General features: G+C 59.6%; 36 protein-coding genes (1 of these 36 running past the window's edge). 20 read left to right on the top strand and 16 right to left on the bottom strand.

Features of this window, described 5'->3' with window-relative positions; all coding sequences use genetic code 11:
* The 6 genes from NZK35_RS01755 to mgtE form a co-directional block, all read left to right on the top strand.
* Nucleotides 1-3,146: the 3' portion of a mechanosensitive ion channel domain-containing protein gene (locus NZK35_RS01755; RefSeq protein ID WP_259630878.1), read on the top strand. It extends 373 nt beyond the left edge of the window; only the last 3,146 of its 3,519 coding nucleotides appear in the window; its start codon lies off the left edge, out of view; its stop codon occupies nucleotides 3,144-3,146.
* 370 nt (nucleotides 3,147-3,516) lie between these two features.
* Complete coding sequence (locus tag NZK35_RS01750; RefSeq protein WP_259630877.1) at nucleotides 3,517-4,749, top strand: protein phosphatase 2C domain-containing protein; 1,233 nt, start codon at nucleotides 3,517-3,519, stop codon at nucleotides 4,747-4,749.
* Entirely contained in the window at nucleotides 4,746-5,834 is a 1,089-nt protein-coding gene (locus NZK35_RS01745; RefSeq protein WP_259630876.1) for a transporter substrate-binding domain-containing protein, read from the top strand. The genes NZK35_RS01750 and NZK35_RS01745 overlap by 4 nt, the downstream gene beginning before the upstream one ends.
* Entirely contained in the window at nucleotides 5,831-6,976 is a 1,146-nt protein-coding gene (locus NZK35_RS01740) for a transporter substrate-binding domain-containing protein (RefSeq protein WP_259630875.1), read from the top strand. The genes NZK35_RS01745 and NZK35_RS01740 overlap by 4 nt, the downstream gene beginning before the upstream one ends.
* A 90-nt stretch (nucleotides 6,977-7,066) precedes the next feature.
* A complete protein-coding gene (corA, locus tag NZK35_RS01735) occupies nucleotides 7,067-8,149 on the top strand; it encodes a magnesium/cobalt transporter CorA (RefSeq protein WP_259630874.1) in 1,083 nt (360 codons plus the stop codon).
* A gap of 398 nt (nucleotides 8,150-8,547) precedes the next feature.
* Nucleotides 8,548-9,975, top strand: coding sequence for a magnesium transporter (gene mgtE, locus NZK35_RS01730; protein ID WP_407699756.1), 1,428 nt, complete (start codon nucleotides 8,548-8,550; stop codon nucleotides 9,973-9,975).
* A gap of 124 nt (nucleotides 9,976-10,099) precedes the next feature.
* Here the strand turns inward: mgtE and NZK35_RS01725 are convergent, their stop codons facing one another.
* Together NZK35_RS01725 and NZK35_RS01720 are read right to left on the bottom strand one after the other, a co-directional pair.
* A complete protein-coding gene (locus NZK35_RS01725; RefSeq protein ID WP_259630873.1) occupies nucleotides 10,100-10,852 on the bottom strand; it encodes a PP2C family protein-serine/threonine phosphatase in 753 nt (250 codons plus the stop codon).
* A 99-nt stretch (nucleotides 10,853-10,951) separates the two neighbouring features.
* On the bottom strand, nucleotides 10,952-11,797 hold the full coding sequence (locus NZK35_RS01720; protein WP_259630872.1) for a serine/threonine-protein kinase: 846 nt from the start codon (nucleotides 11,795-11,797) through the stop codon (nucleotides 10,952-10,954).
* A 186-nt stretch (nucleotides 11,798-11,983) separates the two neighbouring features.
* On the opposite strand from NZK35_RS01720, the gene NZK35_RS01715 reads away from it, so the two are divergent.
* The 5 genes from NZK35_RS01715 to NZK35_RS01695 all read left to right on the top strand — a co-directional run bounded on the left by NZK35_RS01715 (nucleotide 11,984) and on the right by NZK35_RS01695 (nucleotide 21,849).
* The gene (locus tag NZK35_RS01715) at nucleotides 11,984-13,054 is read left to right on the top strand and encodes a succinylglutamate desuccinylase/aspartoacylase family protein (protein ID WP_259630871.1); all 1,071 of its coding nucleotides are present in this window, start codon (nucleotides 11,984-11,986) and stop codon (nucleotides 13,052-13,054) included.
* Nucleotides 13,055-13,078: 24 nt separating this feature from the next.
* The gene (locus tag NZK35_RS01710) at nucleotides 13,079-14,308 is read left to right on the top strand and encodes a RimK family alpha-L-glutamate ligase (protein ID WP_259630870.1); all 1,230 of its coding nucleotides are present in this window, start codon (nucleotides 13,079-13,081) and stop codon (nucleotides 14,306-14,308) included.
* A 643-nt stretch (nucleotides 14,309-14,951) separates the two neighbouring features.
* Nucleotides 14,952-19,274, top strand: coding sequence for a PVC-type heme-binding CxxCH protein (locus NZK35_RS01705; RefSeq protein WP_456115269.1), 4,323 nt, complete (start codon nucleotides 14,952-14,954; stop codon nucleotides 19,272-19,274).
* 170 nt (nucleotides 19,275-19,444) lie between these two features.
* Nucleotides 19,445-20,062, top strand: coding sequence for a Uma2 family endonuclease (locus NZK35_RS01700; protein ID WP_259630868.1), 618 nt, complete (start codon nucleotides 19,445-19,447; stop codon nucleotides 20,060-20,062).
* A 374-nt stretch (nucleotides 20,063-20,436) separates the two neighbouring features.
* The gene (locus NZK35_RS01695) at nucleotides 20,437-21,849 is read left to right on the top strand and encodes a sulfatase family protein (RefSeq protein WP_259630867.1); all 1,413 of its coding nucleotides are present in this window, start codon (nucleotides 20,437-20,439) and stop codon (nucleotides 21,847-21,849) included.
* Between the two features lie 61 nt (nucleotides 21,850-21,910).
* On the opposite strand, the gene NZK35_RS34550 is transcribed toward NZK35_RS01695, so the two are convergent.
* The 5 genes from NZK35_RS34550 to NZK35_RS01670 all read right to left on the bottom strand — a co-directional run bounded on the left by NZK35_RS34550 (nucleotide 21,911) and on the right by NZK35_RS01670 (nucleotide 29,657).
* Nucleotides 21,911-23,227, bottom strand: coding sequence for an amidohydrolase family protein (locus NZK35_RS34550; protein WP_259630866.1), 1,317 nt, complete (start codon nucleotides 23,225-23,227; stop codon nucleotides 21,911-21,913).
* A gap of 512 nt (nucleotides 23,228-23,739) precedes the next feature.
* Complete coding sequence (locus NZK35_RS01685; RefSeq protein WP_259630865.1) at nucleotides 23,740-27,051, bottom strand: amidohydrolase family protein; 3,312 nt, start codon at nucleotides 27,049-27,051, stop codon at nucleotides 23,740-23,742.
* 111 nt (nucleotides 27,052-27,162) lie between these two features.
* Nucleotides 27,163-27,372 carry a dodecin gene (locus tag NZK35_RS01680; RefSeq protein ID WP_259630864.1) on the bottom strand — a complete coding sequence of 70 codons (210 nt, stop codon included), beginning with the start codon at nucleotides 27,370-27,372 and terminating at the stop codon, nucleotides 27,163-27,165.
* A gap of 317 nt (nucleotides 27,373-27,689) precedes the next feature.
* Nucleotides 27,690-28,967: a transaldolase family protein gene (locus NZK35_RS01675; RefSeq protein ID WP_259630863.1), complete on the bottom strand. Its 1,278-nt coding sequence runs from the start codon at nucleotides 28,965-28,967 to the stop codon at nucleotides 27,690-27,692.
* Between the two features lie 75 nt (nucleotides 28,968-29,042).
* A complete protein-coding gene (locus NZK35_RS01670) occupies nucleotides 29,043-29,657 on the bottom strand; it encodes a DedA family protein (protein ID WP_259630862.1) in 615 nt (204 codons plus the stop codon).
* A 451-nt stretch (nucleotides 29,658-30,108) separates the two neighbouring features.
* On the opposite strand from NZK35_RS01670, the gene NZK35_RS01665 reads away from it, so the two are divergent.
* The gene (locus tag NZK35_RS01665; RefSeq protein WP_259630861.1) at nucleotides 30,109-31,059 is read left to right on the top strand and encodes a type II and III secretion system protein; all 951 of its coding nucleotides are present in this window, start codon (nucleotides 30,109-30,111) and stop codon (nucleotides 31,057-31,059) included.
* A gap of 78 nt (nucleotides 31,060-31,137) precedes the next feature.
* Nucleotides 31,138-33,288, top strand: coding sequence for a WD40 repeat domain-containing protein (locus NZK35_RS01660; RefSeq protein WP_259630860.1), 2,151 nt, complete (start codon nucleotides 31,138-31,140; stop codon nucleotides 33,286-33,288).
* Nucleotides 33,289-33,330: 42 nt separating this feature from the next.
* Here NZK35_RS01660 and NZK35_RS01655 read toward each other — a convergent pair whose 3' ends face one another.
* Nucleotides 33,331-34,833 carry a CoA-acylating methylmalonate-semialdehyde dehydrogenase gene (locus NZK35_RS01655; RefSeq protein WP_259630859.1) on the bottom strand — a complete coding sequence of 501 codons (1,503 nt, stop codon included), beginning with the start codon at nucleotides 34,831-34,833 and terminating at the stop codon, nucleotides 33,331-33,333.
* A 251-nt stretch (nucleotides 34,834-35,084) separates the two neighbouring features.
* Here NZK35_RS01655 and NZK35_RS01650 point away from each other — a divergent pair, with 251 nt between their 5' ends.
* From NZK35_RS01650 to preA, 4 genes are all read left to right on the top strand, one after another.
* The gene (locus tag NZK35_RS01650) at nucleotides 35,085-35,957 is read left to right on the top strand and encodes a nitrilase-related carbon-nitrogen hydrolase (protein WP_259630858.1); all 873 of its coding nucleotides are present in this window, start codon (nucleotides 35,085-35,087) and stop codon (nucleotides 35,955-35,957) included.
* A gap of 16 nt (nucleotides 35,958-35,973) precedes the next feature.
* Nucleotides 35,974-36,129, top strand: a complete 156-nt coding sequence (locus tag NZK35_RS01645; RefSeq protein ID WP_259630857.1) for a hypothetical protein — start codon at nucleotides 35,974-35,976, stop codon at nucleotides 36,127-36,129.
* Nucleotides 36,129-37,505 (top strand): aspartate aminotransferase family protein, encoded by a 1,377-nt coding sequence (locus tag NZK35_RS01640; protein WP_259630856.1) that lies wholly within the window; start codon nucleotides 36,129-36,131, stop codon nucleotides 37,503-37,505. Before NZK35_RS01645 ends, NZK35_RS01640 begins: the two co-directional genes overlap by 1 nt.
* A gap of 107 nt (nucleotides 37,506-37,612) precedes the next feature.
* A complete protein-coding gene (gene preA, locus NZK35_RS01635; protein ID WP_259630855.1) occupies nucleotides 37,613-38,740 on the top strand; it encodes an NAD-dependent dihydropyrimidine dehydrogenase subunit PreA in 1,128 nt (375 codons plus the stop codon).
* A 163-nt stretch (nucleotides 38,741-38,903) separates the two neighbouring features.
* Here preA and NZK35_RS01630 read toward each other — a convergent pair whose 3' ends face one another.
* A complete protein-coding gene (locus NZK35_RS01630) occupies nucleotides 38,904-40,574 on the bottom strand; it encodes a sigma-70 family RNA polymerase sigma factor (protein ID WP_259630854.1) in 1,671 nt (556 codons plus the stop codon).
* Nucleotides 40,575-41,410: 836 nt separating this feature from the next.
* Here NZK35_RS01630 and NZK35_RS01625 point away from each other — a divergent pair.
* Together NZK35_RS01625 and NZK35_RS01620 are read left to right on the top strand one after the other, a co-directional pair.
* Nucleotides 41,411-42,928 carry a hypothetical protein gene (locus NZK35_RS01625; RefSeq protein ID WP_259630853.1) on the top strand — a complete coding sequence of 506 codons (1,518 nt, stop codon included), beginning with the start codon at nucleotides 41,411-41,413 and terminating at the stop codon, nucleotides 42,926-42,928.
* Between the two features lie 60 nt (nucleotides 42,929-42,988).
* Entirely contained in the window at nucleotides 42,989-44,038 is a 1,050-nt protein-coding gene (locus tag NZK35_RS01620; RefSeq protein WP_259630852.1) for a hypothetical protein, read from the top strand.
* On the opposite strand, the gene NZK35_RS01615 is transcribed toward NZK35_RS01620, so the two are convergent.
* From NZK35_RS01615 to NZK35_RS01595, 5 genes are all read right to left on the bottom strand, one after another.
* Complete coding sequence (locus NZK35_RS01615; RefSeq protein ID WP_259630851.1) at nucleotides 44,008-45,411, bottom strand: sulfatase; 1,404 nt, start codon at nucleotides 45,409-45,411, stop codon at nucleotides 44,008-44,010. The genes NZK35_RS01620 and NZK35_RS01615 overlap by 31 nt on opposite strands.
* A gap of 119 nt (nucleotides 45,412-45,530) precedes the next feature.
* Nucleotides 45,531-47,558 carry a putative bifunctional diguanylate cyclase/phosphodiesterase gene (locus tag NZK35_RS01610; protein WP_259630850.1) on the bottom strand — a complete coding sequence of 676 codons (2,028 nt, stop codon included), beginning with the start codon at nucleotides 47,556-47,558 and terminating at the stop codon, nucleotides 45,531-45,533.
* A 22-nt stretch (nucleotides 47,559-47,580) separates the two neighbouring features.
* Nucleotides 47,581-49,878 carry a sensor histidine kinase gene (locus tag NZK35_RS01605; protein WP_259630849.1) on the bottom strand — a complete coding sequence of 766 codons (2,298 nt, stop codon included), beginning with the start codon at nucleotides 49,876-49,878 and terminating at the stop codon, nucleotides 47,581-47,583.
* A 203-nt stretch (nucleotides 49,879-50,081) separates the two neighbouring features.
* Nucleotides 50,082-52,268, bottom strand: a complete 2,187-nt coding sequence (locus NZK35_RS01600; RefSeq protein WP_259630848.1) for a serine/threonine-protein kinase — start codon at nucleotides 52,266-52,268, stop codon at nucleotides 50,082-50,084.
* A 289-nt stretch (nucleotides 52,269-52,557) separates the two neighbouring features.
* Complete coding sequence (locus NZK35_RS01595) at nucleotides 52,558-53,196, bottom strand: sigma-70 family RNA polymerase sigma factor (protein WP_259630847.1); 639 nt, start codon at nucleotides 53,194-53,196, stop codon at nucleotides 52,558-52,560.
* Nucleotides 53,197-53,406: 210 nt separating this feature from the next.
* Between NZK35_RS01595 and NZK35_RS01590 the strand changes: the two genes are divergently transcribed.
* Nucleotides 53,407-54,222 carry a TlpA disulfide reductase family protein gene (locus NZK35_RS01590; RefSeq protein ID WP_259630846.1) on the top strand — a complete coding sequence of 272 codons (816 nt, stop codon included), beginning with the start codon at nucleotides 53,407-53,409 and terminating at the stop codon, nucleotides 54,220-54,222.
* 8 nt (nucleotides 54,223-54,230) lie between these two features.
* Here NZK35_RS01590 and NZK35_RS01585 read toward each other — a convergent pair whose 3' ends face one another.
* Together NZK35_RS01585 and NZK35_RS01580 are read right to left on the bottom strand one after the other, a co-directional pair.
* Nucleotides 54,231-55,046, bottom strand: a complete 816-nt coding sequence (locus NZK35_RS01585) for a hypothetical protein (RefSeq protein ID WP_259630845.1) — start codon at nucleotides 55,044-55,046, stop codon at nucleotides 54,231-54,233.
* Nucleotides 55,043-57,238 carry a vWA domain-containing protein gene (locus NZK35_RS01580; RefSeq protein WP_259630844.1) on the bottom strand — a complete coding sequence of 732 codons (2,196 nt, stop codon included), beginning with the start codon at nucleotides 57,236-57,238 and terminating at the stop codon, nucleotides 55,043-55,045. The genes NZK35_RS01585 and NZK35_RS01580 overlap by 4 nt, the downstream gene beginning before the upstream one ends.
* Nucleotides 57,239-57,671 lie beyond the last annotated feature (433 nt).

Genomic DNA, 57,671 nt, shown 5'->3' with positions numbered 1-57,671 from the left:
CCATTGACCCCCAGTTGAAATTGGTCGAACTGGAACAGCAACTGGCACAGCTGGAACTTCAGCTGGCGACGCAAAAACAAAACCGACTGACCGCCGAATCGGAATCCCAGGCGCGTTCACAACGTCGCAAAGAGATACGGTCACGGCTGGTGCTGTTGCAGCAGAAGCTCGAAGAGACGCGGCGCAACCGTGTGCCCGAGGCCACCGCCGAGCCCACAGCGTTGAGCACTCCATTGACCACGGCCCGACAAGTCCGCGCCGAGACCAGCCAGCATGTTCTGGAGATGGAGATCCCGACGCTCGAAGCGGAACTGGCCAAGTATGACGCCGAAGAAGCGCTCGGCATCGTCCAGCTGCGATCGGACTTGGCAGCCAAGCAGGTGATGTTTACCGAAAAGAGTCTCGAGGCGTTGGGGGTTCGCATCAAGGCGGCACGCGAACTCGCCGCGGCCGAATCGGTTCGCAAGGCGAAGCTCGAAGCGATCGAAGCGGCACCCTCGCTGCGGGCGTTTGCCCAACAGAACCAGGCGTTGGCCGAAAGTGCCAAGCGGGTCGCCGATTCGCTGGCGACGGCTGAACAAGACCTGAAAGCCTCCACCGAAGTCCACGAGCGACTGGCCAAGCAATTCAAAACCACGAAGAACAAAGTGGAGTTGGTCGGTTTGACCAGCTCGGTGGGCGCCCTGCTTCGAAAACAACGCTCCACCCTGCCCGACGTTCGACAGCGAAAGACCGCGGTCGCCAACCGCCAGACGTTGATCAACGATGCCCAATACGAACTGTTTGAATATGACGACGAACGTCAAGCGATCGCGGACACCGAATCCTGCATCGCCGAAATGATCAAGCACCCGACCAGCGGCAGAGATATCACCGTGCTCCAGTCGGCGGCCCAAGAACTGCTGGCCCGAAAGCAGGAATACCTGGACGCGCTGATCCGGACCAGCAACCAGTACTTCGACGCGCTCGTGGAACTCGATTTCGAAGACCGCCAGATCATCACATTGACCGCCGAGTACGAGAACTACATCGACGAACGCGTTCTGTGGATCCGCAGTGCAAGATTCCTCTCCGAGGATTTCGCGATCGAAACGACCGACAAGCAACTGCTGGACGCCAAAGCATGGTTGGGCTTGGGCACACACCTGGCCAAAGATGCGCGCCGGAGTTTCCCCCTGTACCTGTTGGCCGCGGCGGTGATCGGAGTGTTGATGGTACGTCGCAAACGCATGCGAGGGCGGATCAAGCATGCCGGCGAGATTGCGTTCAAGGCGAATTGCCAAACGATGGTTCCGACGGTGCTGACGTTGGGACTGACGATCGTCATTTCTGCGTCCGGACCACTTTTGTGCGTGTTCCTCGGCTGGCGGCTGAATGTTTCCCACGGCGGCGACTTGTTCATCAAGGGAGTCTCACGCGGGCTGTTCGGCGTTGCCGCGATCTGGTTGGCGCTGGAATGTCTGCGCCAGGTCTGTCGGCCGTTGGGGTTGGCAGAAAACCACTTTCGCTGGAGCCGCAGTGTGACGACCACGGTGCGTCGCGAACTCCGGCAACTGATGGGTTTCGCGTTGCCGATCATGTTCGTCATCGGCACGCTGTCGGTGACCGATTCGTCGCACGGCCGCAATTCGGTCGAGCGGATGGCCTACATCGTGGGCATGCTCGTCTTGGCGGTGTTCCTGTATCGCATCCTCAGTCCCGGCGGCGTGCTGCGTGATTACCTGGCGACCCACAAATCCGAATGGGTCAGCCGGCTTCGGTACGTCTGGGGGATTTCGGCGGCGAGCGTTCCCGTGACGCTGGGGCTGTTGGCGACGTTCGGCTATTACTACACCGCCGAGGTGCTTTTCTGGCGTGTGTTTGCGACCGCCCTGTTCGTCTCCGTCTTGTTGGTGTTGCGTTCGATGTTTCTGAGAATGTTGATGTTGCGTCGACGCTCGTTGAGCATTGCCCAATCACGTCAGCGTGCCGCGGCGGCCTCGTCGGGCACGGACGACGAGGGGCGTCAATCGGTCGCCGGCATTGTGACCACGACTCCGGAAAGCGACATTTCCGCGCACAGTCTGCAAACGCAACGATTGGTCAACAGCGCGTTGATCGCCGCCTCGGTCATCGGCCTATGGTGCATTTGGGTGCAGGTGTTGCCCGCGCTTGGGATGCTGGACAAATACGAATTGTGGGGCGGATCGAAGACACCAGCCGTCGCCGCTGCGGCAGCCCCGGCGGTCGGACTGGTCCCCGGGCAAGACGCGTTGGAAAGTTCCGCGGAAATCGTGGACGCGACCGGCGAGTCCACCGACGTCGTCACCGCGTCGGACCTGGCCTTGGCCATTCTGCTCGCCTTCGTCACGTTCGTGTTGGCCAAAAACGGTCCGGGCTTGCTGGAAATCTCGGTGCTGCAGCAGTTGCCGGTCGATCAATCGGTCCGCTATGCGATCACCACCTTGGTCAGCTATGCGATCGTACTGGCGGGGACGATCGCGACCTGTTCGACGATCGGTCTGCAGTGGTCACAAATCCAATGGCTGGCGACGGCGTTGACCTTCGGCTTGGCATTCGGGTTGCAAGAAATGTTCGCAAATTTCGTCGCGGGTCTGATCATCTTGCTGGAACGTCCGATCCGCGTGGGCGACGTGGTGACCGTCGATGATGTCACCGGCGTGGTCTCCAAGATCCGCATCCGAGCCACCTCCATCACCAACTGGGACCGCAAGGAATACGTCGTCCCCAACAAGGAATTCATCACCGGGCGGTTGCTCAACTGGACGCTGTCAGACAAGGTCAATCGAATCGTGATCGAGGTCGGCTTGGCGTACGGATCCGACACCGAACGGGCCCGCGAGATTCTGCTCAAAGTGGCCAACGACCACCCGCTGATTCTCGAAGATCCGCCTTCGATCGCGACCTTTGAAGGGTTCGGCGACAACGCGCTGAACCTCTCGTTGCGCACCTATCTTCCGACCCTGGACAATCGGCTCGAAGTGATTCATCAGCTGCACACCCAGATCGATCAAGCGTTCCGCCGGGCGAGAATCGAGGTCGCCTTCCCGCAACGCGATCTGCACATTCGCACGATGCCGGCGGCGACGGCGCTGGGACTGGAAGGGGATCGATCGCAGTCCAACTCGATCAGCGAGGCGGCGTAGGTACGGCTATCTGTGTTTGACGAGGTCTTAGCGGCAGGGCGCAAGCGGCCTGTCGATTCAATGGGATTTGTTGAGGCTATGGTGAGCCGCTGGCCGTAAGGCCTCGGGCAGGTTGAATGCCCGGCCGCTTACGCGTCGCGGCTCACGAAATCGGCAACCCGCTCGCGTCCTACCGCTAAAAATGCTTCTGCGCGTTTCCCGGCGGGTTCGCGCTGTCACGCGGTTCGAAGCCAGCGGTGTCAACCGGCAGTCGAATCCGCTATAGTGGAGCGGTCGTGCGAAACGCGATCCGAGCGTATTTCCCGGCGGGATCGTGGGCATTGCGACCACAACCTCCTGCCCTCAAGCTGCTGACCACAAGTCTGTTCTCATGGTGATCGTCGCAACGGCAATCAGTGACAAGGGATTGAAACGCGACGGAAACGAAGATCAGTATCTGATCGACGAGAGCCTGGGGTTGTACGTCGTTTGCGACGGGATGGGTGGCCATGCGGCCGGCGAAGTGGCGGCCGAGCGGGCGATCGAGTTTGCGTCGGGACATCTGTCCAAAAACCGCGACCTGATCCATTCGGCCGGCGAGTCGCCCGACGGGGTGTTCCGAGTGCTGAAGGTCGTCGAAGAAGCCGTCCAGCAGGCGAGCCAGGGGCTCAATCAGCTGGCCCGGGCCACACCGGACTATGCCGGCATGGGGACCACACTGACCCTGTTGGTCGTCGTCGAGGACAAAGGTGTGATGGCCCACGTCGGTGATTCGCGTTTGTATTTATTTCGACAAACCGAAGTCCATCAACTCAGCAGCGACCACACGTTGGCCAACGAACTGTTTCTCTCCGGGGACCTGACCCAAGAAGAAGCCAGCAACAGCCGCTATCGACACGTCCTGACCCGCAGCATCGGTCCGCACGAATTCGTCGACGTGGATACCTTGCTGTTTGATTTGATTCCCGGCGACCGCCTGCTGCTCTGCTCTGACGGGCTGAGCAACTATTTCGAGAACACGTCGTGCGTCGCCGGATTCATGTCCGAACCGGACATCATCACGCAACCCGACAAGCTGGTCGAGTTTGCCAAGCAATCCGGCGGTGCCGACAACATCACCGCGATCGTGGTCGAAGTGCAAGGCGATGCAACCGATCACCCGGCCGCAGACGTTCAAAAAAAGATCGAATGTCTGCAGAGCCTGTTCTTGTGCAAGAAGCTTTCCGTTCGCCGCCTGATGCACCTGGCTTCGATCACCAACACGATCCAGTGCGCCGCGGGCAAAGAGTTGATCTCCATGGATGCCGGCGTGCCCGGTCTGCACGTCGTCCTGGACGGTCGATTTCGCGTGATCGACGACGATCTGATCGAAGGGGAACTCGGACCGGGCGACTATTTTGGTGAAGCATCTTTGTTGACCGTGGTCCGATCCTCGGCATCACTTGTCGCCATCGAACCGTCCCGCGTGCTCGTGATCAGCCGCAAGGAATTCGGCAAACTGACGCGACGGCTGCCACGATTAGGCAACGTGATGCTTCGCAATTTGGGAAAGCGACTCGCCAAACAAATCATCAAGCAACAAACTCGACCGCTGAACCTGGATGACACCGGGCCAATGGAATGAATCACATCGGCCGCATCTGCATCGTCCAACTATTGGTCTTGGGCACGCTGTGCTGCGTCAGTGATCTCGCAATCGGTCAGCAAGCATCCGAGCAGCCGATCACCGTCGGGACCAAGCACAGCCCCCCGTTTGCGATCAAGAATGAAGATGGGACCTGGAGCGGCATCAGCATCGAATTGTGGAAGAACCTGTGTGGGGAATTAAATCTCGAATATGAATTCCGTGAACTGACGCTTGAGCAAATGTTGCGAGGGCTGGAGCGTGGTGAGATCGATGCCGGCGTGGCAGCGATCAGCGTCACGGCGGATCGCCACCACCGGATGGAATTCTGTCATCCGCACTATTCAACCGGGCTGGGGATCGCGGTTTCGAGACAACATCGCGCCAGTGTGTGGGCGTCGATCCGTCAGATTTTCACCTTTCGTTTAGTCCTGTTTGTCCTCAGCATGACCTGCATCGTTGCGTTGTGCGGCTGGTTGTTCTGGTTGTTTGAACGCAAACGCAATGAAACGGTATTCGGCAGCGGACGTCGACAGGGGGTATCGATGGGCATCTGGTGGTCCATCGTGGTGCTGCTGGGCCACAAAGGGATCAGCCCGGTCAGCGTTTGGGGTCGAATCTTGGCGACGATTTCGATGCTGGCCAGCATCGCGGTCATCAGCCTGATCACGGGCGTCATCGCATCGGCACTGACGGTCCGAGAATTGGACATCGGAATCGGGCACCCCAGCGACCTGCGGGATGTCCGTGTGGCCACGGTGTCGTCCAGCACCAGCGCCGAGTATCTCCGCAATCGGCGCATCGCCTTTCGCACGTACCCCACACCCGAAGACGCCATTGAGGCGGTCGACGAAGGCAAAGCGGACGCCGTGGTGTATGACCGCGCGATCTTGAGACACTTGGCGATGCTGAAATTCAATGACCGCATCGACGTGTTGCCCGTCTCGTTCAACCTGCAAGAGTACGCGATTGCCCTGAAACCCGGCAGCGACCTGAGGCGACCGCTCAATGAGGAATTGCTGCGGTATCGTGCGACGGACGCCTGGAGCGATCTGCTGTATCGCTATTTGGGAGACACCCAATGATCTCTCCCCGAGCTGTCCCGCTGCTCGTTCGACTGCTCGTCCTGCTCTGTGGTGTGCCTTTGAGCGGCAGCCACTGCTTCGCTCAATCGACGGATCGGTCCCAAACGGTGGACATTCCCGATCAGCTCATTGTCGCAACGCGCGACGTTCCGCCTTTCGCGATGCAGAACGAAAACGGGGGTTGGGATGGCATCAGCATCGACCTGATGCGTTCCATCAAATCGGATCTGGAAGTGGAATCGAAACATGAAATCCAGCTTCGCTTTGAATCCTATCCGCTCGACGAGATGCTCGACGCGGTCGCGGCCGGCCGGATCGATATCGCCGTCGCCGCGATCACCGTCAATGCGGAGCGTGAGCGACGAATGGATTTCACGCACGCGTTCTACCATTCCGGGCTCGGCATCGCCGTTGGTAGCTCGCAGCGGCGCGCGGCTTGGCAAGGGATCCTCGAGGCAGTCCTCGCACCGACGTTTTTGCGAATCCTGGCGGGTTTGATGTTCGCAATGTTGATCAGCGCGGTCGCGGTGTACTTTTTTGAACGGAAGCACCACGGCAGTGATTTCAAATACGGGGTCGTGAAGGGGATCGGCGTCGGGTTGTGGTGGGCGGCGGTCACACTGACCACCGTCGGCTACGGTGACAAGGTCCCCAAGACGTTGCCGGGTCGGCTGATCGGATTGGTCTGGATGTTTTCGGGGCTGTTCATCGTCGCCAGCTTCACCGCGGCGGTCACCTCGGCATTGACCGTCAACCAGCTGCGATCACGTGTCGCCGGGCCGGCGGACCTGCCGCGCGTCAAGGTTGCGACGGTTGCCGGCTCGACGTCGGCCGACTACCTGCGCACGCGTCACATCCGCTTTCGTTCCTTCGAGACCGTCGAATTGGCGCTGCAATGCCTCACCGAAGCACGCTGCGAGGCGGTGGTCTATGACGCGCCCATTCTTCGGCACCTTGTCTTGCAAGCCGTGGAGGGTGATGTTTTCGTTTTGCCGGTGACCTTTGAACGCCAGAGTTACGCGTTTGCGCTACCGAGCAATAGTCCGTTACGCGAGCCGATCAACCAAAGCCTGCTACAGCGAACCTCGTCGTCGGCCTGGGAAGACACGCTGCAACGTTACCTCGGTAGCATGCAAGAGTGACGCCACACATCGGTCTGGCCGGGCGGGATCCATCGACACGTTTCAGCGACCACGCCAGAGGGGTCGACACGCAACCCCAGGATTGGACCAGTGAGTCTCAAGATTTTTAAAAAACGCCACACCCGCGTGGGTGCCCGCCCGGGAACGCTCGTCATCTCCAAGGAATCGCCGCGGCCGGTGGTGCGTGGCATCTTTTACAATCAACAAAGCTATGACGAACGTCCCGTCGAAGACCTCGACCAGCTCCAGGAAGCGTTTCAAGCAGAAACCGTCGCCTGGGTCGACGTGCAGGGATTCGGCGATCGGTCGGTGATGAACAAGGTTGGCAAGATCTTTCATTTGCACCCCTTGCTGTTGGAAGACGTCGTCAACGTCCCCCAGCGGCCCAAGACCGAACTGTACGGTGACCAGCTGCTGATCGTCGTTCGTATGGTTCGACTGAAAGACAGCGATGAAACGTCGCGTTATCGTGTCGACATGGAACAGGTCAGCATCGTGCTGGCGGAAAACTATGTGATCACGTTCCAAGAGCGTTACGGCGACATCCTTGCCCCCGTCCGCAGACGATTAAAAAGCGGCAAGGGCATCATTCGCGGGCGTGGCGCCGATTACCTGGCCTACGTGATCGCCGACACGATCGTGGACGGCTATTACCCCGTGCTCGAAGCGGTCGGCAACGACCTGGAAGCGATGGAAGACGAAGTGATTCGCAACCCGTCGCCGGACGTGCTGGGTGAACTCAACACCCTAAAGAACCAACTGATCAACCTCCGCCGTGCGATCTGGCCGCAACGCGAAGCAATCAACTCGCTGGTCCGCGGCGATTTTGCGCTCGTCGATGAAGACGTTCGCGTCTACCTGCGCGACACCCACGATCACTGCATCCAGACGTCGGAAGTCGCCGAAATGTATCGCGAGATGGCGACGGGATTGATGAACACCTACCTGTCCTCGGTCGCCAACCGGACCAACGAGGTCATGAAGGTGCTGACCATCATGGCCAGCGTGTTCATTCCGTTGACCTTCATGGCCGGAATCTACGGCATGAATTTCGAACACATGCCTGAACTTCACTACCGCTACTCTTATCCCATGCTGTGGTTGGTGATGACGCTGACCTGTGTCGCGATGCTGTACTTTTTCTGGCGTAAAGGCTGGATCGGGCGAGGCTGATTCGGGAGAGCCTTCCGGGCTGTCGCTTGCCCCGCGTAGGTCACGCTGTGCGTGACACCAGGCATGCGGCGTAGGTCACGCTGTGCGTGACACCAGGCATGCAGCGTAGGTCACGCTGTGCGTGACACCAGGCATGCAGCGTAGGTCACGCTGTGCGTGACACCAGGCATGCAGCGTAGGTCACGCTGTGCGTGACACCAGGCATGCACAGCATGCCCTACGCTGACACCAGGCATGCACAGCATGCCCTACGCAGTGACAGGCTGGAAGCCTATCCCACTTCCCACTCATCAGATCCCACACTTTTTCCTCCGCGCCAGCGCTAAGCGGCTTGTCAGCGCACCAATCACCGTCAGACTAAAGCCGCACTCGACCGATTCAGAAAAAAGGCTAGCACTGTGACGACTCCAGACGAACCGACCACGCTCGATACCGCTGGCGATTCCGATTCACTTGTCGGTGAGATTGCCGTTTCGGATCGGCCCTGGGAAGAACTCTCCCGTTTGGCCGAACAGGGTGACGCCGGGCGTCTAGTAGAATTCCTCTCGGAGCTCTCGACGACCGACCAGGCGTTGGCGTTGAGTCGATTGGACGAAGTCCATCGCGTGCAGGTGCTCGAGGGGCTCGATGCCGAGGACGCGGCAGATTTGATCGCGGCGTTGCCGGAGGTCCAGGCTGCCGAGGCGATCGCGTCACTGGAGCCGGACACCGCCGCGGCGATCGTCCACGAATTACCCAGTGATGAACAAGCGGACGTCTTGGGCGATTTGAACGACCAACAGGCGGCGGCCATTTTGGACGTCTTGCCCGTCGTCGAAGCCGACGCCGCCCGCCGATTGGCGGCCTACGAAGACGACGTCGCCGGCGGAATGATGGTGCTGGAGATGCTTCGCTTTACCCCCGACATGACCGTCGCGGACGTCATCGCCGAGCTGAATTCCAACGCCGAGATCTACAGCGATTTTGATGTCCGCTACGCCTACGTCTGTCAACACGATGGCTCGCTGGTCGGGGTGCTGCCGATGCAAAACCTGCTGTTCGTCCGGCGCGGATCCAAACTGGCCGATCTGATGATCACCGATCCGATCTCGGTGCTCGACACCACGCCGCTGGATGACCTGATCGAACTGTTCGACGCCCATCACTTTTTGGGTGTCCCGGTGGTCGACCATGACGGACGCCTGAAAGGCGTCTTGCACCGTGAAGCGGTCAATTACGAAGAAACCCGCGCCGCCGAAAGCGACTATCTGAAAAGCCAGGGGATCGTGGGCGGCGAGGAACTGCGTTCGATGCCGCTGTGGCTTCGTGCCCGCCGACGACTGAGCTGGTTGAGTATCAATATTTTGCTCAATATCGGTGCCGCCGCGGTGATCGCCTACTTTCAGGAAACCCTGCAGGCGGTGATCGCGCTGGCCGTTTTTCTGCCGATCATCAGCGACATGAGCGGCTGCAGCGGCAACCAGGCGGTCGCGGTCAGTATGCGTGAGCTGTCGCTCGGTCTGGTACGCCCCTCGGAAGTCTTTCGCGTTTGGTGGAAAGAGGTTTCGGTGGGGCTGATCAACGGAGCGGTGTTGGGGTTGCTGGTCGCCATCTGTGCCGTGATTTTTGACGGCAACGGCTACCTGGGTCTGGTCGTCGGCGTCGCGTTATTCGCCAACACGATCGTCGCGGTTTCCATCGGCGGCGTCGTGCCGCTGGTGCTGAAACGATTCGGGTTTGACCCCGCCGTGGCCAGCGGACCGTTGCTGACGACGGTGACCGACATGTGCGGCTTCTTCTTCGTGTTGGGTTTGGCCACGCTGTTGCTCTCGCGCCTGGTCGCCTGACAAAGTGGCCAAGCTTCCAAAGTGGCGTAAGCTTCCAGCTTGCGTCCCGGCAAGCGAAGGCTTGCCCCCCTCCCACACGCCAAGCGAAAGCTTGCGACGCGGCAAGCTGGAAGCGAGCCCTACATCAGGGCGTCAGCATGACGAGACTCAAATCGTCCGGCTTGCCGTGCTCGGAGTGCATCCGCTGGGTCGCCTGATCGACCAGCGAGCGCATGCGTTTGATCGGCGGGCCGACTCTGGCGAGCGCGCAAACCTCGTCCAGATGCAAGTTATCGAACAGCCCATCGCTTGCCAGCAGGATGGTATCGCGTGCGGCCAGGCGAACGGCCGGCCCGATTTCGATGTGCATGCTCTTGGAACCGACCAGATTCGAGACGTAGTGGCGTTCGTCGTGATGCATCGCTTCGTCTTCGCCCATCATGCCGGACTGGACGGCATAGCCCACCGGTGAATGGGACGTCGATTTCCATTTGACCACACCACGTTGGCCGACGACGAGCGCCATGGAGTCACCGACTTGGTAGCCACGGGCGACGCGATCCTGAACTTCGATCACCGTCAAAGTGGTCGCCGCCCCGATCGCGAGTTCCAATATTTCGGAATTGGCCCGCTCGATCCCGTCGAGAATCAACGGCCGGAGATCACCGCTGGCGGTTTGGGATGCCACGCTGTCGCGCAGACATTGCATGGCGATGGCGGATGCCTTGTGTCCGACCGGAGAACCGCCGACACCGTCGGCGACGGCCAACACCAATCCGCCATCCAACGTGCCGATGACCGCGGCACTGTCGTCATTGGGGTCCTGCTTGCCCGGGCAGGTGCGGGCAAACGCCAGTACACGACCTTGGCCATGGCCGAGAACCTCAGGTTCGTCCATCTCGCTTTCGAGATAGAGCCGCGTCGGTGATGTTGAGTTGGCGGGGAGCAATCGTGAGCCCTACGGCGTCGGTTTGGAAACAATGCGTCCGGAAACGATTTAACTCGATTTTCGTTTACGAATGGCGTGGCGAATCGCCTTGGTCCGCGATTTCTCCCAATCCAAGGCCATTTTACCGGCATCGGCGTACCGATCGCGCGGCTTGACGGCAACGGATTTGCGGATGATGCCGATCAGGTCCGGATGAACGCGTTTACGAATCGTCGCCGCGCCGGGAAACGGCCAGTCAAAGGGGTACTCGGGCCACTTGCTGGAAAACAGTCGATAGGCGATCAAGCCGAGCGAAAACACGTCGCTGCGGGTCGACGGTTTCCCCATCGCCTGCTCCGGGGGCATGTAGCCGAGCGTCCCGGTCCCCGAACCGTTGATCGTTTGCTGAGCGACCTTGGCGATCCCGAAATCAGCCAGCCGCAACCAGTCGTCATCAAACAGCAGAATATTTTCGGGTTTGATGTCGCAATGAATCACGCCCATCGAATGAGCGTAAGAGACCGCTTCGAGCAATTGCGACATCAATTCGAAGCCGAGTTCGAACCGCATTCGCTTGGTCAAGCGATCATTGAGCGTTCGTTTGGCCAGCGGCGAAACGATGACGAAATGCCCATCGATAAAACGGGCGTCACGGATCGGCAGGATATTGGGATGGTCCAATTCGATCGTCAACCTGACCTCGCGACGAAACTCATCGATCAGCTCGGGCGTGACCCAATGTGAATTCGGGATTTTCAACGCCACCTTGGTCGAAAGCAGGGTGTCGGTGGCGGCGTAGACGTCAGCGAATCCTCCCTGTCCGATCCGTCGGTTGAGCCGATATTTTCCCAAACGGCTTCCGACTCGAAGTCGCGGGGCATCGCCGGAAATGGGGTAGTCAGTTTGTTTTGCCATGCCTTTGTCGTCGCTCGTCGTTTCCGCTCCGCATCACTTTAGCGTCTATCCGATGTCAGCGGTGAGCGGTCGACCGCTGCGATGAAGCGAATCGCCCGCTGCAAAGAACGCATCACCTTCCCTATAATAGGGGACGATTTGCCCAATACTCATTGAAAGCTGCGCGCTTTGCGATCGTCTCCTCCCATGGTCCCAGGTTCCCCTCATTCTTCCAGCCAGACTTGGTTCGGCAAGTCCGTCGCTCCCGGCGAATCGGTCAACTCGGAATTGTTGATCACCGAAAGTTACAGCAGTCGGGATGTTGGGATTTCCTTGCGGGTGATTCGGGGGCTTCGCGACGGCCCCACGGTTTTCGTCTCCGGCGCACTCCACGGCGATGAAATCAACGGCACCGGCGCGATCCGGTCGCTGATCGCCGACAACGACTTGCAACTCACCGCGGGCACGGTCGTGCTGATTCCGGTGTTGAACGTGCTGGGGTTCGAGCGGCATTCACGGTATCTGCCCGACCGCCGTGATCTGAATCGCTGTTTCCCCGGCAACGCCAGCGGAAGCATGGCGACACGAATGGCCAAGGTGATCTTTGATGCCATCGTACGCCGCTGTGATTACGGAGTCGACCTCCACACCGCCGCCGTGCGGCGGACAAATTACCCGAATGTTCGAGCCGACTTTCGCAATCCGGACTGTATGCGGCTGGCCGAAGCCTTTGGTGCCGGCGTGATCCTCGATGGGAAAGGCCCCAAAGGGTCGCTGCGCCGCGAGTCCACCCTGGCGGACTGCCCGACGATCGTGGTCGAGGGTGGCGAGGTCTGGAAGGTTGAACCGTCGATCGTCGAATGCATGAGACGCGGCGTGCTGAACGTGCTGAAAAGCCTGGAGATGATGGAGGGTGAACCTGAACTGCCGATCGGGCAGGTCAAGATCAGGCAAACCAAGTGGATTCGCGCCGAACGTGGCGGATTCATGGACTTGCATGTCTCCCCGGGCAGCACCGTCGCCGCCGGACAGCCGATCGCAACCAATAGCACGTTGGTGCACCAAGACCAGAATCAACTGATCGCCCCCTTTGACGGGATCGTGATCGGGATGTCGACCCTGCCCGCGGTTCAGCCCGGCGAGCCCGTTGTTCATCTGGGACGCCTAGCCGGTGCCAAGAGCGCGCGGCGAGTCGAAAAGCATTCCCAAGCCGACGAAGTGCAACGGACCGCCCAAGAACATCTCTCGACCAACATCCAAATCGTCGACCCGAACTAATCCCTAACCCGTGACCGCAACGCCATGAAACTCGGAATCCTCTCGCGAAGCATCCGCTGCTACAGCACCCGCCGACTCCGCGAGGCCGCCATCCAACGCGGTCATCGGGTGAAAGTCCTGGACACCTTAAAATTTGCGATCGACCTCAAGCCCGCCGAACCCGACCTGTTCTTTCGCGGCAAGCAGCTGTCTCATTACGACGCCGTGCTGCCACGAATCGGAGCCTCCATCACACAGTTCGGCACCGCGGTGGTACGGCAGTTCGAACAGATGGATATCTTCACCACCAACTCTTCCGCCGGCATCTCCAATTCCCGCGATAAGCTTCGCAGCCTGCAGATTCTCAGTCGACACCAAATCGGGATCCCCGAAACAACCTTCGTTCGGGACAAACGGGACGTGCTGCCGGCCATCGAACGCGTCGGCGGCTCCCCGGTCATCATCAAACTGCTGGAAGGCACCCAGGGCATCGGCGTGTTGTTGGCTGAATCGGTCAAGGCCGCCGAAGCGATCGTGGAGTTGCTGCAAAGCCAAAGGCAAAACGTGCTGATCCAGAAGTTTGTCGCCGAAAGCAAGGGCAAAGACATTCGTGCGTTCGTCGTCGGAGACCAGGTCGTCGGCGCCATGCGTCGCGTCGCCCAAGGGCAAGAGTTTCGTAGCAATGTGCACCGGGGTGGCGTGACCGAACCGGTCGATCTGCCCGATGACTATCGCGAGGCTGCCATCCGAACCACCCAAATCATGGGACTGAGAGTCGCCGGCGTCGACATGCTCGAAGGTAAAGATGGCCCCCAGATCATGGAAGTCAATTCGTCCCCAGGACTAGAAGGAATCGAGCACTGCACGCAATTGGACATCGCCGGGTCCATCATCGACTACATCGCCGCCCAAGTCGATTTCCCCGAAATTGATTTGCGGCAACGACTGACCGTCAGCCGCGGCTACGGTGTGGCCGAAATCCATATCCCCGAAGGGTCCGAGTTCGTCAACAAAACCGTCCAGTCATCGGGACTGCGCGAAAAAGACATCAACGCACTGACGCTCTACCGGGGTTCAACCGTCATCCCCAACCCACGCTCCGATCGCGAATTGATGGCCGGCGATCGCCTGCTGTGCTTCGGCAAACTGGAACTGATGCGAGGTTTGATCCCCAAGAAGACGCGGCGAATCCGCAAGCCGAAAGTCCTCCACCTGCCCGACCTGCCCGTCGCCCACGAAGCCATGACCAGCGATCCCGAAGCGACGGGGTCCTGAGCGGGGGGGGTGCGGCGTCTATCGGTTTTGTCACGCGAAGCGTTTGTATGACTGACGCACCATCAAGTACCCAGGTAGGGGCAACGCCCCAATCGTTTACCTAGCCCGGCCCAACGGGCTGGGTACCAGCACCAAACGAAAATTGCAGGGCCAACGGCCCGACCGTTTGATTTGACCGAGGAGAAGGCGGATCAAACGGCCGGACCTTCGGCCCTCTCGACCCCATTGCACATTCAACCCGGCCCGTTGGGCTGGGCTAGGCAAGCTGCAGGGCCGTTGGCCCGTTAAGAAACAACGCGCCCAACGGATGCGGGCAATGCCCCGTTCATTGACCTAAACCAGTCCGACAGGCCGGGCATCCCCGATAAGGGCAACGCCCCGATGGTTTGCCCAGTACCGCCCAAGGGATGTCGATCTAAGTGGCGGAGCCGATCGCAGCGGCACACCCCCCCCAACGTAAAATACCACAGGACCAGTGCGCAATAATACATACCCTCCGCGGCGGCGGCGCCTACACTGTAGGGACCTCACGGTCCTCTCTCCTCGCGCCTCCCAATCCAGTCACTGCGAATTCCCCAAGCAGGTTGACCCACAGCCCATGAAAACCCTGACGTCCTTCTTCAGCCTTCTGATCACCGGCGTGATGCTGTTGCCGGGCCAGTCGTCCCACGGCGACGACATCCAGGTGCTGTTTCTCGGTGACAACGGACACCATCAACCCGGCATCCGTTTCCGCGAACTCGAACCGGTCTTGCGGACCCGCGGCATCGCGATGACGTACACCGACCAAATGTCGGATTTGACGTCGTCCAAGTTGGATCAATACGACGTGTTGGCGGTCTATGCCAACATTGACGAAATCGCTCCCGACCAGGCCGACGCCATCTTGGATTACGTCCGCGGCGGCGGCGGGTTTGTACCGCTGCACTGCGCGACGTACTGCTTTCGCAACGCCCCCGAAATCGTCGCCTTGATGGGCGCCCAATTCCAACGTCACGGCACCGGCGTCTTTCGATCCGAAGTCGCCGCGCCGAACCACGAACTGATGAAGGGATACGGCGGGTTCCAGAGCTGGGATGAGACCTACGTGCATCATTTGCACAACGACACCAACCGCACCGTCTTGGAGTATCGCATCGACGACGAAGGTCGCGAACCGTGGACTTGGATTCGGACCGAGGGACAAGGCCGCGTTTTCTATACCGCTTGGGGACACGACTCGCGGACTTGGACGAACCCCGGATTCCAGAATTTGGTCGAACGCGGGATCCGCTGGGCGGCGAAACAGGATCCATCGGCAGCCGGCACCTACCTGGCCGATCAAGCCTTTCCCGTCCCCGCGATGACCAAGATCCCCGACGACGCGGCGGAATTTGAATACGTCGACGTCGGTGGCCAGATCCCCAACTACACGCCATCGAAGCAATGGGGCGTTCAGGGCAAACCGCTGAATTTGATGCAAAAACCGCTCGCTCCCGAAGCGTCGATGCAACACCTGGTGGTCCCCGAAGGCTTTCACGTCGAACTGTTCGTCTCCGAGCCGACACTCGGCGGCAAACCGATCTGCATGGCGTGGGATGAGCGTGGACGGTTGTGGGTCGCCGAAACCATGGACTATCCCAACGAACTGCAACCGCCCGGGATGGGGCGCGATCGCATCCGCATCTGCGAAGACAGCGACGGCGACGGCCGGGCCGACACGTTCACGGTGTTCGCCGAAAACCTCAGCATTCCGACCAGCATCGCGTTTTCGCGCGGTGGCGTGATCGTCCAGAACGCGGTCGAGACGCTTTACTTGAAAGACACCGACGGAGACGACCGGGCGGACGAGCGTCGCGTGTTGGTTTCCGGATGGGATCTCGGCGACACCCACGGCGGTGTCAGCAACTTCCAATATGGTCTGGACAACTGGATCTGGGCGATGCAGGGGTACAACAATTCCCAGCCCGTCGCGGGTGGTCAGACCGAGCGGTTTCGGATGGGATTCTTTCGCATGCGTCCCGACGGAAGCGAAATCGAGTTCATCCGTTCGACCAACAACAACACGTGGGGACTGGGGATCAGCGAAGAGGGGTTGATTTTCGGTTCGACGGCCAACGGCTGCCCGAGTGTGTTCATGCCGATCCCCAACCGGTACTACGAACGCGTCCGCGGCTGGACGCCGTCGCTGACACTGCAGTCGATCGCCGACACCAATGATTTTCAACCGATCACTGACAAGGTGCGGCAGGTCGATCATCACGGCGGATACACCGCCGGCGCCGGTCACGCCCTGTATACCGCCCGCGAATACCCCCGCGAGTACTGGAACCGTGTCGCCTTCGTCAACGGTCCGACCGGACACCTGGTCGGCTCGTTCGTGTTGCGTAGCGAGGGCAGCGATTTCCAATCGACCAGCCCTTTCAATCTGCTGGCCAGCGACGACGAATGGACCGCTCCGATCATGGCCGAAGTCGGCCCCGATGGCCATGTCTGGGTGATCGACTGGTACAACTACATCGTGCAGCACAACCCGACGCCGGAAGGTTTCAAAACCGGCAAAGGCCGTGCGTATGAAACTGAACTGAGAGACAAAAAGCACGGTCGTATTTACCGCGTCGTTCCGGATGGTTCTGCGGGAGCCCCCGTACCCGATCTGTCTAAAGCCGATGCGGCCGGACTCGTTGCCGCGCTGACCCACCCGACCATGCTGGTTCGCAAACACGCCCAGCGGTTGTTGGTCGAACGCGGCCAGCGCGATGTCGCTGACGGCTTGATCGAACTGGTGAGCGACCGTCAGGTGGATGAGATTGGCTTGAACGTCGGCGCGATCCATGCGCTTTGGACGATGCACGGTCTGGACTTGCTCAACGGTGGCCATGCGGCCGCCAACCGAGCGGTTGTTTCCGCGCTCAGGCACCCGTCGGCCGGAGTGCGGCGTAACGCCGTCGCCGTGCTGCCCTCGTCGATCGACTCGACCCAAGCGATCCTGGACGCCAATTTGCTCGCCGATCGAGACGCCCATGTGCGTGTCGCCGCGTTGTTGGCGTTGTCTGACTTGCCGACCAAATCGAATGCCGCAACAGCGCTGACGGCGGTGCTCACCCATCCGGTCTCGATGGCCGACCGCTGGACACGCGATGCGTTGACCAGCGCCGCGGCCAACAGCAGCGGTCCGTTTCTGAAATCGTTGGCGTCCGTCGCCGAGCTGTCCGATCAAGCCATCGAGCTGATCACGATCGTCAGCGAACACCACGCCCGCGGCGGTGACAACGAGGATGCGGCCGAATTGCTCGCCGCACTCAACGCCGCCGATCCCGCCGTCGTCGAGGCCGTATTGCAAGGATTCAGTCAAGGCTGGAAACCCGGACAAACGGTCGCGCTCGACGACACCGTCGAAGCCGACTTGGAGAAATTGGTCGATCGCGTTTCGCCGGGATCCAAGGGCTTGCTGGTGCGACTGGCAACCCGCTGGGGCAGCAAACGATTTTCACGCTACGGCAAAGAGATCGCCGACGGATTGCTGAACGTCGTTCGTGATTCGAAGGCTGACGAAGCAGACCGAGTCGCTGCCGCGTCCCAGTTGGTCGAATTCATGCAGGATGACGGAGACGTCGTGATGGACTTGCTCGACGAAGTGACTCCGCAAACACCGCCCTCGGTTTCACTGGGAATCATCGCGGCCTTGGAAAAGAGCCGTTGGGAGGAGGTCGGTGTCGAGCTGGTCGACCGTCTCGCCACCATGACGCCGGCGCTCAAAAAGGCGACGTTCTCGCAATTGCTCAAGCGACCCACGTCGACCGCCGCGCTGCTGGACGCCGCCGAGTCGGGTGATGTGTCATTGGATGAATTGGCACTCGATCAAAAACAATCGCTCGCGGCGCACCCGGACCGTCAATTGCGACGCCGCGCCCAGAAACTGTTTGAACAAGGCGGCTCGCTGCCCAACGCCGATCGACAACAGGTCCTCGACAAATACCTCGTGACGACCGAGCGTAGTGGCGACGCGGACAAGGGACTGGCGGTCTTCAAAGAACATTGCTCCAAGTGCCATGTCCACGGTGATATCGGCGTCGCGATCGGTCCCAATCTGACCGGGATGGCGGTCCACCCCAAGAAGGAATTGCTCACGCACATCCTCGACCCCAGCCGAAACGTCGAAGGGAACTTCAGGGCGTACAGCTTGCTGAGCGTCGATGGAATCGTGCTGACGGGGATGCTGGCGTCCGAATCGCGGACGGCCGTCGAGCTGATCGACACCGAAGGCAAGAAGAAGAGCGTGTTGCGGGAAGACATCGAACAATTGCGGATGTCGACCAAATCGATCATGCCCGAAGGATTCGAGAAATCGATCTCCCCCGAATCGATGACCGACTTGTTGGAATTCCTCACGCAACGGGGCCAGTTCGTTCCGCTACCCCTGGATAAATTCGCCACCGCGGTCAGCACCAAGGGGCTGTTCAGCATGTCCGACAACGGCCCGGACCGAATGGTCTTTTCCGATTGGAAACCGAAGACGTTCAAGGACGTTCCTTTCCTGTTGACCGATCCGCTCGGCAAAACCAAGCCGAACATCATCTTGCTGCACGGCCCCAACGGCCCCCTGCCGCCCAAGATGCCCAAGTCGGTTTCGATACCGTGCAACAGCCCCGCCAAAGCCATCCACTTGCTGAGCGGTGTCGGCGGTTGGAGTTTCCCCTACGATCGCCGCAAGACGGTGTCGATGATCGTGCGATTGCGGTATGCGGGCGGTGAAACCGAAGACCATGAACTGGTCAACGGTGTCCACTTTGCCGATTACATTCGACGCGTCGACGTCCCCGAGAGCGAGTTTGCATTTGCCCTCGGCGGACAACAGATCCGTTATCTGGCCGTCACGCCGAAGCGACACGACGTGATCGACACGATCGAACTGGTCAAAGGCCCCGACAACTCCGCGCCCATCGTGATGGCCGTGACCGTCGAGTCGCCGGACGCCAAGCATTAAAAGTGGGATAGGCTTCCAGTCCTGTCGTTCCAGGATCAACGATACCTGACAGCATACTCTCATGCTCCCACTTGAAGTCACCCTCCCAGGCAGGGAGGGTCGAGCGAAGCGAGGGGAGGGTCACCCCGAAACCGTCGACAGATTCCAAGCCACAACAGATTCCGATTGGTTTGCGACGCCAACTCGGCGAGAGTAAGATCGTCGGTATTCCGATCAACAGCACGAAACAAGTGGAACTCTGGATGTCGTTTCAAACGGAAACACCCGGCAAATTGGGCTATGCACATTACGTGGGTTTTCCCGATGATGGCCGCCGTCACGAAATCATCGATGGAGACCACTACGTGTATCCTGCTCCGAGCACGTATCATCAAACCGTCTCCAAGCGACTGCAGTATCAGCTTTACACCCAATTCGAACTGGCAGGTAAGGGGCTCGTTTTTGATGCTCCCGTTGATGTTCAATTGACGGCACACGACATCGTCCAGCCGGATCTGGTCGTCATTCTTAACGCCAAAACCCAGATGATCACTCCGACCAAGATCAAGGGCATACCGGATCTGATCGTCGAGATTGTTTCGCCATCGAGCTCGGACAACGATCGAAAGCTAAAGAAGCAACTCTACGAGCGAGTCGGGGTGACGGAATACTGGATCGCCGACCCGTTTGAGCACCTGATTGAACAGTGGGTCCTGCAATCAGGCGGTTATCAAATGCAGCCGGCTGCGGATCCGCTCTGCCCGACGATCGATCCCGAGGTGCGGGTCCCGATGAACGAGATCTGGTGACGCGATCCGTCATGGACGAGCATCCCCCATCCCAGCGGGAAGCGTCAGCGAGCGGCACATCCCAGCGGGAAGCGTCAGCGAGCGGCGCGTGACGGGACCAAACACAACCGCCCGCCACTAGCTGACGGTCTGTTGATTGAGTGAGCCGTGACGCGTAGGCGGCCGGGCATTCTGGTGCCCGCCCGAGGCCTTACGGCCGGCGGCTCACCATTGACTCAGCAGATCCCGAATCAATCAACAGCCCGCTGAGGCCCCGCGCCGGCACCTGGACCGCCCACTCATCCCCGCGATTTCGTATATCCTGTTGGATCCTTTCACTCGCACCTCGCGATCCAGGTGCAGCCATCCAACCTCCCGCCCTCCAAGAACGAACCATGCTCCGTGTCACCGCGATCCGCTTTGCGCTGATTTGCTTTGCCTTGTTCCTGCCGCGTTGTCTCTCTGCGGCGGACGCCAAACCGAACTTTGTGATCATCTTCGCCGACGACCAGGGCTACGGCGACCTGGGCTGTTTCGGCTCGACCAAAATCAAAACGCCGAACATCGATCGGATGGCCGCCGAAGGCCGACGGTTCACCAATTTCATGGTCGCCTCCCCGGTCTGCACTCCGTCTCGGGCCGCCCTGCTGACCGGATGTTATCCCAAACGCGTCGGAATGCACCAGCACGTCCTGTTCCCCGCGTCGACCAAGGGGCTGAATCCGACCGAGCACACCATCGCCGATCATCTGAAAGCCCAGGGCTACGCGACGGCCTGCTTCGGCAAATGGCACTTGGGGCATCATCCCGAAACGCTGCCACAACAAAACGGGTTCGACACCTACTTGGGGATCCCCTACTCCAACGACATGAACCATCCCGACAACAAGGGCAAGCCCAGGGTGCCGTCAGACGAATTGTGGAAGAACCAGGAAAGCGCGATCACGTTGTGGAACACGCCGCTGATGGAAAACGAAAAGATCGTCGAGTTGCCGGTCGATCAACGCACCGTCACCCGACGTTACACCGACCGAGCGGTCGAATTCATCGAAGCGAACAAAGACGCCCCGTTCTTCCTGTACCTGCCGCATTCGATGCCGCACATCCCGTTGTACGTCCCCGCGGACGCGTATGACCCCGATCCGCAAAACGCCTACACCTGCGTGATCGAGCACATCGACGCCGAAGTCGGACGGGTGATGGACACGATTCGCGAACTCGATTTGGCCGACAACACCTACGTGATCTACACGTCCGACAACGGTCCCTGGTTACAATTCAAAAACCACGGCGGCTCGGCCGGACCGTTGCGGGCCGGCAAAGGTACGACGTTCGAGGGCGGCCAACGGGTGCCCTGCGTGATGTGGGGTCCCGGCCGCATCCCCGCCGGAACCGAATGCGACGAGCTTGTCGGCACCATTGACTTGCTGCCCACGATCGCCGCGATCACCGAATCGCCACTTGCCAAAGACCGCAAGATCGACGGCATGGACGTCTCGGGACTGTTGACCGGAACCTGGGACCAAACGCCGCGAGAGGAGTACCTGTACTACACGTCGCAAGGCGCGATCGAAGGCCTGCGGAAAGGCAAATGGAAACTGCTGGTCAAGCAGAATCGTCCGCCACGCAATCGACCGAACGCCCAAGTGCCGCCGCCGGAGATTTTGTTGTTCGACTTGTCACAAGACATCGGCGAACAAACCAACCTGTCGGAGGAAAAACCAGAACTGGTCGCTTCGATGCGTTCCCGCATGGAAGAACTGGACGCCGAAATCACCGGCAACGCGAGAGAACCGTGGCGCAAGTAGGTCACGCTGTGCGTGACAGCATTCCACTTGTTCCCGGGCAACTGTTCGCTCCCACGCTTCATCACGGCCGCTGGTACTTTTGGCGATACTTCTCCGCCAGCGTCTTGTGTTTGCTGCCCAGGTCGACTTCCGCACCGGCGATGTAGGCCGCGGTGACGTTGGACTCGGTCTGCAAGACATCGCCGTCGACGACGATCAACGTGGCGTCTTTGCCGACCGTGATCGATCCGACGCGATCGCCCACACCCATGATCTCCGCCGGTGACAAGGTGATCGCGCGGAGTGCTTGATCGGCCGGCAGCCCGTATGCCACCGCGACGGCGGCATGGTACGGCAAATTTCTGGCTGCCGCTCCGCCGCCGGGACTTCCCGCTCCCGCACCACCGATCGCAAAACGGATCCCCGCGTCCATCAACCGGCGTGGCAGCGTGTAGGGATGGTCATAGGGATCATGGCGTCGCAGTGGCAATCGATACGTCGCGTGGACAATCACCGGCACATCGTATTTCGTCAACATCGCCGCACACAGCGGTGCGTCATAGCCGCCATAGATGATCGGTCGGATCCCACGTGCAACGCAAAACGAAACGGCCGCCTCGATTTCACGTCGCGAATCGGCGTCGATGATCATCGGCGTCGTGCCTTCCAGCACCGGCACCAACGCTTCGAGTCGCAAATCCGTCGGTGTCGCATCCGGGCGTGCCTGTCTGGCGATGGCATAGCGAGCCGCGGTCTCCAACCGATCCGAAAGTCGTTTCAATCGTTCATCGCGTTCCTTGGCCCGATCCGCTTCGTTGCTTTTGCGTGAATCGTAGCCGCGCCAGTCGACCACCAGCCCGGTATCGCCCTTGAGCAGCATGTCCTTGTACGTCCATCCGTCCAACTGAATCACGCCCGACTGACCGCGGATGTCCCCGCGTTTGGGCGCGATCGACGCGAGCAGCACGCCTCCGGCCCTGGCGACCGGGATCCATTCGCTGTCGGCATTGACCGCGACCCAGGGTCGGAGGTTTCCGTTTTCGTTTCCGACCTCGTCGGTATCGATCGTGGAACGCACCGCGTTGACTTCGGCCAGCCCGATGTTGGACAGCGATTCCATCAGCCCGGGATAGACGTGTTTGCCGGCGACATCGACCGTCTGGCATCCCTTCGGCAACGCCACCTTGTTCCCCACCGCGGTGACCTTGCCTTGGTCAAAGACGACGGTGCCGTTTTCGATTCGGCGGCCATCGACGGGATGAATCGTCCCGCCGACCAGGGCGATCGGTTCGGTTTGCGGTGTACCGGGAATTTGGTCATGGGCGGCGGCGGTGCTGGCGAAGCAAAGGATCATCGCAGCGACCGTCGCCAGACGGTGGATCGGTGAGTGGCGATTCACCGTTCGACCTCCATTTGCTTCGCTCGCCCTTCCGAGCACTAAGTTGAGCGATCCGTTCATCAACGAAGTTGTAGTCTCCCTCCCTCTGGGAGGGTCGCGGAGGAGTGTGCGACGACGCGGGGAGGGTTGCTGCGACGCCAAAGTAGGTCGCAACGATGGAGCATCAATGTCGGAAACCCTCCCCTCGCTGCGCTCGACCCTCCCGCACACGGGAGGGTGACTTCCTGGCAACGCAACGCTGTTGTGGCTCCCGCCACGCACCGATGGCGGCCTGGAGGCGGGAGCCTCCATGACAGTGGGCTCCAAGGCGGAGACCAACGCCATGAACGATCTGTTTCCTGCGTTTGACGAGGTTTTAGCGGCAGGGCGCAAGCCCTCCGGTCCCGCATCTTTGCCAACACACCGGAGGGCTCGCGCCCTGCCGCTAACAAATCGTTCACGGCGCAAGACGGAGGCTGGGAACAAGGAAAAAGTGTCTCGGGAGGCGTCGCCGCGCGATGAGTTGCGATGATTCATTGTTGCACTCCTCCATGGTTGTGTCCGGCGTGTTGGTCTTGTTCGTCGTCGTGGTCGTGCCCGTGACAAAACTCGTCATATCGCAACCATCGATCTTCTTCTTCGGCCTCTTCGCCTCCGCCATTGGACCGTCCAAAATCTTTGTCGAGTATGTTCCCGATCAGCAACGAGCGCCACCTCGCATCACGCTGGCGACGCTGGCGATCCTGTTCCAACGAAAACATCATCCGGCCGTCGACCCACGTCTGCTCGCAGCGCGACAGCGTCGACAGCGGCGGCCCGCTCCAGACGACCAGGTCGGCGTCTTTGCCGATTTCGATGGAACCCACATGGTCATCGATCCGCAACTGTTTGGCCGGATTGAGCGTCACAAATTTCAGTGCCTCTTGCGGCGGCACACCGCCGTATTTGACCGCTTTGGCGGCTTCGGTGTTCAAATGCCGCGCCAGTTCGCGATCGTCGCTGTTGAAGGAAACGACGATACCGACGTCATGCATGATCGCGCCATTGTAAGGGATCGCGTCGTAGACTTCGAACTTATACGCCCACCAGTCCGAGAACGCCGACGCCATCGCACCGTGCTGTTTCATACGGTCGGCGACCTTGTAGCCTTCCAAAATGTGTTGCAACGTTCCGATCGTGACGTCGAACGTGTCCAGCAAATCCAACAACGCCACGATCTCGTCCTGGCGATAACTATGGCAATGAATCCAACGTTCGCCGCGGAGGATTTCTGCCACCGCTTCGAGTTCGTAGTCCACCCGCGGTGGCAACCCGTCGCGTCGGCCGCTGCGCCAACGTCGATGTTGTTCGTCGTATTCTTGGGCGGCCAGAAATCGGTCCCGGAACAACTGTTCGACACCCATGCGGCTGGACGGATAGCGAGTCGGAGACTCGGAACGATTGCTGCGTTTGACGTTTTCCCCGAGCGCGAATTTGATGCCCGCCGGGGCCTCAGCGAACTTCATCGCCTGCATGCCGTCGCCCCAACGTAACTTGATCACTTGGTTTTGCCCGCCGATCGGATTGGCCGATCCGTGCAAGATGTTCGACGTCGTCAATCCTCCGGCGAGTTGACGGTAGATGTTGATGTCGCTGTTGTCGATGAAGTCGCCGACGCGAACTTCTGCCGTCACCGCCTGCCCCGATTCGTTGACACCGCCGTCGGTGGCCATGTGCGAGTGGCAATCGATCAACCCCGGCGAAAGGTGTTTGCCCCGGGCATCGACAATCACGCACCCTTTGGGCGGTTTCAGCGAAACCCCGATGTCAGTGATCTCGCCCTCGATGACTAACACGTCCGTGTTGTCAAGCACGCCGCGGTCACCGCAGGTCCATACGGTGGCGCCGCGAAACAGAACGGCGGCTGCAACAGGCACGGGCTCGGTCACCCCGAGTCCGCCGAGCGGATGCGTGATGGCGATTTCATCCAGGATCGAATCGTCCCCTTGATCCGCCTCGGATTTCGACTCATCGGAATCATCGCTCGCCTCGTCCTCCTGATCGCCTTTCTGATCATCTTCGTCCGACTCCGCGGCATCGGGCTCTGGCAACTCGGCACGCTGCCAGTCCAGCGTTTGCGACGCGCCATCGGGCAGCGTCAGGGTCGAAAACACGGTCAACGCATCCGATTGGGCGACACTGACGATGGTGATCCGTGTCGGTCCGTCGGGCAATCGATCGTCGGCACCACCCAGGTCAACCCAAGCGGTCAAGCGATCGACCGCGCGTGTGACCTTGTTCAGCTTTGCCGAGGCCTCATCTTCTTTCTCTTCGTTTTTCTTTCCGTCTTCCTTCTCGCTGTTCTTTGCGTCTTTTTTCTTTGCGTCAGAATCGCTCTTTTTCTTTGATGCGTTGTCAGCCGATTGCGTTTGGGGCGGATTCTCGCTGACCACTTTGCCGGACCATTTATTCTTTTCCCGCTTCAATTCCAAACGTATCGGGAACCGTTTTCCATCGACCCTGAGGTTCGTTTTCCAGTTGCCGACCAGAGCATCGGGATCCGGGTCGGACGCAGCGTCGTGTTCGAATCGTTTTCCCGCCACCCAAGTCTCCAAGACCTTGCCGTCTTTGTCGAACAAGTCCCCCTCGGTCACGACCAGGTTAGCGAGCGATCCGACGCGTACTTGACCGACCAGATCGTCGACGCCGAACAATCGCGCGGGTGTGGTCGTGACTGCGGCCAAGGCGGCATCGCGCGACAAACCGCGATCAACCGCCGCACGGATGTTCGTGAGGAACGACTTGGGGTCGTCCAACCCGTCGGAAGTCAAACAAAACGTCGCACCGGCCGCGGCGAGCAAGGTGGGATTTTCAGGGGCAAAATGCCAGTGCATCAATTCCAACGACGTCACATCATCGGCGGCCGCTTCGGAGCTGACATCCGGTGCGTCGGGAAAGTCGACGGGAACCAACAGCGGTCGGCCGGCATCGACAATCGCGTTCAAGTCGCGGTACTCCCGCCCCGATCCGCGGATCACCAGATCGAGCGAAAACTCGTCGGCAAGTTGATCGGCTCGCAGAGCCATCCGTTCGTTGGGCGCATCGATGATGAACAGACCGCCGTTTCGGTCGCCGGCCAGACGGGCCAGGTCGTCGTTGCGGGTCGGTCGCGGCAATTCGGGTTTGGCGTTGTACGCTTGCCAGAGCCGCGTGTACCACTCCGCGTCGGCCAACGTTTGACGCAGCAGCGCGATCGCGCCCATCGGTGAATTCGGATAGCTGTCGCGGCGTTTGTCGCGCGGCACGGTCAGTTGCAGGTGCTGCGCGACGTCACCATCAAACAGACTGACGCGACTGGTTCCATCGAGCAACACCAAACAACTCGACCCCTTCACGATCGCGCCCCGGGGTGCGATCAACCGCATCGTGACGCCTTGCGTTCTCGATGCCGCGACATTCGAGACCGACTGGATCGCCGCTGCGGCAGCGCGGCGCGGCAGGACGTTCCCGTTCCAGTGGCCGGTGCCGCCGGTCGGCGGCTCCGGCGTGTCCACTTCCCCATAGCCATCAATCAATCCGGCGTAGATCGTTTTGCCGGTGCAGTCGATGACGAGCGCGGCGGCTGGAGGCGTGATGTCGGTGCCCACGGCGACGATCGACGTGCCCTGAATCGAGACCGACGCCGATTCCAAAACCTGACCGGGCTGAACGACAACGCGGGCGCCCTTCAAAAACACACGATCCGGTGGATTTTCACGGAGCCCCACGACGGGGCGGGCGTCGCCGGGATCTTGCGCGACCGCAGCCGAAATCGCGATCAAGAACAGAAAACAGGTGGACAGGAAAACGCGTTGACGCAGCATCATGGTTCACACAGGCGGCGGGTCGGGTTGGCAGGCAGCCGCCCATTGTAGCTCGATTGTTGTCCGATGCTGAGATGACAGACTCTACAGGCTATCTGTTTTTTGGCCCCCCGCTCACTGTTCGAGCGTGAAGCCGATTTTGACGGTGACTTGCCAATGACCGATTTTTCCTTCGATGATGTCACCGCGGGTTTCGGTGACTTCAAACCAACGCATCTCACGCACGGTCTTGCCCGCCTGAGCGATCGCATTCGCCACGGCGTCTTCGATGGATGTTTTGGACGTCCCGGTGATCTCGATCTTTTTGTAGACATGACCTGGCATGGATGTGTCTCCTTCGTTAGGGGTTAGCTGACCATGTCCTAAACGACACCGTCATGCGTTCTATTAGAGCATTCGAGCGGTCAGGACTGCAATCGGCATACACGAATGAACGTTCCGGACGAAAGCGGCTCGATCCCGCTAAGTTAACGCGGTTTTGCCCAGAACTGGGACCCGTAGGCTGGCGTCAAACNNTCGCGCCAGCGCGAGCGGCCGCCCCTTCGAGCTTAACTCAGCGGTATTGGGCTTTCGCCTGCACACCCATGCTTATGCCCGTGCCATTCGGGTCAGGCCCCTTTTGCAGTCCGCCTTTGTGCCAGTCAACGCAGATGTTCTGAAATCCGTCGATCGAGTTTTGCCTGGGCGTCGGCAAACGACGCCAGCCCCGCCAAGGTCATCAGGCTGTCAATTGCGATGTCGCCACGGAGGATGCGATCCTGCCAGCGTTGGTGGTTGGGAATCTTTCCGTCGTCGGCAATCGTGCTCAGCTCCTCGTCCGCCATCACCGGGAACAGGTCCTCCAGATCGTAATCAGCGGCCATCAATCTCAACTCATTGCCATCCTTCGGGGGTGAGAGAATCGCCTTCTGCACGAAGGACCGCTCGATCTTTCGCACCGCCCATAACTTTTCCAATTGCACCGTTTCGGAATCAACCTTGTCATCGAGATGGACATCGTATGTGTCATGAAGTTGAGATTGCCAAGGATCCTGCAGTGTCTGTTCCGCCTGACGCGCGACTTTCAGAGGCATCGTGATCACATCGACACCGGCTAGACGCGGCAGCTGCGAAGCCTCGCGAAGGCTGGCGGCGATCTGTTGCGTGTCGGTCCGTGGCAAGCCGCGGGTGAACGTCGCGACTTCGCCTTGGCTGGCCAGCGTCGTTTTCTCCCCGACCAGATTTCCGTCGCCCAACTGATTTTCAGCGACGTATGAATTCAATCGCCCCAGAAACACATTCACGAACGACGGCCGCGAGAGTGCCGTGGCGACGTAGTTCTGCCGGGCGCTGAACCCGAGCGTGCAATTGACGCGAATGTCTTCATCACGGAGTTGCTTGATCGCGATCAGGCCTGCGGGGGTGAGCGGCACCTTGACGATAAAATATTCGGGACAGATCTGATGACAGCGTCGCGCATAAGCCAAAGTCGCTTCGGTGTCGTTGGCGACATCGGTGTGAAGTTCGACACTGACGTCGCAACGAAACCGCTCGACCAACCGCAACGCGTGTCGGACATTCAGGATGAATGCGATCTCGCGCAGCAACGCTTGTTCGGACAGGTTGCCAACCACGTCTTGAGCCGACGGAATGAGGTCGTCATAGATTCCATTTTGAATCTCGCGGTTCAACAACGTGTTGTTGGTCGTGAGCCCACTGAACTGTTCGTTCCAAAGCGAATCGATCGACTCGATATCACCGCTATCGATCCAAAGCGACGTTTCGGCACCGTTGATTCGCTGCCAGAACGAACTCGGCTGAACCGCGCGCGGTGGCGAATCCAGGTCGATGCCATCGTGGACAAAGTTAGCGATACGCTCGACCTGCGGAGAATCGGGGGAGATGATTTCGATTGATTTGGCCGTGTCTAGGTTTGACATGCTCATTGGCTCCTATGGTTAAATCGTTTCAGATGGAGAGTTTTGGATCGGCGAGGTTGCAAACAAAGCGTCTCGTCACGGTTTGGCGACGTGCCGGACCCACCCGTCTTTGACGAACCGGACCAGCCACCAAATAAATAGACTGGCAACAACGGCAGTGCTGACCCAGCTCAACGGTGCCACCAATTGCTCGTAATGATCAGCCAACCACCACCCCAAGGCGGCGAGCAACGCCGTCCAAAGCACCGTTCCCAGTGCGGTGTACAGACAGAACTTCCCGATCGGCATGGCGGCAAATCCCGCGGGCACGCTGATCAGTGTCCGCAATCCCGGGATCATTCGACCACTAAACACTGCCCAATGCCCCCAGCGTTCGAACCATTTGTCCATCTGTTCGATATCGGAACGGGAAAGGGTCAACCACCAACCGTGTCGTTGCGCCCACGCGGTCAATCGTTCCTGTCCCAACCATCTCGCAAAGAGGTACCACAGCAGGGCGCCGAGGAAAGAACCGACGCTACCCGCCGTGACCACGCCCACGAAGGACAGGTCACCTTGACTGACGGCGTAGCCAGCCCATGGCATCACGACCTCCGACGGGATGGGTGGAAAAATGTTCTCCGCCAGCATCATCAGTCCGACGCCGATAAGCCCGAACTGATCAAGCATGTCGTGAATCCAGTCGCTCATACCCGTTTTTCCTCGAAAGAGACCCAAACTGTAGGCGTTGCAAATGAAATGCCGATCCGGAATCGCGTTCTGGCGTGAGAGCGTCGCTGGAAAGCCCCAAACCGCCAAATGAACGCTAGCGGGGAGGGCCGGACGCTGGCGCGAACCGGCTGATCCCAAACGATGATCAGCCGTTTGGCGCGAGCCTACGGGCCACTCCCCGACGCATCGACGCTTCACCTAGCGGTATGGCCCGAAAGCCTGGGCACTGGAATCGCGTCAGAGTGACTGCGGGAAAGCCGCGGAGCGTGGCAGGGGGGCATGGTCGATTTCGGAGCACCCGTTGGCCGGTGACGCACCCCATTGACCGTCTCGACACCTGTTCGACAAACGGATCTTCCGCTACCGACGCTCGGTTTGGTATGGGCTCGGTTGCAGTCGCTTCGCCACCAACCGCCTCGCCTTGGAAGAAATGATGTCTCTCAGCCGGATTGCTAGCCTTGCGTACGTTGTCGCCCTCGGAGTTTGCACGGCGGCGGGTGCGGATCCGCCGGTCACGGACTCGGGACCGTTCGCCGACGGCAAGGTGATTCACGCGGTCGGCAGCGGGACGGTTGCTTCGCGGGCGCTGCAGAAAACGTCCTTCACCGCTGCCAAGGGTCAAATCAAGTTTGAAGTTCAAATCCTGTCGGTTGATTCAGAAACACGCGACAAGATTTACGCTGAACTGGGTGACGAGAACGTACAGACGCAGATCACACAGGTGACCGACCCGTCCGCCGAGGTAATGGCCGATGGTGAGCTCGACCTCGGCAGCCGACACACCGTGACGACCAGCAGCATTGTCTCCACGGCCGTGATCAGTCCCGATCAAGTCGAGCGACTTTATGGGCTGGCGAAAGAGAGCGATCACAGCAAGGTGCTCGCGCGTCCGAACATCATCGCCGGCGATGGACAAGCCGCCTCGCTGCAACAGCAAGTGCAACGGCCGTTTCTGTCGGACCTGCAGGAGGTCGAGCACGATGGACAGGTCGCGGTGCAAACCGGCATCCACGTACTCAGCGAAGGCACCGACGTGACGGTCCTGGGCGAGGTCGACGGCGAAGCGTTGAAGGTGCGGACCAAGATCCAACATTCACGAGTGGCCGATGTAAGGCAGCACCACATCTACGGTGTCGGCGAAGGGCAAAAGACAATCCAGGTGCCCAGCCATGAAGTGCGACAGGCGACCGCGACGGCAAGATTGTTGCCCAAGCAAACGCTGCTGCTCGATCCGTACTTTCAGTCCACCGATCGACCCGACGCTGTCGCGGGGACACCGATCCTGTCGAACCTTCCCTACCTACAAAAGACATTCAAGCAGGCCGAACCGAAAGCGGTTACGATGAACACAATCGTGTTGCTCAAAGCGAAACGGCTGTAACGGAATTCGCGACGGAACCAATCGACAACCAGCGCCGCAATTCCTCGACATGGAAAGACAATCGGCGGAAACCACCACATGTCGCGCACCGCGAAACTCTTAATCGTGTTGGTGAGTTTGCTCGTTGCGTTTCCTTTTGCGTATCCGCTGTGCCGTTCGTACTTCCGCGGTGATGTCGCAACAATGCGACCGGATGCCGTTGCGACGAATCGCGTGACTCCGGCTGGTCCCGCCAGGGAGAATCCTCCAGTCGCCGACTCGCCATTGGCCATGCCCCTGCCAGATCTACCGAAACCCGATCTGGTTGTACCGTCGACCGAGGTTTCTCAACCGGGTGGGCAACAGAACTGGCGACTGAATTTGCAAGCGCCGGGGGCAGAGCAGAAACCGTTTCGATTGCTTGTGGCTGCCGGTGGCCGGTCGTCCGCACATCCGAACAAGCCGATTCTCGCCAGCCCTCGCGGACGGAACGTTCAGTTGTGGGACTTGGAAACCGCCACGCTGATGGAAACACGGCGTATCGATCCATCGGCCGACGACACGTTTTTCACCAGCGCAACCTATTCTCCCGGTGGTCAGCTTCTCGCATTCGGTTCTCCCTACGGTCCGATGAAGTTGTTGCGGATTGCCGACGACTCTCTGGTACCGATTCCCACCGATCGCAGCATCAACGCGGATCGGATCGCATTCCACCCCGACGGCCAGCGATTCGTGGCGGTCGGCGAGCGCACACCGGAAGGACGTAACATCCCGAATGCCCATTGGATCGATCTACGTAGCGAGCAGTGGCATCCATTGGTCCCTGATGGGGTCACGGTGGTCGATGCAAACGTCAGTGACGACGGAGCATTCATCGCCATCGCGGAGACGCAAGCAATTTCGATTTACGAAACCTCGTCACTGCAACAGCGGGTGCGATTTCCGCTTGCCGAGCAACCGACGCTCGTCGCCCCCAGCCCGGACGGAGATTGGATCATCGGATTGACCGACGGAACCGTGCGAACCTGGTCCGCCCGAACCGGTCAGTTTGTGGAAAAAGGGAATCTTCATACCGGTCCTCGACGCGTGATCGCCTTGGACCGATTCGACGACAGCAATCGATTCAGTGTCTTGACGGGCGAGGAAGAAATACTGATCTGGGACCGTGACACAGGGTCGACTCGTGTCATCGGGCACCACGAGACCGCACATTGGATCAGCGGCCTTGGTGGGCAGAAGGGCGTCATCACGGTCGGATTCAACAACGGAACACGCCTTTGGCACCTCCCCAGCCAGGACGCGATTGCTTCGCGGCCCGGTCCCGAGTCTTCTGCCGATTCGGTTTTGGCTTGGTCACTGGTCACCGCTTCGTCAGACGGTTCAAGGATCGCGGCCGTCGGTAAATACGTTCACGTCTGGAATGTCAGCAACGGGAAATGCATCACAGCATTCGAGCCTAAAACGCGTTCGATTCATGACATTCACTTGTCGCCCGATGGATCGTTGATCGCGTTGGTCGGTCAGGGATTGACGACGGAGGTCTGGTCGGTGAACGACGGCCGTCCGCTTGCCGGCTATGCCGATCCCGCGGGGGAATCTCGATGGCCCACCAACATTGATCGTCGATCCCGATGTGTTCGTTTTTCGGAGGATGGCCGACAACTTTTGGTGGCCGAACAGGATGCACTTCGAATCTACGATGTTCGTTCGCGAGAGCGTGTGGTCGAATTGGCCGAACTCGCACGACGAACCGGCAACGTCCGGATCTCGATGATCCAAGCCATCGACATCGACGAGCGAAGCGGACGCATCGCGCTGGCACAAACCGACCGCATCGTGATCTGGGACCCTGAAGACGAACGTGCGCTGAAAACAGTGGAAACCCAAGGTTCGCTCGATTCGGAACACCCGGGTGTATTCTTCTCCGCGGACGGGATGCGAATGATCGTCGGCCATTTGTTCCGCGTGGTGGTCTACGACATCGACTCTGGACGCGTCATTGACGAATTGAGATCACACTCGGTGCACGGCAGACTGGGTGATGATTGGTTGGTCAGCGATCGTGGTGGCCAGCTGTCGCGGTGGTCACCGGCGACCGAATTCGTCCCCGCCTATGAGCGAAGGCAGCGTGGCGAGAACCTGAAGCCCCTGATGAAAGTGCGGGGCCAGTTGAAGGACATTGCGTTGACAGGGGATCGACAAATGGTGCTGATCGACCAGGACGAAAAGCCCCTGCTGTATCGCAGGTGAAACAAGTCGTCACAGGCGGCGTTCACTGCGCTGGGCCGCGGGCTACTTCGACTTCCAGACCGGGTCGTGATGGGACTCGCTGGCCGATTCGAACCAGCGGGTGAGTGTCATCTTTTGGCGGGTATAAAAGTGAACGCCTTCGGTGCCTTGAATGTGCAGGTCGCCGAAGAACGATTGGTTCCAACCGGTAAACGGCAACCACGCCATCGGCGCGGGCACGCCGACATTGATTCCGATCATGCCGGCGTTGAAGTGACGTTTAAATTCGCGTGCCGCATATCCGTCACTGGTGAAGATCGAGGCGCCGTTTCCGAACGGACAGGACTTACCGATCGCCAGCGCCTCTTGCAACGAATCGGCGCGGACGACCGACAACACCGGCCCAAAGATTTCTTCTTTCCACAGCGGCATGTCCGTGGTGACTTGATCGACGACGCTGGGACCGAGCAGAAAGGCGTCACCGGCATCCACTTGGCGTCCGTCTAAAACGACCTTGGCCCCCGCTCGCTCGGCCGTTTCCAAATAACCTGCCACACGATCGCGATGGTCGGCGCTGATCACCGGTCCCATCTCGGCTGCGTCGTTGTTGTCGGTCGGTGCGACTTTCAGATTGCCGGCAAAACCGACCAATTGATCGAGCAACGGTTCCGCGGCTGATCCGACTGCGATCGCGACCGAACCGGCCATGCATCGTTGACCGGCACAGCCGAATGCCGACGCGGCGAGCGCCTTGGAAGACTGGTCCACATCGGCGTCGGGCATGATGATCAAATGGTTTTTGGCTCCGCCGGCAGCCTGCACCCGCTTCCCCGCCGCGGTTCCGACTTGGTACACGTGCTTGGCGACCGATGTCGAACCGACGAACGACACCGCCGCGACGCCGCGATGTTGCAGCAGCGCGTCGACGACTACTTTGCCGCCGTGGACCAGATTGAGCACCCCGTCGGGAAGTCCCGCCTGGACCAATAACTCCACCAATCGGATTGCACTCAGCGGCACCTTCTCGCTGGGTTTGAGCACGAACGTGTTTCCGCACGTGATCGCGATCGGAAACATCCACAGCGGAACCATGTGGGGAAAATTGTAGGGCGTGATTCCCACACAGACGCCGACGGGATGTCGATTCGTTTCACCATCCACGCTTTCGGCGATTTGCGGAAACGTGTCGCCGGAGAGCATCACGGGAACGCTGCAGGCGAATTCGACCATTTCCAGTCCGCGTTGGACTTCCGCACGGGCCTCTCCGTACGTCTTGCCGTGTTCGCGAGTGACCAGCCGTGCCAATTCCTCAAAGTGACGAGCAATCAACTCGCGATAGGCGAACATCACGCGAGCACGCTCGACGACCGGGGTTTCAGCCCACTCGGGCAGGGCATCGCCGGCCGCGGCCACGGCGGCATCGACGTCGGAAGCCGAGCCGACCGGAGTTCTTGCGATGATTTCACCGGTCGACGGATTGAACACCGGCGTGAAAACGTTTGCAGCTCCGCCATCCATCCATTTCGATCCGATCCGCAGCTTCGCCATCGGTATTCCTGGACTCATCACGCATTCCGTTGAGCTGGCGTTCGGTTGAATTGGGAGTGGAATCGGCTGGCGATCACGTGCCGATCACCTGCCGATTCAAGTCGTATCACGAAAATGCCCCGATGTTGTTAAGCTTAGCGTTGACGTGTTCGAAGTGGGATAGGCTTCCGGACTGTCGTCCCGGGGATGGCAAGTTGGAAGCATTCCCCCACCGCTGCATGGCAAGCTGGAAGCTTACCCCACTTTTTGACAACGAGGAAATTTGACCGATGGCACGAATCGTCCGAGGGGCTTTGATCCAGGCAAAGCTTTGTGAACCCGCGACATCGCCGGTGGACAAGATCAAGGCTTCGATGATCGACTTGCACGTCGATCTGATCGCCCAGGCCGCCGACCAAGGCGCACAGGTCTGCTGTTTACAAGAACTGTTTTACGGCCCGTACTTCTGCGCCGAACAAGACGCCAAGTGGTACGAAATGACCGAGCGGGTTCCCGACGGCCCCACGACGAAGTTGATGATGGAACTGGCCAAGAAGCATCAAATGGTGATGATCGTGCCGGTCTACGAAGAAGACCTGACGGGGGTTTATTACAACGCCGCCGCGGTGATCGATGCCGACGGCTCGTACCTGGGCAAGTTTCGCAAGATGCATATCCCGCACTGCAGCCCCGGGTTTTGGGAGAAGTTTTACTTCCGCCCCGGCAACCTCGGCTATCCGGTCTTCGACACGCGGATCGGAAAAGTCGGCGTCTACATTTGTTACGACCGACACTTCCCCGACGGGGCGCGATGCCTGGGACTCGGCGGGGCGGAGATCGTGTTTAACCCCAGTGCGACGGTCGCCGGCCTGAGCGAATACTTGTGGAAACTCGAGCAGCCCGCCCACGCGGTCGCCAATCAGTACTTCGTCGGTGCGATCAATCGCCCCGGCACCGAAGCACCCTGGAACATCGGCCAGTTTTACGGACAAAGTTATTTCTGTGACCCACGCGGCCAGTTGTTCGCGCAGAGTGAGAAACGCGACGAAACGGACATCGTGATCGGAGAGATGGACTTCGACATGATCCGCGAAGTCCGTAACACCTGGCAATTTTTTCGCGATCGACGCCCAGAGACCTACGGGGCGATCACGGAGTTGTAGCAAAAGTGGGAGAGGCATGGACACCGCTGCGATTGCGTTGTTGATGGGAATCAGTGTCCCCTACTATTTCGCCAACGGCGGCTCCGAAGCAGTCCGAGCGACGTTCATCGATGCAGGAACTCGTCGAGAACGCGGCCTGGAGCCGCAGGAACCTTTCACGGAGCCATCGTGATGCCACCCGTCGATCTGCCCCAAGTCCAATTGCCGCCGTGCCGCCATACGCCAGAACCCTACGACGGCCCGTCGCGTGATGAAGTGCTGGCGATGCGCCACCAATACGTCAACCCGGGCGTGCTGACGTATTATCGGGAACCGCTGATGATCGTCGAAGGGAACATGCAGTACCTGTGGGACGAGACCGGAAAACGCTACTTGGATGCATTCGCGGGGATCGTCACGGTCAGCGTCGGGCACTGTCATCCCCACGTGGCCCAAGCGGTCAAATCACAAGCGGGCCGACTGCAGCACACCACGACGATCTATCTGCACCCGACCATCGCCCAATTTGCCGCCAAGCTGGCGTCCAAAATGCCGTCCGACCCCGCCGGTGTTCCGCTGGACCGAACCTATTTCACCAACTCGGGCAGCGAAGCCAATGAGATCGCGGTGCTGATGTCGCGCGAGTTCACGGGAAATCAAGACGTCGTCGCACTCCGCAACGGCTATCACGGCGGCACCACCACCGCGATGGGCATGACGGCGCACGGGACCTGGAAATTCCCCAGCAACCCGCAACCCAACATCACGCACAGCGTGCCCGGCTACTGCTATCGATGCCCGCTGGGGCTGGAGTATCCCAGTTGCGATGTGAAGTGCGCCCACGACATCAAGAATGTGATCGAGTACCAGACGCCGGGCCAGATCGCTTGCTTCATCGGTGAACCGATCCAAGGTGTCGGCGGAGCGGTCGTGCCACCGCCGGAATTCTTTTCGATCGTGTATGACATCGTGCGTCAGCACGGCGGCCTGTGCATCGCCGATGAAGTTCAAGGGGGATTCGGACGCACCGGAAAACACTACTGGTCGCACCAGAACTGGGGCGTCACGCCCGACATCATCACGATGGCCAAAGGGATCGGCAACGGCGCCCCGCTGGCCGCCGTGACCGCCACCGAGACCGTGGCGTCGACGATGACCCATCGAGTCCACTTCAATACCTTTGGCGGCAATCCCGTTTCGATGGCGTCGGGATTGGCGACGATGGAAGTGATCGACGCCGAGGGAATTCAAGACAACGCAGCCATGATCGGCGACTTTCTCCTCGATGGCCTGATGCAACTGAAAGAGAAACACCCGCTGATCGGAGACGTCCGCGGTATGGGACTGATGCTGGGCGTCGAATTGGTCAAAAATCGAACGTCCAAAGCACCGGCTTCGGCCGAGGCCGCCGAACTGATGGAACAGACGAAACGGCGCGGCTTGATCCTCGGCAAAGGCGGATTATTCGGCAATACCATGCGGATCAAACCGCCGATGTGTCTCACCAAAGATGACGCCCAGTTCCTGCTGGCAACAATCGATGAATGTTTAACAGAGATTGCGAAATAGGCTGTATTTTGTAGGGCATGCTGTGCATGCTCGCTGTCACGCACAGCGTGACCTACGTGACTGCAATGGCAAGCTGGAAGCTTACCCCACACTGAAAGACGACTGAGATGCCGACGCTCGAAACGACTGTCAATGGAATCAAATTCCCCAATCCGTTCGTGATCGGATCGGGACCGCCGGGAACCAATGCGCGGGTGATCTGCCGTTCCTTTGCCGACGGTTGGGGCGCGTCATGCGCGAAAACGGTCAGCTTGGATGCCTCCAAGGTCATCAACGTTGCGCCACGCTACGGACGATTGAAGGACAGTTCCGGCGAACCCTACGGCTGGGAGAACATCGAGCTGATTTCCACGATGTCGTTCGACCAGTGGATCGATGAATACAAACGGGTCAAAGACGCTTATCCCGACAACGTCTTGATCGCATCGATCATGGAAGAGTTCAACAAAGACGCCTGGTTCGAAATCATCGAGCGTTGCGAAGCCGCCGGCGTGGACATGTTCGAGTGCAACTTCTCCTGCCCCCACGGATTGCCCGAACGCAAAATGGGTGCGGCGATGGGCGAAAACCCGGATATCTTGAGCGAGGTGTGTACTTGGGTGCGGGCCGCGACCAAGAAGCCGGTGTGGGCCAAGATGACGCCTAACATCACACGGATCGAAGACCCCTCGCGGGCGTGCCTCGCTGCAGGCCTGGACGGCATCACCGCGATCAATACGATTCGAAGCGTCATTGGCGTCGACCTGGAAACGCTCCGCCCGATGCCCACGGTCGAAGGCTACACGACACCGGGCGGCTATTCCTGCAAGGCGGTCAAGCCGATCGCGCTGCGGATGAACATGGAGATCGCCACGTTGATCCGCGACGAATTCCCCAGACGCACCCTCTCAGGATTGGGAGGGATCGAGACGGGTGAGGACGCCGCAGAGTTTTTCTTGCTGGGCGCCGACACCGTTCAAGTCTGCACCGGCGTAATGAAACACGGCTACAAGCTCGTGGAAACCATGAAGGAACAGTTGCTCGCGTTCATGGACAAGCACGGCTTCGAAACCCTGGATGATTTTAAGGGCAAAGCGCTGCCCTATTTCACGACCCACGCGGACCTGGTCCGGCGTCAGGCGGAGGCGAAAGCGGAGAAGGCGGAAGCCAAAGCGAAGCGGGCTGCCGGGATCACGACCGACGAAAATTGGGACGGAGACGAGTTCGTCAAGCAGTCGGACGATTTGGTCGGCTAGGATGCACAGTGGGATAGGCTTCCAGCCTGTCAGAACCGGGGCACGACAGGCAAGACGCCAATCCCACATGTTTTGCAAAATCGTTTGTTCCCAGGCGGAGCCTGGGAACAAGATTGGTACGTCACGCGGTGCGTGACGAGCGGCAAGCTGGAAGCTTACCCCACTATTGCTCGAAATCAATTTCGATGTTGTTTTCGCTGGCGGCGGTTCGAAGTTTCGCCAACGCCCGCGCTTCGAGTTGTCGAACGCGTTCTTTGGTCACGCCCATTTCTTCACCGACTTCCTTGAGTGTCAGCGGTTCGCTGCCGCGCTCGAGTCCGAAACGTGCAGAGATGATTTTCTGCTCGCGTTCATCTAATCGGTTGAGGATTCGAGACAATTCGCGTTTTCGGGTGCGTTGAGCCGATTCCTCCACGTAGGGATCGACCCGTTCGTCCTGTCGCGCGAGGAACAATTCTTCGGTCGTCGTACGGAACCGATCGCGGTGCTTGAATTCGTTCGGAATCGTGCGGGCGAAGTTTTTCATGATCGCCCACGACGCATACGTGCTGAATTTGTTGCCCCGCGAGTAGTCGAATTTCTCCACCGCGCGGATCAACGACATGTTTCCGTCGCTGACCAAGGAGAAGAAATCGTCGCTGCCGGCCAAGTGGCGTTTGGCGATCGACACGACCAGACGCAGGTTGGCCTGGACGATTCGGTTCTTGACCTTGACCGCTTGTTCGTACAACGCCTCGATTTCGTTCATCACCGTGGACTTCCCGGCAGCCTCGGTTCCGATCGTCTCCCGCAAGCGACTGGCTTTGTGCTTGAGGTAGTTCATCTTTCGGAATAGATGATATTCCTGCTCGCGGGTCAGCAACGGTACGTCGTACAGCGATGCGAGATAGCTGGGCAAATCGCTCGGCACACGGACTTTCCGGGGCGCGCTGGCCGGTTCCGGCTCGACGCCCAGGTACTCCGCTTCGCGCGAGACCGCTTCAAAGTCTTCGTTGTAGATGTAGTCCAATGGCAGCTCCATGATCCGTTGCCGTCGCATTTCGACCAGGATCCGCTGGATGCTGTTACGAGTCCGTTTGAACCGGCGGCACAACTGTGGGACGGATACACCGCCGAGGTACTGATTGAAGATCGACCGTTTGTCGTCGTCGGACAGGATCCCGCGATGATTGGGGAAAATCGCGATCGACTTGTTGTCTGCGTCGAAGTTCTTGAGCGTGTAACGAATCGTTTCGGCGCTTCGTCCCATCTGCTCGGACAACAGGCGAGTCACATCGGCCAGGGCCGCCCCGCCTTCGACCAACTGTCTGGCTCGTTCGATGATTTCACTTTTTTCATCTTCGGTCAGCTGGCTGAAGCGTTCTCCACGCTGGATTTTGGCTTTGTTACGGGCCACAAACTGTTCCACGCTGCTGTTGAGGAACCCGACGCGTTTGCGGCCGCCGAAGAGCAACCGTCGACTGACCAAGCCGGCTTCGCGCCAACGGCTGATCGTCTTGGTCGACACGTTGAATTGGCGACTGAGGTCCTGAACGGTGTGGACCTGTTCGGCAATTTCTTCGACCGACAAATCCGCCAACTCGCTGAGATCTTCGATCAGCAAACGCAGGTCATGGGCCAAATCGGCGGAGGCGATGTTGTGCCGCCCGGGTCGATCGGAGCGATAATTTGTGATGCGGTAGCACAAAAAATCGTAGGCATATTCTCGATCCTCTTCGATTTCGCTCAGCAGTGTTTCTGCAGCGGCGGCCTGCTCAATCAATTTTGTTTTTTGATTGAAGCGAAGCTGATCGCGCAGATTTTTGATTTTTAGGTCGCGGTAATTGTCGTGCATCACTGTGGTCTCCCAGCGCTATTGGCGTAGACTGGCCAAACGTCCATGCGATCCCGGCGGATCGCCCAGTCCAATCGCCTCGGTTGCCCGGGGTCACCTGTCTCCTCCAGGTGATATTGGTCGCTTGGCCTAGGGTTCAATGTCGAGCCGTGGCACGACACGTCTGGTCAAACCGGATGGCCTGACCCCCAGAACAAGTTCCCCGCCGACTCCATGTCGACCGAAATGACAGTCGCAGGACAACAGTCGTTAAAAACGTTGCCGTCCACAAATGCGGATGCCTGTAGGACGAGAGCCTCCGCCGCTCGGTTCACCTCGATTGAATGAGTTTCTAAAAAACCACTCGTTGCTTGGGGAGGAAACCCGACACTTTGAGTCGTTTTTTTTTCCCACTATTCCAACTCGATGAGCTTGGCAGCGGTTGCCTGCGTCCAGGACACCTACTAGGAAATTTGGGGCCAATTCTGAAGCGATCTGTCACAATTTCCTAGAATTTTCATCACAACCCGTTTACTGACAACAACTTAGAAACCCCAAAACCTTTTCGGGGTCTCGCCCATATTTGCGCCGCTGGCTGTTTTGGGTGTAAAAATTTCAGACAGGCTGCACAAAAGGCAGTCTCGCATTGCGACGCGCTGTCCAAGAATCGACTTTGCCGAACACGACGACTACACACCTTTGGGGCCCGGGAACTGCCCCCGGAATCGTCCCGAGCGGTGGAATTCGGCTGAACCGCCTCGCGGCAGACGGTCGATCATTGCGAGACAGGCGATCCCCCGAGCCGCCGCGCTGCGTGCCGCAAGGGTCGATCCGCCGTTTCCGGACTGCCCACCGAAATGGACTTTCAGATGCTCAGCAACGACGCCAACGCCAATCGTCGCTCTTTTCTCGCCAGCTCCCTCGCGATCGCATCGGCGTCGCTCGCCCCCCCCAGCCGGGCGGCGATCGTTTCGACCGGATCGGCAACCATCGCCGCGGCGCCCCAGGAATTGATGCGGGTGCGGATCGAGATGGACGTCAAAGGAAACGTCAGGGTTTCCGACAACGCGATCGCGTCCAAAGAGACGCGTCAAACGTTCCCGATCACGTCCCAGGCGGTTCTGGACTACGAAGAGCGTTATCGGCGTCCGGCCGATGCGGACGCGTCGTCCGAGGTGGTTGCCGCCGAGCGGTATTACCACACCGCATCCAACAAGAGCGTGCTGAACAAGACATCCAGCGAGCAGGATCTGCGAAACTCGATGCGACACGCGATCGTGCGACGCGAATCGCTGCCCGAGTCGATCTATTCGCCGGACAACTTCTTCACCCACGGCGAGCTTTCGCTGCTCAAATCCCCCGTCTCCAGCGTCTCGGTGGACCGTTTCTTGCCGGGCGAAAGCGTGATCGAGGGAGACCGCTATGAGATCGATTCGGACGCCTTGTGCTCGGTTTTGAATCTCACCTCGGTCGACAGCGGCCGGGTGGAAAGCACGGTCGTCGGGGTTGCCGAGGACGCGGTGCGTTTCAAACTCGAAGGCGACATCGAGGGTTCGATCGATGGCGTCGGCACCCGGCTGCGTCTGATCGGCAAAATGACATTCGACCGCGGCGCCAACACCTGCACCTGGCTGGCGCTGGCGATCCACGAGACCCGCGAAATCAGCCGCGCCGAACCCGGATTCGACATCTCGGCCACCATCCGCATGGTGCGTCGCCCGATGGCGCAACCGGTGGCGTTGTCGGCCGAGCGGGCGGTGATCGAGTTTGACCAGCCGCTCCCTCAGGAGCGGATGTACGTCGAGCTGCAAAGCCGGCAGCTGGAGGTCGGGACGATGATGGACCGCAAATGGCGAATGATTAGTGACGCCCCCGGTTCGGCGGTGATGCGAATGATCGACCATGATCTTAGTATCGCCCAATGCAATCTACGCCCGCTGGTCCAGCTGCCCGAAGGCAAACGGTGGACGTTGGAGGCATTTGAGGCGGCCGTCCGCCAGACGCTCGGCGAAAAGTTGACGCGGCTGGTGGAGGGGGATCAGCGCGTCAGTGCGCAAGGATTACAGGTTTTGCGCGTCGTCGTTGACGGAGAAACCCAAGGCGTCCCGATTCGATGGATTATGATGCATTTCTCCGATGACGATGGACGCCGAGTTCAAGCCACGTTCACGCTGTCGGCCGACAAGCTGGAAGCGTTTGCCGGCAATGACGCCCAACTCGCCGATTCCCTGCGATTTCTCGACCCCTCGGAAATCCACGACCGAAAGCCGGCTGACGAAAAATCGATCGCCGGAGAGCCCACAGCCGATCGGGAGATCGCCAGCCGCCCCCCGACCGATGACACCGAAACCCTCAGTTCCAGTGATTTGAAGTAGGCCAACGCCGGCCGCCGAAGATCGATCTGCTAATCCAAACTCTCTGACCGAGTTCCTGACATGAGCCTTGCTGATAATCAATTCACGCCCGTGCGGCTGACTCCGCACCGCGCTACGGTGCTGTTGGGATCGATGCTGGTTTGTCTGGCGGCGGTTCGCTGCCCCCACGCAAACGCCCAAACAGACGGCCAAGCCCAAGACGCCACCAGCGAGCAGGTGACCCAGTTCGCCCCCGGCGTGGTGACCATCGTCCCCGGAGATGCCAGCCCCGAAGAAACCTTTGACGGCCCGCTGACGCTGAAGACGTTTCTCAGCGCCCATCCCGAACTGGAGTGGAAGGCGCCGACGTTCGAAAACGGCGCGCCGCATTTCGATCCCCGCTCGCGCACGTTGGTCGAAATGGCCAAGCAGGTCGTCTTGCGGCGCGAGATCTATTGTCTCGAGTTTGCGTTCAAACCGCTGCGTCAAATGTATGTCGATGTGCCCGTCGGCAACGGCAAACTGCAACGCAAACTGGTTTGGTACATGGTCTATCGGGTGCGGTACCGGGGCGGCGATTTGCGACCGGCGGCCGATGAAGTGGGCGGTTCCAAACTGTATCAACGGCTCGAATCGGTCTCCTACGACTCGCGACGCTTCTTTCCCCTGGTCACGCTGAAAGATCATGTCAGCGGCCAAGAGTACCTGGACCGGATCATCCCCAGCGCCAAGGAAATGATCGCCGCACGAGAACAGATCACCGCACCGCTCTTCAACAGCGTCGAAATCACTCGCCAACGGATTCCGCTTTCCAGCGACGAGAGTGCCCCCGGTGTCTGGGGTATTCTGACCTGGATAGATGTCAATCCGAATGTCGATTACGTCTCGCTGTACGTTTCGGGACTGACCAACGCGTTCCAGCAAGACGGGGAAGGCGATGACGCACCGTACCGTCGCAAGGCGTTGCAATTGAATTTCTTTCGGCCTGGCGACGCGATGAGTCAGACCGAAGACAAGATCCGATTCGGCATGCCTTCGTTCGACAACCCTAACGAGCAAGCGTACATCTTGGACAAGTACAACATGCCCGAACCCCTGAACTATCGTTGGGTCTTTCGATCGGTGAAGTGATCGGCTCGCTCGCGCAAACGTTCCCGCAACCCCTTGAGCAGCTCGGCGTATTGAGCTCGGTTCGCCAGGTTGGTCGTTTCACCGGGGTCGTTGTGCATGTCGTAGAGCTCTTCGCTGTCGTCGTTGTAACGCATCATGTGCCAACGGTCGGTACGAATCGACGTTCCGTTTTGAAACGAGAACGCTTCGGATTTGACGCGGGCGGTTGAGTCGGCGAGCACCGGCATCAAGCTCGTTCCCTCGGCGGCCGCCGCGACCGGCACACCGACCAACTCACAGATCGTCGGGTACAGATCAACCAACTCGGCGAGCGATTCGGTTTGCCCGGATGGCATGCCCGGGGCGTCGATCAGCAACGGAACGCGAATCACTTCTTCGTGCAGGTTGCTTTTCTGCCAGAACCCATGCTCCCCCAGATGGTAACCGTGATCGCTGGTGAAGATCACGGCCGTCTGATCGCGATGGGGTGAATCCTCAAGGGCGTCCAGGATTCGGCCGACCTGATGATCCATGAAGGTCACGCTGGCGTAGTAGGCGGCCCACATGCGTTTCTGGTTGTCGGGATCGTTTCCGATCGAGTTCTTGCGGTTATTGGTCTTGGCGATCCCCAGCTTCGGAATGTCATCGGTGTCGTCCTGCCAGTTGGCCGGCATTTCAATCCGTTCAATGGGATACGGCTCAAAATACTCGCTCGGGGCAACCATCGGGTAATGCGGTCGCACCAACCCGACGGCGAGAAAGAACGGGCGATCTGGAGACTGCTTCAAGAGCTCAATCGCTTTGCTGGCCGATTTGTAATCCGGTTGCTCGGTTCCATCGGCATCGCCCTTGACCGAAACAAACATGCGGTGGGGCATTCGAGTCGATTGCCGATTCTCCAAGTCACGCGTCACGATGTTCAGATTCAAACACGCGTACTCACCCGGCGTGTGAGCCTCCGGTCCGGGCGAATTAAACCGCGCCGACCAACACGCCGGATGGTCCTGGCCGTCGGTCCCGGCGATGATGTCGCCCGGGACACGCATGTGAAAGATCTTGCCGACACGCGTGCTGCTGAATCCGTGGGTTTGCAGGTGTTGTCCCAGGGAAACATTTTCTTGGTCGCGATAGCGGCCGAACATGAAAGAGATTCGCGACGGCAAACACCACGTGCCCTGACAATAAGCGCGTTGGAAGACCATTCCGTTGCGGGCCAGGCGGTCCAGGTTGGGTGTCGCGCAGACCTTGTCGCCATAACACCCCAGCACGCTCGCCTTGAGATCGTCCGCGACGATCATCACGACGTTTTTGATTTCACGTGGCGGCTGGGCGGCAGCGATGCCTGCCGCGATGGTCAGTGTGGCAAGGCAAGCGAAGAGCAATCTTGGGATCATTGTCGTGGTTTTTGCGGGCTGGAGCGATACAGATCGATCATCCCGCGATTGTAACCCAAGACGTGTCAGGCATGCTGTGCATGCCGATCGTCACGCCCGGCGTGAACGACAGCGCACGTTCACCGGGTGGGCAGTTGAATCCCGCCGGTCGGACTGCCGGGCATCGTGACGGGGGCCGGGACCGTGGACTTTAGAATCCTGATCCCGTCGCTTTCACCGGGTGTGATCAGCAATCGTTCCAGCTCGACGATATCCAGCGGCGGCGCAAAGATGTAGCCTTGGGCGAGGTCGCATCCCCACTGTTGCAGCAAATTCAATTGCTGCGCCGACTCGACGCCCTGGCAGACGATGTTTGCCATCAGGTGGTGCGCCAGTTGAACGATGGCCTGGGTGATGATCGCATGCCCATGGTCGATCGTAATCGACGCGGTGAACGTGCGATCGATCTTCACGGTTTCGATCGGATAGTCGTGAAAGCAGGTCAGCGACGAGTTGCCTTTGCCGAAATCGTCGATGTGAATCCCGACACCGCTTTGGTGCAGATCCAACATCGTTTGCAGCGACCGTTCGTTGTGACGGGTATCACCGTTTTCGGACATCTCCAGTTTCAAGGACCACTTGAACCGCGTGCGATCGATGATGGCTTGTAGTCGATCGATGAAAAAGGGATCGGCGAGCTGGCGTCGTGAGATATTGACGCCCAGATAGACTTGCGGTCGCTGCTGATCCTCAAACGACGCCATCATGGCGCTGAATTCACGCATCGATCGTTCCAGCACCCATTCGCCGAAATGGTTGATCAATCCGATCTCTTCGGCCACCGGCACAAATTCGCTCGGGGGCACGTATTCTCCATCGTCACCGCGCCATCGCGACAGAACTTCGACGCCTTGAATCTGGCAGGTCTTCAGATTCACGATCGGTTGATATCGCAGCTCAAATTTTTCTTCCCGCAGCGCGACGCGAAGCTGTGCTTCCAGTTCATGCCGGGCGACGACCGCATCGTGCATGGTTTGGTCGAACACGGCGATCTGGCCTTTGCCGGAGTTTTTGGCCTGATACATCGCGGTATCGGCGTTGCGAAGGGCTTCGTGGCCGTCGGCCAGCGAGTCATCGATGAAGGCGACTCCGACACTGGTCCCGACGGTGACCAGCCGATCACCGAGCGAAAAGGGTTCACAGATCCGCTGGACGATGCGGCGGGCGACCAACAAGGCGTCGTCGCGATGGGCCAACCGTTCCAGCAGCACGACGAACTCATCGCCCCCCAAGCGGATCGTTTCATCGCCGGCCGCATCATTGCCGGTTTCAACCGAATCGCTGCAGCGGGAGGCGGTATCGTGATCTCGCACGCATTCCTGAAGCCGGACGGCGACCTGATTGAGCAGGTCGTCACCCGCCTCGTGCCCGAGGCTGTCGTTGATGATTTTGAAATTATCCAGATCGAGAAACAGCAGCGCGTCATGCGAGCGTCTTCGCGGCCCCTGATTGGCGAGGACTTGTTCCAGTTTTTCGATCAAGAACGGGCGGTTGGGAAGCGCGGTGAGCGCATCCCGGTGCGCCATGTCTCTCAGCTCTGATTCCGCTTTGCGACGCCGATTCACTTCGCTCTTGAGCAATTCAAGCTTCTCTTCCTGGCGGATCGAGAGACGGTATTTCTCACTGAGCGCCAAAGCCAGTTGGCGGGCTTCGTCATGTTCAAACGGTTTGCGCAGCAGCAACAACTTGTCGCTGTAGCCGAGGCTGCGAACGATATCGTCCCAGGTGTGATCGCTGTAGGCGGTGCAGATCACGACTTGCAAATCGGCATCGATTCGCCACAGCCGGCGGATGGTCGCCAATCCGTCCATTCCCCGGGGCATCCGCATGTCGACAAAGGCGACGGAAAACCGCTCTCCCGCGTCGACCGATTTTTGGACTTCATAGACGCCTTCTTCGCCGCTGTAGGCATGCGTCAGCGCGAAGACCGGTGCACTGGATGGCTGACGGTCTTGCGGTTCGGAATCATCCAACAGGAAACGCGCTTCGAAATCATCCAATTCATGCTCACTGCGTTGATCGCACTGAAAGATTCGCGCAAACGTTTCGTGAATCTGTGATTGGTCATCAATGATCAGAACGCGGCGTTCCGTTTCAAAGTCTGTCATCTATTCTCTCCGTGATTTCCCTTCATCGATGGCTGCCGGTAAATCCGGTGGCGGTGCCGACCAGATCGCGGTCTTGGCTGGATTGCCCGGGGTCACTTTCGTCGGATGGTTTGACGACCGGCACCTCAAGGATGAAAGTGGCCCCCCGGTCGGGACCGTCGCTTTCGGCGTGAATGGCGCCGCCGATTCGTTTCATTGCGATCGCGCAGAAATGCAACCCCAGGCCGCTCCCCGACTGGCGGGTCGTAAAATGGGCATCAAAGACGCGCGCCAGTGTCGCTTGGTCCATCCCGCAACCGTTGTCGCGGAATCGAAGCTGGACGGTCGATTTGGTGCGGATCAGATCAATCGTGAGCGTCGGTTGGCGGTGACGAATGTCCTGTGTGGCGTTTCCGGCGTTGGTGATGACGTTGATCAGAATTTGCAGCAACAGCGATCGATCGGTCCAGATGCGAACCTCATCCTCCCGATTGAAGTCGACCGAGACGTTGTCCTTTTCCAACCGAGCCTGACTGCACCGGACCGCCTCGGCGATCACACCGTTGACATCCAGGTGGGCCCATTTGATCGGCTGGTTGGCATGTCGCCGCTGGTCACGAATCACTTGATGAATGTGCTGAACGTTGTCATTGAGCGTTTGCAGCAGAGCAGCCAAATCGTCTTTGTCGTCTTCTAAGGTCGCGCTCAAACGCTGCAGATAATCCGGCGTCGCGCGCTGCAGGGCGACGTCGACGTCATCCTGTCGCAACCGGGAAGCGAGCTTCTCGAGCGGTTCGATCCGCAAGCTTTCCACACGCCGCGTCGCGGTTTCGATCAGGCTGTTGACGTTCGTCAGCACATTCCCGACGTTATGAATCACCGTGTCGGCCACCAAACTCATCCCCGCCGCATGCGATGCGTCGGAGAGACGTCGCTGGGCGTCGCCCAATCGTGTCCGCATCCGATCGAAGGACTGGGCCAACTGCCCGATCTCGTCATGACCGGCAACTCGCAATACCGGCACGCTGGTCGCTTCGGAAATGATCCCGGTGCGTGCAATCTGTTCGGTGTGCTCACGAATTCTTTCGATTCGCCCGATGACGATCCGTTGCAGCAACAGCAGCAGTAGCAACAGCGATGCACACGCCCCGCACAGTGAAAGATAGCGGGCGAAGGCGGTGGTCCGATTGCTGCGACTGGTGACCTCGCGTGGCAAATGAACGGTCAGTTCAGCCAACGGGCTGCCGGACGGACTCAACAGCGGCCATCGGACACATAGCAGAGAACTGTCGGTCGGTTCCACCTCGATGGACTGATTCAACGCTGTGTCGTGCAGCAGGGGCCGAACGGAGAACAGGACGCTGGTCCGTTGCTGAAGATCTGTCATCACCGCATCACCGAACCGGCGGCCGACGACGTAGTAGGACGCCGATGCCTGCCAATCCGTATCACCGCGGGTGTTGCGAGGTGACGATCCGTTGGTGTGATGGTGCAGTGGAACGGCGGCGAACAAGTACAACTGGCCGTCACTGCCGCGAGTCATCCCGCGAACCGTATCCGCATCGTCCGAGCCGCTCGGTTCGTCTCGCTGAGCCGCGACCCGCTCCACGATCCCCGGGAACAAAAGGTCGGCCACGTCGGGCCGTGTCGAGAGCGTCTCGTTCGCCGAGTCGGGCGCGGTTGTCGCCAGCCACGTCCAACGCCCGTCGGGACGGGTGATCGCAGCCCACTCGACACGTTTGCCCTGCCCGAGCATCCCCAGCGGCAACGCGGTGGCAAGCTGTTCGGCAGGATCGCCTCCGTTCTGTGTCCGGAGGTGGAGTTCGATTCGGATCGCGTCTTGGGCCGCCGTTTCGGAAAGGAATTCGACTTCGGTGTTGATCGCTGAGAGGACTCGATTGGTGTCCTTGAGTGCGGCGACGCGTTCCAGGTTGGCAAATTCCGGCGCGATGACTTTTTGTCGGACAATTTCATCGATGCTGACCACCACGCCCAACATCAGCGCGAGTGCCAAGACCAATTTGCTGCGGAGTGATTGGGAATGCTCGCTCTCAAATTGACTTGCAGAAAGCGTCGGGATCGAATCGTCGCGATCGCCTGACGTGCCGTCTCGGCCGGGTGAATCCCGCGCCGAGCGTTTGTCTTTTTTCGTCGCCGCGGTCTCGTCCGAACGCGTCTCGACTTCCCGACGCCCTGCACCGGTACGCGCGACATCGGCAGGTCCCGGGGCTGCCTCGCGGGTGGCTTCACGGATTGTCTCACCGGCCCCATCCGATGCGACACCCGTTGAGGGCTCGTCGGCTGTGGGTGGATCGTGTGACAAAGGTGATCGCGTCGACATGCGGTGGATTCCTGGGGACCGAAGACTCAGGCAACCCTAGGTTTCGCAATTTGAAACTGGCCCCGCACGATTCGACGAACCAGACCGGAGGGGAATGGTGGGGACCGATCCTGTCGACTGGACCGATCATGACGCTCGCCCGCCGAGCCCCTTGCCTTCATTCGGCTCCGGTGACACCAGACAAGGCGGGGGCTGTGAGGCCCTCATCGCGATTCGATGTCGAGCGATTCGAAGTAGCCTCGTGCGGCGTGATGGAGATCCAATCCCTGCCATTCGGCGGCGCGCTCCCTGGGGATCAGGTCGACGAACAGACGCGGCGATTGGTAGAGCAATTCCAGCGTGGTTTGCACCAGGGCCGAGGGAGCATCCCGGCGGGTGACCAAGAAGGCGGTGGTGCCGACCGTCGCCAGCCCCCCCTCGGGGATGTCGGCGGTCGGGTAATCCGTTTGGCCGATCGTGATCGTCCGCAAGGTCGGGTGTTGCATGGAAATCGTGATGCCCTGCGGGATCGCAAACAACCGCCAGTCGCGCCGCAGCAATTGGGAAACCAGCTCACTGCCACGCCCGACACAGATCAGTGCGACATCGGGTGCGTCGGGCGATTGCAACTGTTCCCATGCGATGACTTCACGCGGCGTGACGTCGGCGGGAAGTTCCAGCGAGTCGAGAATCATGTCCGCGGCGCGACGCGATCCGCTGCCGATCGGACCGACCGCGATTCGCTGTCCGGCCAGAAACTGCAAGCCGAAGGAATCTTGGTGTTCCAACAGTTCGGGGGCGCGGACAAGCAGATGGGCCGCTTCATAAAATAATGGTGCGATGACACACAGATCGTCACCGCTGATCGCCGAGGCCTGCATCGGTGCCAATTGGACCTCTCGGGTGATCAATCGTTGGCGGTTGTCCAGCGACCCACCGCTGGCGACAACACGTGTCGCCACTCCGGCGGATCGTTCCAACCGATCGGCGAGCGCCTGCGAGACGCGATTGTAGGTGCCTTGATCCAGCCCGCCGGCGAGCGTCACCGATTGCGGCATCGCTTCGATATGGTGACTCCAGAGCATCGCCCCGATGACAAACAGGAATGGCGACAGGGCCAACAGCAACAGCATCGCGGCTTGGAAACGACGGTGGCCTGGTGAGGTCCGCACGATTTTGCGACCGATCAAGGCGCCGACCAAGGGGACGCCCGCCACCCAGTGCCACATTTTCAGCAACCGCCCACGGGGCCGTGCCAGAATCGGCCGGCCCTCCATGAACGCATCCAGATCTTCGGCGAGGTCTCCGGCTGATTGATAACGCTTGCGAGGTTCCTTTTCGAGACACTTGGCGACAATCGTCTCCAAGTCCGTCGGCACGTTGCTGCGAAACGAACGCATCGCCGGCGGCGGCTCGTGCACGACCTGCATCAACGTCTCCATGACCGTGTCGCCGACCAGCGGTGGCCGCCCGGTGACACAGGCAAACAGAATCGCGCCGAGTGAATACACGTCACTTTGCCGCGTGGCACGATCACTGTGCCCCCCCGCCTGCTCGGGGGCCATGTAATTGGGCGTGCCCACGGCGGCCCCGCTGCCGGTCACGCTGCTGTCGGTGCTCAGATTCTTGGCCAAGCCGAAGTCGGTGATGTGCACCCGATCCTTTTGATCGATCAAAATATTGGCGGGCTTCATGTCGCGATGCAGCAAGTCGTTCTGATGGGCATGTTCCAATGCCCGCGCGACGTCACGTACGTATCGGGCGGCATCTTCGATCGGCAGCTCGCCGTCGTTGATCTTGCGTTGCAGATCGGTCCCTTCGATCAACGCCATCGAAAAGAAGTGATGACCGGCTTCATGACCGAATTGATAGACGGGCACGATTCCCGGATGGTGCAGCCGGGCGGCGGCCTGGGCTTCGGTATAAAACCGCCGCACATCGTTCTCACAGGCCAGCATTCCGCCGCGAATCATTTTGACCGCCACGGTTCGATTGAGCATGCGTTGGGTCGCCCGATACACCACGCCCATCCCACCGCGACCGATCACCTCCAACAGTTCATAGTCGCCGAGCGTGTAAGGCAGCGTCGGTCCCGGATCGCCTTTGGGACGATGTGCCTCGGGAAGTGTCGCGGCAGGGTCGTCGCCGGAATCGTCGGGGCCGGCGAGCATCACATCGACAGTGTCCGCGGCGGCCGCCGCTTGAGCGACTTCGCCCGATTCCGGGACGCTTGCCCCGGTGAAACGATGAATCGCGTCGGCTGCGTCCATCAAACTTTTCAGTTCCTCGGCCATCTCGGGAAACTGTGCCAAGAACTCTTCCCGCGATCCGACGGATCCTTCATCGCACGAACGCAGATAGGCTGCGAACGCTTCGTCGATCGGATCGTCGGCTTCGGACGGAACGGGCATGGAATAGTCGGACGAAGGATCTGGGGAAGGAGTGGCGTCTTCACATCGACCACCATCAGGGGCCGCAATCACCGTGGCGGGGGGCGCGCCCCCAAAGCCACGCACTTTGAAACCAATCGGGGTGTTTTTTGTTAGCGGTAGGGCGCGAGCCCTCCGGTCTTTCACGGTGTTTTCAAGCTTAAACCGGACGGCTGGCGGGTTGTCGATTGAGTCGGGATCTGCTGAGTCAATGGTGAGCCGCTGGCCGTAAGGCCTCGGGCAGCGTCGGAATGCCCGGCCGCTTTCGGACCTACATGTACGGATTGTTCCTCGGATCAATGATCGTTCGCAACTTTTGCAGACCTCTTTTTAACAAGCCGGCGACGGCGGTGTCGGATTTCCCCATCCGCTCGACAATGATTGCCAGCGGCAAACCTTCCATGTAACGCATTCGGATCGCTTCGGCCTGTGTTTCGGGCAATTGATGCAACGCTTCCAGTAGAGCGATGGCGGTTTCCTCCTTGATCACCACACCGGATGGGCTGGTGGTGCTGCCGGGCAACTGCGCGATCCAGGGTGCACCGCCGGAATCGTTTCCCGCTTTCGCATCGGCATTGACTTCGCGTCGAATACTCCGCTTTTGCGTCATCACGTGACGCGTCACGGCCGTGGCGACGTTGTTTTTCAGCATTCCGCGCAACCAGGCGGCGAACTCTCCCGGCGAATCGCCGCGAAATGAATGCAAGTCGCGTTTTGCTTCCAAAAAAGTGATTTGAACGATGTCCCCCGGATCGACACGGCGGCGAAGCTGTTCGGACAAATTGCGATGCGCGAGCATCAACAAGTATCCGCGATACTGTTCCAGCAAATGCCCCAACGCCGAATTGTCGCCGGCTTTGGATGCGACCACTAATTCGGTCGTCGACATGTCTCCATCAGTTGCGGTCATCAATCAAATTCTGGACAATGTTGGTGCTCGGCGGATGCGAGACAGTTTATCTGAAGAATGGTGGTCCCAAAGCCAACGGAGCCTGTTCGTCGCCGATTTTTCGCCTCTTCACCGTCCTTCCCTCCCCAACTTCGGCAGACTTCAACGATGTCCATGCGTCACACCGATCCAAGGCCTTTGAGACAACGGGCTCGGAAGCTGTCCCGTCTTTTGGTCGTCTTCGCAACCGCCCTCGTCGTCGGCTGCGGCGGCGAGCCGAGCGACAACCCGCCGCCCGAACCGGCCTCGGTCGGCGCCGGCGAATCGGCTGCCAGCGAGAACGCCGGCGAATCAACCACCCCTGCGGCACCGGCGATGTCCACGTCTCAGACGCCGGCGGTGCCGGCTGCCGGCTCCGGGATACAGCTTCCCGATCAAGCCGTCGAAATCGGCAATCCAACCGACGCCCCCTCGACCCCAGGACAGCCCGAATCCGGCGGACCGACCCAACCGGGGGCCGGCGGCATTGAAATGCCCGATCTCGACCCCGCCCCCCCGTCGGCCGAATCGGCTGACAATGCCGGGCAAAGTGACAGCGGCGTGGACCTGCAATTGGCAGCCTGGCCGGCGATCGAATCCCACGCAAAAGCGACCGGAAAAATCACCGTCGTCGACCTCTGGTCCACCGTTTGCGAACCCTGCGTCAAGGAATTCCCCGGCCTCGTCCGGCTCAGCAAATCCATGTCCGACGACGTGGTCTGCATCGGCGTGTCGGTGGACTACGACGGGCGAAAATCGCGTCCGCCGGAATACTATTCGGAAAAGGTCGCCGCGTTCCTTGCTGCGATGGGCGCCGACTTTGAAAACTACCTGTGCAAGACGCCGAGCGATGACGTGTTTGCAACCGTCGGGATTCCTTCGATTCCCGCCGTGCTGGTTTTTGACGCCGATGGAAAATTGGTCAAACAGTTTGTCGATGCCGGCGACACCGTGGGTTTCTCCTATGAAACCGACATCATCCCGTTTGTCGAAAAACTGGCCGGGTGATCCGGCGATCACCGTGCCCCCGACACGCGGTTGACAATGCCCAACGTGAGCACGATACACGCCGCTTGGGTCTCCAGCAGCACGACGGCCAGGGTGGGATCGGCAGACCGGTCCATTCCCGCTTGCACGGCTCCCCATTGCACCAAGGATGCCAGTAGCAGCACCGATCCGGCAACCGCGACCAGACGTGCGGCAACCACATGCCTCTTCGGCGACGCCAAGGCGAACACGCACAGCAGTGCGGTGACGCCAACAATGAACCCGATCCCCACCATCATGATGCCTTCCTGGACGTTCAACGATTCGGTCGACCACCAACCCCGCCGCTGACCAAAATCGACCACTGCGAACCCGATCGCTGCCATGGTCGTCAGCACGATCAAAGATCGGATGGGAAACTGAAACGGAGTGCTTCCCGACTCCAAGGCATTCGCCGACAAAGTTGAGGAATGACTTCTTTTACGCTCGATCACCTCCATCCCCACCGAACACACGATCGTCTGCGCGGTGATTGCGATCGCCCACCACGCGGCGCCGGGTTCACCGAGTCCCCAGTAGAAGACCGTCGAAATCCCGTACCAACACGCCAGAGCGGCACTGCACGCGATCGCGATTCGGGCGAGTTTGCCTGACCCAAACATCGTCGCCAGGATCACCGCCAACGAACACTGACCGAGCATCACGCCGATCGCGATCACCCGGTGAACGTCATCAGACGACCGCGATGCGAACCCAAACGACCAGTAGATCAAGACGTGGATCGCCAGGACGCCGCCGAGAACGATTCGACGAAGCGGACGTCTGCGCTGCGAGGGTTCGCTCATCGGCGTTGCGTGTCGTCCATCTTCCGAATCAACTCCGCTTCCTGTTTCTCCACGGCGGCTTCCCATTTGGGCAGTTGATCCAATTGGGCTTTCGCTTGGCGGGTGGCGAGCGCATCGGGATAGCGCCGGACGATGGCCTCGAGCTGTTGTCGTTTCAGCTTGAGTCCCGCATACGCGTTCTCGCTGCCGACTTGCAACAGCATCCGCCGGGCGTTCAATTCACAACTGATGCGTTCCTTGCGCAACCGGTCGAGCAGCGGATCATCACCGAACCCCAACTCCAACTGCTCGTTGATGGCATCCTTCAGGTCACGATCACGCCGCATCGATGCGTCCCGTGCCGCGACCAATTGTTTCATCGTCAAATCACGCAGCACCGTATCGGTGAGGGATCTGAGGGTCGGATCCGACTGCCCCGACCTCGCCTCGCGTAGCTTCCCAATCGCCGCCGCCACGTCACCCCGTTGGAGCATCACGTTGGACTCTCCGATGATCTGATCACGAATCTGATCACACACCATCTGGCACACCGCAACGACCTTGGACCGCGGATGGATTCGCTTGACCAATTGCAATCGCCCAAATGCTTTTTCGGGGACCTTTTCGGGTGAATCTCGGTTCAGCGTTCCCAGATGATCGGCAACCTGGTCCAACACGCTGGTCGCCGCAACCGAACCCCGCCAACGCACGATGGCATCACAGGTGGATTCGACCACGGACGCATCAGAATCGTGCAATCGTCGCGAGAGTTCCGCGGCGACCTTGTCCTGCAAAGACGCAATCGCGAGACGGCGGGGGTCGGTATGGACCAATGCTTCGAGTAATCCGAACAATTCATCCAAGGGAGGAACGCTGACGATCGACTCCAGTTGGCCGATGTCGCCATAGGTGTTCTCGAATTCATCGACCAACATCTCGGCGTAGGTTTGTTTGGCGCTGCCGGACACCTGATGCGACCCGAATTGGTGGCTCAACTGGCGCAGACGCCCCGCCCTCGCCTTGTCCTTCGGCTGACCGACCATCGTCTTGGCGTCGGCGATCAATTGCGTCTGCGTCCTGCCGGACGCGTTGACAAACCGGTACTCACCGCCGGTCAGCTCGGCCAGACGCTTCATGTTCTTGCAACTGCGCGGATCTTCAAAGGCGATCGCGTGAATCGGGATCGAACCGCCGGAGGCTTGGACGATCGAAAAGGCGTCTCCGCCGGCGTTCAATAAACTGCCCCGCTTATTGGTCTTCGTGTCGCTGAATTCTCCGTCGGACAGCATGAACACCGCACTCGGCTTCATCCTCAGCGCGGTCCGCAGCGAGGAATTGGGATTGGTCCCACCGCCGGCACCGATCGTCGCCAACCAAGCTTCCAGCCTGTCTTTGTTCTCCGCAGTCGCCTCCATCATCGCCATCGATCGAGACCCCTGAAACATCGGCGTGCTGGAACTGCTAAACAGCACCACAAAGAATTTTTGGTCCTCCCGCAGTTCACGAACCGAACGCTTCAATTCTTCGATCGCGCGTCGATAGCGGACCCCGTTCATGCTTCCCGATCGATCGACGATGTAGACAAACTCTTGTCCGACCGCTTCGATGCCGAAAAACGAACCGCGCGATCCGCCACTGACAGTGCCGACGGATTGGCCGGGCTTGGATTTCAAACCGGAGAGTTTGATGACCGGACGAGCCACGTCCAACGAAACATCAACCGGCTCAAGCATCTCCGCTTCCGGCTCCAGCTCGCTCAGCAACGAGGAGTCGTCGGCCGCCGTTTCCTCGACCAGCATCATCGGAATCGGAATTTCCGGTCGATCGTCGTTGAGCGTCATCACCAAGACTTGCGTCCTGTCGCCCCCAAAATCCGCCGGGACGATCAGAAAGGCAACGAGCAGCACGATCGCCGCGTGAACGATGATCGAGCCGAACCAGCCGGCCGATCTTTGGCGGCTCCCGGTCTCCGCCATTCGCCGCGCGGTTTGAATCTGATCCAACGTCGGAAACATTCGTACGCTGTCGGCGTCGCCGTCGTTGGTGTACGAAATCCGGCCAGAAACCGGCGGCGAACCACGGAAGATCACCGAATCGGCCGCGGCGCGTCGTTCGCCAGGAATCGGGGGCGGAAAATCGATCGGCAAGGATTCACGGTCATCCGAGCCGAGATCAAGTCCGTCGGTCAGCCATCGTTTCCGAGCTGAAGCCATTTCGGGTGCCTCGATCCGGTCCTTTGAACAATCAGCAACGTGAGAGACTTCAATCCAGCAATCAGCCCACCGCGCCAAACCAACAGCGCCGTGATCCGTCCTTCGGCAGACGAGTGATAAGATGAATAAGAGATGACTTCACGCCGCCTACGAACGTTAGCGTGGCGAATCCAAGGGGCGTTGTCAAATCTTGACCGCCAAACCCGACGCAACCGTCGTCAGCCCTCGATCTTTGTACACTCCTCTGGCGAAACGAACACTTTTCCGCTCTCGCCGAACCTTGGCTCGTTCTGAGAAAAATAAAAAGTGTGCAAAAATGCTCCTGATCTGCTGACAGATTCGCTCACCTGATGTGTGTAGGACGTCTGATGGCGCTCCGCTTTGGACCAATACCGCTAAGTCAATGTCCATGAGAGAGGCCCGGACGCTGGCG

This window comes from Stieleria sedimenti (assembly GCF_025060895.1).
GTDB classification, from domain to species: Bacteria; Planctomycetota; Planctomycetia; order Pirellulales; family Pirellulaceae; genus Stieleria; species Stieleria sedimenti.
This window is presented reverse-complemented; position numbering and strand designations above follow the sequence as displayed.

Coding starts and splice junctions, on each gene's coding strand:
- NZK35_RS01620 (WP_259630852.1), top strand. CDS start 42,989: ATGAGCCTTGCTGATAATCAATTCACGCCCGTGCGGCTGACTCCGCAC.
- NZK35_RS01720 (WP_259630872.1), bottom strand. CDS start 11,797: ATGGCAAAACAAACTGACTACCCCATTTCCGGCGATGCCCCGCGACTT.
- NZK35_RS01745 (WP_259630876.1), top strand. CDS start 4,746: ATGAATCACATCGGCCGCATCTGCATCGTCCAACTATTGGTCTTGGGC.
- NZK35_RS01725 (WP_259630873.1), bottom strand. CDS start 10,852: ATGGACGAACCTGAGGTTCTCGGCCATGGCCAAGGTCGTGTACTGGCG.
- NZK35_RS01695 (WP_259630867.1), top strand. CDS start 20,437: ATGCTCCGTGTCACCGCGATCCGCTTTGCGCTGATTTGCTTTGCCTTG.
- NZK35_RS01580 (WP_259630844.1), bottom strand. CDS start 57,238: ATGGCTTCAGCTCGGAAACGATGGCTGACCGACGGACTTGATCTCGGC.
- NZK35_RS01615 (WP_259630851.1), bottom strand. CDS start 45,411: ATGATCCCAAGATTGCTCTTCGCTTGCCTTGCCACACTGACCATCGCG.
- NZK35_RS01675 (WP_259630863.1), bottom strand. CDS start 28,967: ATGTCAAACCTAGACACGGCCAAATCAATCGAAATCATCTCCCCCGAT.
- NZK35_RS01740 (WP_259630875.1), top strand. CDS start 5,831: ATGATCTCTCCCCGAGCTGTCCCGCTGCTCGTTCGACTGCTCGTCCTG.
- NZK35_RS01660 (WP_259630860.1), top strand. CDS start 31,138: ATGTCGCGCACCGCGAAACTCTTAATCGTGTTGGTGAGTTTGCTCGTT.
- NZK35_RS01585 (WP_259630845.1), bottom strand. CDS start 55,046: ATGAGCGAACCCTCGCAGCGCAGACGTCCGCTTCGTCGAATCGTTCTC.
- NZK35_RS01670 (WP_259630862.1), bottom strand. CDS start 29,657: ATGAGCGACTGGATTCACGACATGCTTGATCAGTTCGGGCTTATCGGC.
- preA (WP_259630855.1), top strand. CDS start 37,613: ATGCCGACGCTCGAAACGACTGTCAATGGAATCAAATTCCCCAATCCG.
- NZK35_RS01680 (WP_259630864.1), bottom strand. CDS start 27,372: ATGCCAGGTCATGTCTACAAAAAGATCGAGATCACCGGGACGTCCAAA.
- NZK35_RS01750 (WP_259630877.1), top strand. CDS start 3,517: ATGGTGATCGTCGCAACGGCAATCAGTGACAAGGGATTGAAACGCGAC.
- NZK35_RS01640 (WP_259630856.1), top strand. CDS start 36,129: ATGCCACCCGTCGATCTGCCCCAAGTCCAATTGCCGCCGTGCCGCCAT.
- NZK35_RS01655 (WP_259630859.1), bottom strand. CDS start 34,833: ATGAGTCCAGGAATACCGATGGCGAAGCTGCGGATCGGATCGAAATGG.
- NZK35_RS01610 (WP_259630850.1), bottom strand. CDS start 47,558: ATGACAGACTTTGAAACGGAACGCCGCGTTCTGATCATTGATGACCAA.
- NZK35_RS01625 (WP_259630853.1), top strand. CDS start 41,411: ATGGACTTTCAGATGCTCAGCAACGACGCCAACGCCAATCGTCGCTCT.
- NZK35_RS01685 (WP_259630865.1), bottom strand. CDS start 27,051: ATGATGCTGCGTCAACGCGTTTTCCTGTCCACCTGTTTTCTGTTCTTG.
- NZK35_RS01600 (WP_259630848.1), bottom strand. CDS start 52,268: ATGCCCGTTCCGTCCGAAGCCGACGATCCGATCGACGAAGCGTTCGCA.
- NZK35_RS01595 (WP_259630847.1), bottom strand. CDS start 53,196: ATGACCGCAACTGATGGAGACATGTCGACGACCGAATTAGTGGTCGCA.
- NZK35_RS01630 (WP_259630854.1), bottom strand. CDS start 40,574: ATGCACGACAATTACCGCGACCTAAAAATCAAAAATCTGCGCGATCAG.
- NZK35_RS01710 (WP_259630870.1), top strand. CDS start 13,079: ATGAAACTCGGAATCCTCTCGCGAAGCATCCGCTGCTACAGCACCCGC.
- NZK35_RS01705 (WP_456115269.1), top strand. CDS start 14,952: ATGCTGTTGCCGGGCCAGTCGTCCCACGGCGACGACATCCAGGTGCTG.
- NZK35_RS01645 (WP_259630857.1), top strand. CDS start 35,974: ATGGACACCGCTGCGATTGCGTTGTTGATGGGAATCAGTGTCCCCTAC.
- NZK35_RS01605 (WP_259630849.1), bottom strand. CDS start 49,878: ATGTCGACGCGATCACCTTTGTCACACGATCCACCCACAGCCGACGAG.
- NZK35_RS01715 (WP_259630871.1), top strand. CDS start 11,984: ATGGTCCCAGGTTCCCCTCATTCTTCCAGCCAGACTTGGTTCGGCAAG.
- NZK35_RS01665 (WP_259630861.1), top strand. CDS start 30,109: ATGATGTCTCTCAGCCGGATTGCTAGCCTTGCGTACGTTGTCGCCCTC.
- NZK35_RS01650 (WP_259630858.1), top strand. CDS start 35,085: ATGGCACGAATCGTCCGAGGGGCTTTGATCCAGGCAAAGCTTTGTGAA.